The sequence below is a fragment of the bacterium (Candidatus Blackallbacteria) CG13_big_fil_rev_8_21_14_2_50_49_14 genome (assembly GCA_002783405.1).
Taxonomy (GTDB): Bacteria; Cyanobacteriota; Sericytochromatia; order UBA7694; family UBA7694.
Window position 1 is genome coordinate 1 of sequence record PFGG01000005.1, and the last position, 57,671, is coordinate 57,671.

The following is a 57,671-nucleotide window of genomic DNA, read 5'->3' on the forward strand; positions in this document are numbered from 1 at the left end:
TGCGGAAGAAATAAATAAAGTTTACACCAAGGCAGTATTTTGGAGCCGTTCGTACTGTATCTTGACATGTGGCGGTGCGCCATTGTCTGTGCTTAAACAGTATATTGAGCAACAAAAGCTGGAATGAGCGGCGGAATGCCGCTATCGCACTTCACCCCCCGCCAAGCCTGTCGGCTATGGCAGGAGCACTATGCGATGGTTTGGTAGATGCCTATTCAGGCCTGCAACTCACGCAGGGTTGTTTAGCGATAACGATCGACAAACAGAAATTGGCGATCTTCCAAGCTTTTAAAAGATTTCATTACCGTCAGGCGATCCATGGGGAGAATTGAATGGATTTGACCGATGCTGAGTTTTCCATCAATGACTTCGAGCAGGTATTGATCAGCTTCAGACATTCTACTGATTTGAGCCGCTGAAGGCCGCATTACGACTTCGGGGATATCATTTGCTTGATAAAATTCCCAATACTCCATAAACTCATGATGGTATTTCCTTAACTCAGCAATCAAAAGATTGGACTGCGGAATAGCCAAGGTTTCGGCTTGGGGAGGGGTGCGTTGGAAAAACATCCAATTGCCACTTTCCCAGGCTGTGAGAGAACAAATTCCTTGAAAGGGTTCATAGGGTTTGTTTTTAACATCGACATGCATCAAATATCCCCCCGAAAACCAGACAGTTGCCTCTTGATATGAATTCCAGAGAATGAGTTGCCCATTGCTTTGGTGAGAAATCAAATGGACCAATTCCTCTAAAAGGCTGAAATTTTCAAAATGCTGAATTTGAGGTAGGTAGGCCCGCTGAGCAGGCCCATTGGGCTGTGCTTCCGGAAAACCGCGTTCCATTACGACTTTTAAAAACTGTCGAAGTTGGCGGCAACTGAGAAAACGATGCTGACTTTTTTTCTTCAAGCAAGAAAGAATCAATTGGCTGAGATCTTCTCCCAGCGCAGGTTGGATCAAATGGGGGGATGGGGCTTCCTGATTGAGAATCATCAGCATCGCTCCGCCTGGGTTATCTGAAACGAACGGCTGTGAGCCAGTGAAAATCTCGTACATGACCACGCCCAGGGCATAAATATCGATTTGATAATTGGAGACCCGGCTGTTTTGAATCTGTTCCGGCGCCATATAGGACAGGGTTCCCACCAAAGCATCACGCGAGGAAGGGGTCTCAACACCTTCAAGGCGTGCAATCCCAAAGTCGATAAGTTTGAGATTCTGATCTTTTAAAACGATGATATTTTCAGGTTTTAAATCGCAGTGAATAATTCCGTGGGAGTGAACATATTCCAGGGCATCTGCAAGTTGATCCATCAGTTTTAGCATCATACGCGTGCTGGGTTTTTGGCTTTTGACAAATGTTTGAAGCTCTTGACCTTCAAGTAGCTCCAGCACCATGACATGGTTGCTATCTTGAACAATATATTCCTGTAGCGCCATGATATGGGGATGATTCAAAAGGCCCAGTATTTGGGCTTCTGCTTCGAAACGATCAATACGGGTCTGAATTTCTTCATCGCTGAGATGACCGGGAAGATTGAGATGTTTGACGGCAACTTTTTGATTGGTATGAAGATCCAAGGCTTGAAAAATGGTAGCCATACCGCCTTGGCCAACCTGATTCAGTAAAACATAGCGCTCAGCAAAGGTCATGCCCTGCTGTAACTGGCTTGATCTCTCCGGTGAATAAACGTTCATGACCCTACCCTCTTTACACGACTTCTTCAGCAGAGCCCACAAACTTTAGCTTAAGTGTCTGATTTACTATTTCCCTTGATTTTCTTATTATAAGCAATGTTTATGGAAATCATATTTTGTAGAGATTAAAATTTGATGACAATTTTTTTACAAAGTTTAAATTTTCTTCAAATGAACTAGCCTAAAAATGCAAGTGCTGCGACGATTAGACCAAAAATCCCACCCAATGCCCCGTACCAGGTAAGTGCATTAAAGATGGGTTGGGCAAACTCAAACAGTGATTCAATTCTGGCAGGATTCATGGCCAAGACTTCTCTGCGCACTATTCCAGCAAAATCAATCGGTTCAAGTACCTCACGGTTGTGCTGTCTCAGCCCGTCAATCAGACTATCCACCATCAGGTCTTCGACGTCTTCTTTGGTTTCTTTTTCAATGGTTTGATTCAATAAACCAATAAAATGGAGGGTTAAGTTTTTCAAGGATTCCCGGATAGATTTTTGAAAGGGCGCACTGCGTGCCAAGCCCGCTGGCGTTTGTAAAGAGAGGGTTTGAATGGCTTCAGAAACATCCGTTTCGAGTACGCGATAGTCGATCAGTCCCGTGATATCGCCTTCTCCCAGAGGTTCGAGAAAATGGTCCAATAAATTGAGATATATTTTGCGAAAGGCCCGGCCCTGGTAAATCATTTCCACCCAGTCTTGAATGTGTTCTTTGAGAGGAAGCGGATGAATGCCAGCAAAAAATTCACCTGGATAACGCTCTAGGACTTGAATTTGGATCATTTTCCAACCGGCCTCACTCAAGTTTGCGCTCAATTTTGGATGGGAGAGCTGAGGAATGAAGTGATTTTGGGCTGCTTCAAACTCCAGGGCAAAGCGTTGGTAGAGGTCTTCAAGCGAATCTATTTGCACCAATTCCAAGACTTCTTTGAAACTCAAGGTCTGAAGCAGTTCACTGAGCAGTGCGCCTGTAAACTGACTTAATACAGGCAAAGTTTGAGGATGTTCGAGAATTTTTGTTTTGATCATCTGTCTGAGTGATTCGGCATGGAAGACATCATCTTCTAAACCCAAATCTGATAAAGGGATGGCTGCAATATCTTCCCGAATATAGGTTTTTAAGACGGCCTTTAATTCACTGCTTTTTGAGTCCAGAAATCCGCCCAGTTTCTGTTCGATTAAGACATCGACTACCTTTTTGACATCATTGCGCACCCCCCCAAAATTGACAAGCATGACCTCTAAAACGCCTTGGCGCTGAATATCTGAAACCACTGCTTTGACAATTTTACTTTTATGATTGCGCATCATTTCGAGTAAATAACCCGAAAAAATGTCCATAAAAAAGTCAGATTCCTGGTAAACCCATTTCAATAGGCTGCCATCAAAGATTTCGCCAACACTGGAGTGTGAGCGCAATCCTTGTTTCAGCCAATTTTCAAGTCCGATCAGCAGGTTATCTTGCCAAGAACTGGTAGCCAGGGTGTTCAACCCCCAACTTAAGAGTGTTTCTTGAGGCAGGGTATCTGCAGGGGTTAGACTTGCAAGTCGTGTGTTGAGAAAACGATCCCAGTGCTGACCATAGCTTAAAAATTGGCTGCGAAAGTGTGAGACTTGCTTCAGTTCTTGGCCTGTTTTCGTCAGCCAGGTATGGATCTGATTCTGAAGTCCTTGCCGAATTAAAGTTAAGAAATCTCCTGAGAAGTGATTAACCAGGCTGTTTTCAGAGACCAAAAGTCTTTCCAAAGCCCGTTTTAGCCAATTGGACAAAGGATACTGGCTCTCTTGAACCTGGCCTAAAAATTCTGCGCGTAAATGCTGAAAGTCTTCGGGTTCCAATTCAACGGCACGTGCCTCTTCAACCAAATAGGAGGCGATTTCCTGGCTGTTGGCATGTAATTCTCTGAATCCCAACTCCAGAACCAAAGGGCTGAGTGTATCATAATTTTCATGGGTATAGCGGGTCAATGTGCTGTCCCAGGCCTGATAATCATTATGCGAAACCACCTGTTTTATCACATCTTTCCAACGGTGATGGTAGCGCTCAAGAATTTCGACCATATTGTCTTTGGCGAGAAGTTTTTGATCGATAAAGCGAGCCATACTCTCTGCCAGTGCAAGTTTATTTTTGATAAAGACTGCGGGTGTAAAGGGAATTTGCAAAGGGCCTAAAAATTTTGCCTGATAAGGGCGGAACAGCATGCGAATGGCCAGCCAATTGGTGCCAATGCCTGTCAAGGCATAGACCACTGGAAAACTGAGCAGGGCCCAAAATCCGGTCGTATAGGTGTGAAGCAGAGGAAGATTGAGGCCGAGTCCCATGCCTGTACCTACACTGGCGCCAAGAAAGGCTCCCAACCAGGCAATGGGCTGAAGTTCCTGACCCATGAAGCCTTCCATTTCCTGTTCCAGTTCGCGATCAGAAAATCGTGCAAAGCTTTCTTTGATGGTGATTCGGATTCTGCCATGAAAGAGACGATGATCTCGGATCAATTCGATCATAAACTTGACGATCGTTTCACGGGTGCGCGTGGCAAAGGCTTCATAGTTCGTTAGGTCGAGATAGATTTTAGCCAAGTGGGAATACAGCGTATCCACTTTTTCTCGTTGTAAAACCAGCAGGAAATCATCAAGTTTTCTTAAAAAGACGGTTTGTAATTTACTCCAAAGTGTGTCGTGAATGGCTGCAGGAATGACTTCTGAGATGGGTTTTGAAGCCAAGGTTTGAGAGAGTAAATGGCCCAGCCGATCCATGACGAATTTGCGAATGGCATCTGAATGCAACCATTTTTGCAGCCAAGGTGCCAATGCTTCTAAGCGGGGTTTGGGCAGCCAGACAGCCAAAGAGCGTTGTTTATTATTTGAAATCCAGTTCTCACTGGCCTTTTTAAGCCAATTTTCAAGTTGTGGATTTAAAAAAATGCGTTGAATCAATTGTTTGCGAAAATAAGGGTAGAGCTGTTCATTTGCCAGTTCAGCCAAGTGAAGCTGTGAGAGACCAGGCAAGCTCTCCAAGGGGCGATTCAGCCAGGGTTCAAGCAGTTTTGCATCTACACGGGGCAGGTAATAGTTGAGAATACGAATAAGCGACTGGGTCAGGGCTTCATAGTCCAGCCAATGGGTGTCCACTGTCTGGGCCAAATCGCATACGCGCGTGTTTTCGAGAAAACGAGTGGCAAGAGAGGCCATGCCCGCCTTGGATTGATTGGCGATACGGCGAATTTCCTGAATCACGTTTTCTACAATTTTATAGCGCTCAGTCAATTGTTCTGAAAAGACGGTGGCAGTGAGGTGTTTAACCAGACTTTCCTGGCGTAAATGTTCGTCAATGGAGGCTTGAATCAATTGATTCAGTTCTTGATGGTTTTGATTCATCCAACCTTCTATATGGTCAAGTAAAGCGGGCAGATACTGTTCAATCAAGCCCAAAAGCCACTCTTCGAGCCTCGGAGTTAATAAGCTTGCCAAAGGTCGCTCTACTTCTTTTAAGACAGCGACCAAATGCTTGAGAAGTTCAGCAATTAATTGTTGGCCTGTCGCTGAACTGAGAAAACTCTCTATGCGGGTAACCAATTGCTGAAAGCTCTCTCTTTGGGAGTCTTTGCCCAGGAGGTCAGCAAGGCTGCGTTCACGCAGTTGGCTTTCGAGAACTTCCCAGAGCTGGGGAATATTCAGTTCTCGATAGAGGGTATTCATTTGTTTTTCCCACCAGGAAGCCCCCAAATAATTAAAATTTGTGTGAAGTCCTTTCAGCAACTGATCCAATAACTGCTGGGCAAGATCTGAGGAGAGGATTTCTTCAAGTGGTTTTTGTTCAAGTTCTTCCATTAGGCTTTCCAAGAGGGGTTCCCATTGTTTTTCCAGAACTTGAGCAAAACTTTCAAAGAGTTGGCTTAAGAGATGGCGTAATTGCGCCTGACTGAGTAATTCTCCTACCTGCAGATGATCAAAAAGTGAATTCAATGCTGAAGAAAGGATGGTATCGCGATTTTCAACCAAAAATTTGCGTAAATTTGAAAGGGTTTGTCCATAACCGCTGATATCATGGAGGGTGTCAAATTTAGCTATTTTTTCGCGCAGTTTTTCTTCAACAATCAAGCGGATCAGTTTTTCGAAGGAGAGCTTGAATGCTTCGCTGTCAAATTCTTCAAGCAGAGTTTCAGGGGTAATCAGCCGTTCTTCAACCAGATCGCTCATGGCATCTTCAAGGTGTTCACGATCTTTGACAACTTCTCCCCCGCCGATTAAGGGGTATTGCTTGAAGAGCATTTTGATTGCCAAGGTATTGGTGATATAGCCAACCAAGCCGCCTGTCAATAAATTCAGAAGCAGCAGTAGCCCATCCATAAGCGTGTCAGGACTGCCAGGTACGTTCTTGGTTATAGGCGTTTTTGCGCCTGAAAGCTTCTTCCAGGTCTATTTCCAAGCGATTGGCGAGGGCAAGTAGGTAGTTAAAGACATCGACAATCTCTTCAGAGACTTCCGTTTTACAGGTCTCAATTTCGGGCGCTTTTTCTTGAGATTGTAGAAAAAGCTTTTCACACCGGCGGATGGCCTTAAACAATTCCCCCATTTCTTCACCCAAAAGAAAACAGTTGTGAATGAGATCCACGTCTAACCACCCCTGTTGTGTTTCCAACTGGTGGATATAGTTTTGGTAATCTGACATGGAAGCCTGGGGCGGAAGTTCAATCATCTTTACCTCTGTCTGAAGCTTTTCACTGCGTATTGTGCCACAGCTCTTGCTGGCTATGCCAGCTTAGAGATGCGGACAGCAGCGATGCCACAGCTCTTGCTGGCTATGCCAGCCAATCCTACCACTAGGCTGTCATGATCAAACTTTTGCGTGAGCCATAAAAATAGATCAAGGGCAAATGCAGACGTTGTCCCCAAAACCACTCATTGTGCTTTCCGCCTCGGTCTTCGAGATAGGCAAGATCTTCACCTTCCCGGTAACCTCTGCTTTCAAGGATTCGTTTCATCAAGCGCGTATTCTGAATATTGTAATTTCGGGCGACAGCAATTCGGGAGCCCCCTTCACGTGTCCCCATGTCCAACCAGAGTTTTAAGCCTCGCTGAATCTGAGCGGCATCGCGCAGGGCCTGGCGGTGCCCCCACCAGAATGAAGGAGAAACCATGCCAATTTTGCGAAAGACATGGGGAAAGTAAAGCCCAAGATAGAATGAAATCAGGCCTCCCAGTGAAGAGCCCATCACGCCTGTTTCTTCTGGGCCGGAGAGCGTTCGGTAGTGGTGATCCACCAGGGGTTTGGCTTCATTGACAAGAAAATGGGCATAACGCTCTCCATTTCCGCCTTCTGATCCCCAGCGCGTTTGCATGCGTGTCCAGGTATACTCGTTGTCCCGCCCTGGGGTATTGTGAACTCCCACGACAATTAAATCTTCAACCAAACGGTGGCTGATGAGGCGATTGAGCATTTTATCCACCTGCCAGGGCATGCCCCCAAAGGCCAGTTCAGGAAAAAACAAATTGTTACCGTCATGCATATACAAAACAGGAAATCTTTTTCCCGGTTCCCGATCGTAGGCGGGTGGTAAGTATATATCCAAATCACGGCTATTATTCAGATACCAGGATCGGATATGCCGTCTTTCAATCCTTCCTCGCAGATAACGAGACGGGGCAATGCGATTCAATTCCTTGTTTTTTAAACTGAGCTTTTTTACGCGCATCGATTTAAACTGCCATAAAATTTTCAACAGTGGGTTTATCAAAATCGACGGAGGCGATGCCATCACAGGCTGCACAGACCCGACCTTCTGAATCATAGATTTCGCTTCGGGCAAATACGAGGGATTGACCTGCTTTGACAAGCCGCGCCTCGGCCAAGAGAATATCTCCTTTTAAGGGGCGCACAAAATGAATATTGAGTTGAACAGTGCCTGTGCGATGCTTTTGACTGTTCACAATTCCCACCAATCCAATCATGAGGTCAAAAAGCCCCGAAATCACGGCGCCGTTAACGGCTTGTGTTCCCAGTCCTCCCCTGTGTTGAGGTTTCAGCGGATCAATCTTGGCGCGAAGTACATCATCGGCACTTAAGTCGACTTCTACGCCCATGACCTGCAATACGGGGTTGGCATTCCAGAGGCGTGCCATTTCAAGACGTTCTTCAGGGGAGAGGGGGTTTGTCTGCGGCAATGTCTGCATAAGATATCCTGATTCTTAGTTTCTGGGCTGCATTTTAGCACAGCCCTGTTGCCTGTCTGTGGAATTCGAACTGGAACTCGAAGCCGTCTCTGGGGTAAGATAGGTATATTCTGTGCTGCGAGGTCTGGGAATGCGGATTATCTTTTTAAATATTTCGGACTATCGCCATTATCACAATATTTCAAGTGGTCCGATTGGGTTGGCCTATCTCTCTGCTTCGGCCAAGGCGAGGTTTCCTGAAATTGAAATCAGTATTGAAGTCGACCCCGATCGGATCATTGCAGCCAAACCTGATATCGTGGGTATTCGTGCCTTTACAGAAACCTACAGTCAATCGATCGAAGCTGCACATCATATCCGTCGACATTTGGGCAAAGACCTGCCGATTTGGTTGGGCGGTCCCCATATCAATGCCTTACCGACTACTTTGGCCCCCATTTTTGACTTGGGCGTAGTCGGCGAAGGCGAAGAGACCTTCGTGGAACTCTTGGAATTGGCTCACTTGGGCAGATTAACCCCTGACTACCTCAAACAGGTCAAGGGGGTGGTCTATTGGGAAGAGGGGCAAAGAGTCGTGACTCCCCCCCGTGAAACCCTGATGGAACTGGATCAGATTTTGCCACCGGATCGCAGCATCATGAAGACCTGGTGGCCTCCTCAGCAGGGATATATCAATTGGCCTCAACCGATTTATACCTCTCGCGGTTGTCCGTTTAAATGTATATTTTGTATTTTCAGTCTTGAAACACAAAAAGTAAGGTATCACTCGGTGGATCGGGTGGTGACTGAAATTGAAGATATTCTGCGCTACAATCCAGGCCAGGAAAGCGTTTCGATTCATGATGACCTCTTTGCCTTGAGCAAAAAAAGGCTCTATGAATTAACCCAAGGTATTCGATCTGCGAAACTCCATAAAAAGGTTTCGTTTGTCTGTATGGCCAAGGCCAGTGTCTTCAACGATGATATGGCGATGCTGATGCGCGATATGAATGTCTCAATTGTCACCTTTGGTTTGGAATCTGGCGTTCAGCGTCAGCTTGAATACCTGAAAGGCCCGCGCAATAAAGTTTCGGATAATCGACGTGCGATCGATATCTGTGCCCGTCATGGCATTCGGATGGGGGGCTATTTTATAATCGGCACACCAACTGAGACCCATTCAGAATTGCAAGAGGCCTATTGGTTTATTCGCGATAACTATCCCCCCCTTTCAATGGCTGGGGTCTTTCGCTTGACGCCTTTTCCAGGTACCAAGTTCTGGAAAGAGGCTGTCGAAAGAGGGATTGTTCACGATCAAATGGAGGATTGGCGACCCTTTAATTACTTGGATATGGACAAACGGGATTATCTCTTTTTTAACGAAAACTATTCGCTGGAGACATTTAAAGAGGCCTATACACATTTTTGTAGCCTGATGGATCGCAATAATTTAGGCATCAGCATGGAAGATCACGAGAAGCGTCTTGTGGGTTTTCAGGAGCCCGTCTATCTGGAGCATCTGCGTCAATTGAAACAAGGTCAAAGCGTGCTTGAAGTCTCTGGTTTTACGCGTATGTCTGCGAGTACAGTTCTTGAAGACTTGGATTTGGACTTACAGGTCACACGCCTCAAACCTTGGGAACCGTTTGAGGCGGTTCAAAGCCAGTCCTATGATTTAATCATCTGTAATTTTGCACTTGAACAGATGGCGCAAAAGCCTGCGCTTTTGTTAAGCCGTTTGAACAGCTGTTTGGCTCCAGGGGGAAGACTTTTGATCTTTATCTATAATCCGCGCCATGAATCTGTGATTATGCGACTTTTGGCGGGAGCCTGGGACAATGAACTCTGGGGTTTTAAACCCTTTGATATGTATACATTTTTGACTCCAGAACAGTTAGAAAAAAATTTAATGGATATGAATCTGAAAATAGAAAGTATTCAGCCTTTGCGTCAGGATGCTATTTCTCCGCGTGAAAGTGCAGTACAACCTCAGGTTCAGCAGGTCTTATCTCTGCTTCAGACGCAGATCGGGGGGCCCCCATTGTCCGCATACCGTGAATTCGCCTATACTGTTTTGACACAACCGAAAGAGAGCAAACCCTCCGATGGGAGACATTTTCAAGCGACTCGTCAACTTGGCGAAAGCCGAAATTTCACACTTGAGTCAACCGGACCGTGAGCTGACTGAAGAATTCAAAGCCTGGTTTGATCATCAACCCGGCCATGATCGCTACCGTGAAGCCTTTGATCGGGAGTATCAACGTCAATACGGTCAGGGACATCAATACTCTCAGGGTCGTGAGCAACGTCAAAATCAGCAAAGCTCAAGCTATTCTGAAAACCAGGGCTACGATCCGTATAAGGTCTTGGAGATCAATTCTCAGGCCTCTTGGGAAGAAATTGAAAAGGCCTATAAAAAATTGGTAAGAAAATACCATCCCGATCGCTATCAGAGTGCCGAAGACCGTGAGACGGCCACCCGTGTGATGTCGATGATCAATGCTTCCTTTAGCTTTTTGAAAGAAAAACACGGCAAAAAATAGTGTCTTTACAGGATTGGATGCAATTGGCTTTGACCGAAGCTGAGAGCGCTTCTTCACAGGGCCATGTCCCTGTGGGGGCTGTTTTGGTTTTTCAGGAAAAATGTCTCTTCAAAGGCCATAATCTATCTGGCCACAGTGATTTCCCGCTCAAACACGCTGAAATGAAGGTGCTTGAAATGGCGATGGGGCATTTATCCCAGGAAGAATGGCGTATGGCGACCCTCTATGTCACGCTGGAACCCTGTCCGATGTGCATGGGGGCCATTCTGCATACCCATTTGGGTCGCCTGGTCTTTGGGGCAGCAAATTTGAAATGGGGAGCCTGCGGTAGCGTAGCCGATTTAAGCCATCTCTATCCCAGCCAAAACCTTGAAATCATTGGCGGTGTTTTGGAGTCTCAGTCTCAAAGCTTGCTCAGTTCCTTTTTTAAGGCCTGTCGCTAAGGCGCGCTTGACTCTGCGGGGGGCGGATCTGAGAGTGGAGTTTCTGGAGACGGCGAAGCCTCACTTTCTGTGTTATTTTCAAGCGTTTCACTCTCTGGACTGGCTTCTGAAGAGGGGGAGGCCGTCGCTTCTTCGCCAGCGCTTGAATCTGCAGATTCGATGGGGGTAGGAGAGACTGTGCTTTCAGGGGATGGGGTCGCCGTGTTTGGACTGGTTGTTTCTGTGGGGGGATTGCTGGCGATGGTCGCTGCCGGACTCGGGAAGGAGGCGGGTGCTGCCTGCTCAAGTGGTGCTGAAGATTGAAGCGGGGAGGTTCTTTCGGGTTTGTGCGCAGGCGGACGCGTCATTTGCCAGCCCACAATCATTAGCAAGAGGATGGCGCCAATACCTGAATAGATAATCATTTGTTTGGAGTTTTCAGACTCCAGGGCTTTTTTTGCAATTTCCTCAGGGCTGGTCGCGATACGAACGACCTCTTCCTGGGAGGCAGAAGGACTCCCTTTTAATTTCGCATCTGGCGTTTTACCCGCACTTTTCCAACCACAAAACATGCAGGTTAGGGATTGGTCAGATTTTACCACAACCACGCGATTACAAATTGGACATTGCTTTTCAGACATATAAGATTCCTGTAGTTATAATAGTCTTCTGAAATTTTTATACTTTTTGCAAAACCGTTTCTAAAGCTTGTTTTTGTTCAAACTTCTCCAACCCAATGATTTCCGTGCGCCTTATAGCTTTGAGCCCACCCAGACAGAAGATCAGCGGGCAAGGGGCCTTTTTCAAGCGCTTGGCTGAGTTCGCTTAAATTTTTGATCTGGCGGGTGCCAGCGATACACGTGTCCACACCGTCTGCAAAAGCCGTAAAACGCAAGGCCTGATCAGTCGTGATTTGCTCAGGTTTCATGCCCATGGCTTGCCAGCGTAGCCAATAATTTTCGCAATAGTCCCCGTATGGGCGTGTTTGAAATCGCCAGAAGGCGTTGGCCAAAGGACGCTTGGCAATCACGCCCAGGCCTTTGGCTTTTGCAATGGGTAACAGATGCTGAAGACTGTAGCGGTCGCAGATATTGACGGAGCATTGAATACTGTCAAAGACGCCAGCGTGTATCGCCCACTCCAAGGCTTGGTTTTCACCGGAATAAGCCATGAGCCGTACTTTTCCAGCCTGTTTGGCCTTTGCAAGCGCGGCGATCACTTCTCCGTATTCTAAGGTTCCGATAGGACAAGAATGCAGGTGAACGATATCCAGCCAATCGGTCTTTAGGTTTTTGAGCGCCTCATCAATGCCAGCTTCAATACAGGCGGCTGTCCAGTCTGGAATGCCTTCAATGCCATAGCCAATTTTTGTCGATAGAATCAGGTCAGAGCGTTTGTGTTGAAGGAATTTGCCAATCCGTGTTTCAGAGGCTCCATATCCCCGTGCTGTGTCGATCAGGTTAATACCAGAATCCAGCACATGGTTCAATAAGGCTTCAGCTTCACGATCACTGAGTTCATTGCCCCCAATATGGCCTGCGCCAAATCCAAGCGCAGAAACCTGCAGACCTGAGTTTCCAAAGGCACGTTTGATCATGACTTGGTTTCTTTTTCAATTCGCTTGATATGGGTATTCAATTGTTCAAGGGGCAAGGCAAAGCCTGAAGCATTCCGATGTCCTCCTCCGCCAAATTCACGGCAGATGGCGCTGACATCAAATTCGCCAATGGAACGCAGACTGAATTTTCGCAATCCCTTTTGATCTGAAAAAGACATGGCAAAAGGGGCTTCTGGAAAACGCAAACACAAGTTGTTGCCCAATTCAGAAGCAAAGAGTGGCGTATTGACACCGGGAACCTCATGGCCTAAAATTTCAAACCAATCGACTCTTTGCCCCAGATTTTCAATCAATTGGTGCTTATAGCGCAGGGTAATTTTACCTTCTTCGCGTAAGGTGTCTACTTCCAAGCTGTTCCAGACTTCGAACTCCATTGGATAGATACTCAAGGCTGTGGTAATTTCATGGGCATCTGGAAGCGACCAGGTCCACAAATCCTGATCTTGAATATACTTGAGGAGTTCAGGAATGGGTTCCTCAGGAAAAAAATATTGCCAGGTCATCACTGCACCAGAACGATGCATATCGAATTCAGCAAAATCCAGATCTTTTAATTCTGCCAGTGCAGTTTTGTGATGATCAAGAACCTTTAATTTAGAGCGTTGGGATAATTCTAGCAATGTTTCACGATCAAAGGAGAAATCCAGAATATAGACTTCTGAGCCCGAAGGTATTTCTGGAAGTGTTGCACCATGGCGCATGGGGATATAAATAGCCGTCTCTGAAAATTTTTTCCAGGCTGCCCATGCGGCTCCGAAACCGTCAGGGCAATTGGCATGGTAAAGAACATAACGCGACATGTCATTTCCTCCGCAAAGAATGCAGGTATTATAGCTTGTTTCTGCTCAAGATACAGATCGGCCCAAGGGAGTCGGGTTACAATATCTGAGTCTAAAATTCTGGAGGAGAAAAATGTCACAGATCCCGCATTATCTGGAAGTGATTGCAGAGTGGCACCGCGAACACCACCCCCTATCTGTGAAGGCACTTCAAGCACCTTTGACGCTTGAACAAATACAGAAACTCAGCTCGGAACTGCCTTTCAGCTTGCCTGAAGAATTAATCGAACTCTATCAATGGCACAATGGACAATCCAATAACCGGCCCTTTTTTGGGGGCTATACTTTCTATCCTCTGGAAGAAGCGATTGAAGAATATCAATTGGCACTTGAAACCTCAGAAGAAGAAGGGCGTTTATGGAAAGCGAGCTGGTTTCCTGTTTTTGGTTTTCAAGGGGACTATTTTGTTTTGGATTGTGAAAGCGAACTTCAACCTTCTCCCATTTTCATGTCCCTGGACAGTGAAAGCTTGGCCCCATGCTGGTATGAAAATCTTGAGAAAATGCTGCTCACTCTCAAACAGTGTTTTGAAAAAGGGGCGTATTTCTTGGATGAGGATGAGATCCTGCTTGAAGATTATGAAAGTGTTGAGCAAATTCGGCTGAGCATCAATCAGAAGGTAGATCGCTATGCGACTGAAGAGGAACTCTCTGAATTTGAACCCCATCAGGAAATTGAAGATTTGATCGATGGCTCACGTAAAGTCACCTCCTGGCTTTCGGAACATCAGCATACGGTTGAATTCTTTGGCCCCGATGGTCGAAAGCGCTGGCAAGACATATTTTGGGGAGATGAATTGAGACGCAAAGATATTTGGGAGTTTACGGGGCCCAGTGAGGCAGTGATTACCAGCGAAAACTATTCAGGGATGCTTTTTTCAACCCGTGCCTATGCAGATATTTTGCCGGGTGGCGAAGTGATGACACGACGTGTTGAAACGATCATCAACGGTGAAGTTGTTTCTGAAGAGGATTTCAATGAACAAGAAGAAGATTAAAACATGGCTTTATGCGATGAAAATCAAGCTTTATTGGACTATTTAAGACAAAATAAACAGCTCTGGCATATTCTTAAGACTCTGCCTGAATTGCCGTGTAATGCTTGGCTTGCGGCAGGCAGCATTATGGAAACGGTTTGGAATCTTCAAGCGAAGTTTCCTGCAGATCGGGGGATTCGTGATTACGATCTGATTTATTGCGATCCCGGCGATCTCTCATGGGAAGCTGAGGATCGACTGATTCAGCACGGGCGCAGGCTCTGGCCAAATCTTGAAATTGAGATACGCAACCAGTCACGGGTACATTTGTGGTATCCCGAGCGCTTTCATATCGCAATAGAACCCCTCACGTCGATTACCCAGGCCATGTTATTGTGGCCAGCGACTTGCCATGCGATTGCAGTCAAGCTCGTGGGAGAAGAGCTTGAAGTCATTGCTCCCTGGGGATTAGAAGATCTGTGGCAGGGAATTGCCCGACCCAACCCTGCTTGTCCTGATACCCAGGCCTTTCAAAAAAAAGTGCAGCGCTGGACTCTTTTGTGGGATCTTACTGTTTGTTATAATTTAAAAAATTGATATGATGAATATATCTCGTTTCTGTCTCATTATTGCAAAAAAAGTACATAATTATGACGCTGATTTCAGAAAATAATGGTATTTACTTCTTTTCAGTGCCATCACCCGATAGAACGGTTGTGCTGCCGCACGCTGAAAATATCATGGTGATTTGCAATGAAAGTACTCAATATTGTTTACATTCTTCTCAAGTTAAAGAACTTATTTTTGATTCTACTTTGCCCAGACAAGCCATCCCTTCTTCAAATTTGGAGAAATTGTCTGAAATTTTCAGTCAACTGGGTATCTCCTTGGGGTGTTTTGTAGATATCGGTGCTTATGATGGTTTGAACTATTCCAATACCTATCCCTTGATGTGTGCGGGCTGGTCAGGGCTGATGCTTGAATGTGACCCCTGCCGTTTTACAACTTTGGCTGAAATTTGTCGTGATTATCCTGCTGTACAGGTTTCCAGAGCCAAAGTCAGCCCGAAAAATATTCTTGCTCATTTGGCTTCTGCAGAGATCCCGATCGAGTTTGATTTTTTAAGCCTCGATATTGATAGCTATGATTATTTTGTTTTGGAAGCACTTTTAGATAGGTATCACCCAACGGTGATCTGTGCTGAAGTCAATGAAGTGATCCCCCCCCCGATTGAGTTTACGGTGAAATACCGACCTGATTTCAGTTTGGACTTAAGCAGCCGGTTTTTTGGCATGAGTTTAACCAAACTTGCAAAATTGGCAAATCGCCATGGCTATCTTCTGGCGCATATGCACTATATGGATGTTATTTTAATTGATGCCCGATTTGCAATTAAAGACCCTGAAAACCTGAGTGCATTTTACAAACGTTCTTTTTTAGATTTGCCCAGACCCACCTATTATCAAGATTACCCCTTTGATGTAGAAGCTCTGCTCAATGCGCCTCCTGAAGTGGGTCTTCAAATTTTATTGAATAGTTTCTCTCCTTTTCAGGGGCAATTTGAGCTTTCTCTTTCCACTGAAGGTTTTGCTCTGAGTTAAAGCCGACTCAGGGCAGAACAGGCCTGTTTCGCTGGTATAATAAAGACAGATATGAATTGCTGAGATCTGTAAGGAGAAAAACCATGGGCCAAATGACTGTTTCGAATGAACTGACCCTGAGTGGACTTGAAGCTTTATTGGAAGGGCAGGCTCCTGTTGCCCTTCGGGCTCCCCATGGTACCCATCTGAATTGTAAAGGTTGGATTCAGGAAGCCGCCCTGCGCATGCTTTTAAACAATTTGGATTCTGAAGTAGCTGAACACCCAGAAAGTTTAGTTGTTTACGGCGGAAGCGGAAAAGCAGCCCGAAATTGGGAGGCTTTGCGGCAAATTGTTAAAACCCTGCTGACACTTGAAAATGATGAAACCCTCCTGGTTCAATCCGGTAAACCTGTCGGGGTATTTAAATCGCATCCTGATGCGCCGCGCGTTTTAATCGCCAACTCCAATCTGGTGCCCCATTGGGCAACCTGGGAAAAATTTCGTGAATTGGAAGCCCTGGGTCTGATGATGTATGGTCAGATGACGGCGGGAAGCTGGATCTATATCGGTACCCAAGGCATTTTGCAAGGAACCTATGAAACATTTCGAGCTGTTGCTGAAAAACATTTCAAAGGCAGCCTGGAAGGGCGTTTGTGTGTTACAGCAGGTCTGGGAGGCATGGGGGGCGCGCAGCCACTCGCGATTAAAATGAATGGGGGCGTTGCGCTCTGCGTTGAAGTAGATCGCTCGCGGATTGAACGACGGATTGAAACCCGCTATTTGGATCAATGGTATGAAGATGTCAATACCGCCATTGACCATGCCTTAGAAGCCAAGCGCAATGGTTGGGCCCGTTCGATTGGACTGGTTGGCAATGCGGCAGAGGTTTTACCAGAATTGGTGAATCAGGGCATTGTACCGGATATCGTTACCGATCAAACCAGTGCCCATGATCCTCTCAATGGCTATGTGCCTGCTGAATACAGTCTCAGTGATGCAGAACATTTACGCAAAGCAGATCCTGACCGTTATATTCAACTCTCTCTGCATTCGATGGTCCGGCATGTTGAGGCCATGGTGACCCTTCAGAGCAGAGGCTCTGTGGTCTTTGATTATGGCAATAATATTCGCCAACAGGCCTTTAACAGGGGCTTCGAGCGGGCTTTTGCTTTTCCAGGCTTTGTACCGGCCTATATTCGCCAGCTTTTTTGTGATGGCAAAGGGCCTTTTCGCTGGGCTGCCCTGTCTGGGAAAGCTGAAGATATTTACCGCATTGACCAGTTAATTCTTGACGAGTTCAGTGATGATCCTGGCTTAATGAACTGGATCCAAATGGCACAGGAGCAGGTGGCTTTTCAGGGCCTGCCTGCTCGCATCTGTTGGTTGGGTTACGGAGAAAGGGCCCGTTTGGGGCGACGTATCAATGATTTGGTGGCCAGTGGAGAAGTGTCTGCGCCGATCGTGATTGGCCGTGACCATTTGGACTGCGGCTCTGTCGCTTCGCCCAACCGAGAAACCGAATCCATGTTGGATGGCAGTGATGCTGTCTCAGATTGGGTGTTTTTGAATGCCATGATCAATGCTGTGGGCGGCGCTTCTTGGGTTTCAATCCACCATGGAGGAGGCGTTGGCATTGGCTATTCTCAACATGCTGGCATGGTGATCGTAGCCGATGGCAGCAAAGAAGCCGATGTGCGTTTGGAACGTGTTTTGACCTCTGATCCAGGCATGGGCATTATTCGCCATGTGGATGCAGGCTATGAAGAAGCCTGTGACGCTGCCCACCGTCACGGGGTGCGTATCCCCATGTGGGAAAAATGAAACTTCTCAGTTTTCAGGTTAAAAAATCCTTGCCTCGCGCGGGTCTTTTAACCCGCCATGGGGTTGTAGATCTTGCTGCCGCTTCTCAGCAATTCTTGACTCAAGCTTTGCCCGATCAGGTTTTACAGGTTTTGCGTCAAGATCCTGGGCTGGTTCAGACCCAGCACTTGGCAGATTGGATAGAAAGCCAGGATTCTTTTTTAGCGCTTGCACTTGAAAATGTTTCACTTTGTCCGCCCGTACTGTTTCCGGGGGCGATGTTGGATTTCTATACTTTTGAACAGCATGTGGCAACCTGCCGTGCAAAACGAGGTCTAGAGGTTGTGCCTGAATGGTATCAGTATCCTGTCTATTATAATGGCAATCCCCGTGCACTTGTGGGCCATGGGGTGGATGTCTTTTTCCCGAAGGCCGAAACAAAACGCGATTATGAGTTGGAATTGGCGATCATCATCGGCAAAGAAGGCAGGGATATCCCACGGGAATCTGCGCATGAATATATTGCAGGCTATACCATTCTGAATGACTGGAGTGCGCGCGCCATTCAGGCCGAAGTCATGAAAGTGGGTTTGGGACCAGCAAAGGGGAAAGATTTTGCCAGCAGCTTGGGGCCCTGGTTGGTAACACCTGATGAAATCGGAGACCCCCGTGATTTAACCATGGTGGCAAGGGTGAATGGTGAAGAATGGTCTCGCGGAAATTCAGGCAGTTCCTATTATCGCTTTGAAGAGATGATCGCCTTCGCCTCGGAAGGGGTTACGCTTTATCCGGGTGACCTGCTCGGTTCGGGTACGGTGGGTACTGGCTGTGGATTGGAATTGGGCAAGTTTCTCCAGCCCGGTGATTGGGTTGAGCTGGAGATTGAAAAGATTGGAACCCTTGCAAATCGGGTGTTTTAAACCGATTCACTGACCCGACTGGGAAAAAGTTTTGCATGTGAATTATCTTTGAGTGCTTCGCCTGGTAGCCCCCAATTGTGTGAATAACTGAGTGCTCCACTTTTATGCAGCGTTAGCAGAATATTTTCACGAAAACCTTCTGTAGTCTGCGTATCGCCAAATTCAAATTTACACAGATGATCCCCCAAGGCATTAAATTCTTCTGCAATCAGAGCATGGCAGAGCAAACCCTCAGTATTTGAACTCAAGGCCCAAAGGCAGATGGTACCACTGGAATCGTGGGCCAGAAAAGCGTGCTCATGGTGCAGCAGCTGTGCTTCTCGGCTCGCAGTATAATCCAGTTTGATCCCTTTGCAATCGCGCAGCGATTCAAGTTTTAATTCAGCTTGAAAGCCTTCGCCATCATGGGAGATTCCCTGACCGAGATAGCGACCTTCCCAAGATTTCAGTTTTTCGATTAAGCTCATATGAGAATTCCTCGTTTAGATCCAAAAATGATTGATTGAAGACAAGGGGGCTTCATGCCCCTTTTTTCAATATTTCGGTAGTGAATGCTTCATTCTAGCATGTGAACTTCGCTTCAATTGTTTAATTTTTCCCATCGCTGGGCTGGTTGAAGTTCTGGTTTTGAAGTGAATCAATCAGTTTAAAGCTGTTTAATTGGAAGAAAAAGTTGAAACCTGTTCTTTTGGTTTTGCCAATCTTTGAGTAAAAATTCAGCTGTGGGGCTGTTTGTTGCTTTAAAATAATCAGTTAGAACAGATTCTAATTCAACAAACTCTTCAGGGAGCATTTTTCTCGAACCGATATACTCTGAATTGATCATTTCTGTTTGCCCATCCAGGAGATAAATCTTTCCCCCTGTCATGCCACTGCCTGTATTGGGGCCTACGGGGCCCAAAATAATCACAGACCCTTGGGTCATGTATTCACAGGCATGAAAACCTGTTCCCTCAACGACACTGATGGCACCACTGTTTCTGACTGCAAATCGATCTCCGGCTCTCCCTCTGACAAAAAGGATTCCACCCGTGGCACCATAGAGAGCACCATTGCCAATGATGACGTCTTCTTGCGGGTTTAATCGGGTCAAAGGGGTAGGTTTGATTACAATTTTTCCTCCCGACATTGATTTTGCCACTGAATCATTGGCCTCACCGTAGAGGCAAACTTCAATTCCCTGGGTTAAAAATGCGCCAAACCCTTGTCCGGCACTGCCAGTAAACGTAAATTCAAGTTTTTTATCCGTCGCAGGAAAGGGAGGCACTTGATTTGTAATTTGGGCAAGGTGGTTGAGATGTTCTCGGCGTGCAAGCTCACCTGAGAGTGTGGCGAGAATTGCGCGATCCCGGTTATTGATAGGATAACTCAACTGACGTGCTTGAGCTGTTTCCAAGGCTGGCATGCCATCATATAGCAGTTTCAAATTGAGCGGGTTTGCAATTTGATTTTCTGAATGAGCTTCGCTATTTTCACTGTAGAGATAAGGAGGGGAAAGTAAAAAGCTTAAATCCAGTTGAAGCTGATTGACCCATTGTACATAGTTTGGATTAATTTCCAGCAGATCAGTCCGACCGATTGCTGCGCTCAAATTTTTCAAACCAAGCTTTGCAAGTTCAGATTTCGTGTCCTGCGCCAGAAGTTTCAGCAGCTTGACGATGCTTTTCACATTTCCTTTGTATTTCGATTTAAATTTTGGATCATGGGTGGCGATTCCTGTTGGACAGGTATTCTTTTCACAAACTCTTGCCATCACACAGCCTTCGGCGATCAACAATAATTTACCAAAATCAAATTCTTGAGCACCTAAGATAGCCGCTAAGACTATATCTTTGCCTGTTTGCAAACCTCCATCAATCCGCAAGATGATCTGATCTCTGAGTTGGTTATCGATTAAGGCCTTGTGCACTTCCACCAGTCCAAATTCAAAGGGCAGGCCGGCATGCTTCATTGAACTGAGCGAAGCGGCACCGGTTCCGCCATCTAAACCTGAAATATGGATGATATCGGCTCCTGCTTTGGCAACGCCTACTGCAATCGTACCAATATTGGCTCCCGCTACAAGTTTGACACTTATTTTGACGCCGGGTTTCAATTGCTTGAGTTCATAAATCAGTTCTTTTAAATCTTCAATGCTGTAAATATCATGCAAGGGGGGAGGGGAAATCAGATCGACCTGGGTCAGTGAATGCCTGGCTTTGGCGATGGCGGCATCTACTTTGGTCGCCATCAGTTGCCCCCCTTCTCCTGGTTTTGCGCCTTGAGCAACCTTGATTTGAAATTCATCTGCTCCAATCAGATAGCGCGCGCTGACTCCGAAGCGCCCTGAAGCCACCTGTTTGATACTTGCGCTGATTCCTTCTGTTTCATAAAATGGGTTTTCTCCCCCTTCTCCACTGTTGCTGCGGCCCCCAATTTCACGCATGGCAAGAAAAATATCTCTTTGTGATTCTGCACTGATGGCACCAAAAGACATGGCCCCTGAACCAAAGGTTTTGAGTATTTCTGAAAGCGCTTGTGCATCTTCCCAAGCGAGTTGTGTTGGGGAGTGTTTGAAGTTTAAGAGATGGCGCAAATGGTAAGGACTTTCGCTTTCCAAGCTCTCTAAATAGTTGCTCCAAAATACCTGGGTGGATTCATCTGTCTCGGCTTGAAGAGCCTGGTGAATTTGACGGGAACGGTAGGCCGTCATGGCGTGTTTTTCACCTTTTTGGTGTTTGTTGTGTTCTCGATAGAGATAATTATGCAGGGGTTGGCCTGCCTCATAGGCTGATTTGGAAAGTTCGCTCTGCTGAAGCAGCAGTTTGGCAATGCCCTCTAAATCCAGCCCGCCTGCGAGAGAGGGCACGCCCCGGAAATACAGATGGCTCAGTTCTCGATCCAGACCGATGATGGAGAACAATTTGGCACTCTGATAGCTTTGTACAACAGAAATACCCATTTTTGACATCACCTTGAGCAGGCCGCTTTCATAGGCTTTGAGCAAGTTCTTTTCTCTTTGTTCAGGCAGCAGATCTTTGCTCTCCAAGGCTCCAGAACGCGCCATTTCTAGGCTGAGCCAGGGGCATATGGCGGCAGCGCCAAATCCGATCGTACAGGCAATATGGTGGGTTTCATAGATTTGACCAGATTCAATAATCAAAGAGGCTCTCAATCTGAGACCCGCCTTGTCCAGGGCGATGATCACTCTGCGCAGAACCAGCAAAACAGGGATGGGAAGATTTTCCCAATCCGCCTGACGGTCTGAAAGAATAATCAAGGAAATCCCCGAACGCACAGCATCAACCACTTGCTTGGCAATGGTTTCAAGTTGGTGGTTAAAGGCAACGGGGCCGTGAACACGCTGGAATGTCATTTGAAAGCAGGCATGCCGCAGTGAAGTCTTTTCTGAATCCAACGCTTTCAAATAGCTAATTTGACCCAGGCTGAGCAAGGGACTTTTTAACTCCAAGCCTTCAGGAGGAGGAATCAGTTCTTTTTGAGAAATAATATTGGGACGAATGCCCAAGTATACAGAGAGGTTGGTGACCAATTTCTCTCTGAGATAATCGAGCGGCGGATTGGTGACCTGGGCGAAATTCTGATAGAAGAAATCAAAAAATGATCTGACTTGATCCGATAAAATAGCCAGTCGCGCTGTTTCTCCCATCGAACCAATGGGTTCACTGCCCGTTTCTACCATGGGTTTTAGAATTTTATCCAAAGCTTCACGGGTATAGTGAAACAGGGCAGATATCTCCTGGGGGGGGGCTTCAATTTGAGAAGACGAAAGATAGGGCAGAGGTGTGAGATGTGCGTCAAAATGAACGCCCGCATTTCTTTGCGCTTCGCTTGGATCTGTAAAATCAATTGTGCCGCTGGCAAGATCAATTTGTACTCCGCGACCCGCTTTTAAAGCTCCACGGGCTTGAATTTGAGCATCGGTCAAATTAAAGATGCCAGTTTCGGAAGCCAGGTAAAACTTATTTTCTGTTTGAACCCAACGACAGGGCCTGAAACCATTGCGATCCAGACGTGCGCCCACAACCTCTCCATCCGAAAAAGTCACCATCGCAGGGCCGTCCCAAGGCTCCATGCCCCGACTCCAAAACTTATAAAATGAATTGTTTAAATCAGAGGGAGGAATGATCAGGGCGACAGCATCTTCAACAAAGGGCAGGCTGCTGCGATACATCAAGGCTTCGACGATTTCATTTAAACTGCCTGAATCGCTGATTCCTTCATGGGTGAGCAATTCATTGCGGGGAAGTCCCAAGGTTTTTTCGCGGGAATATGCCCACGAACGGTTGCCTTGGATTGTGTTGATTTCGCCATTGTGCCCCAAAAGCCGAAAGGGCTGTGCCTTATCCCAGGAGGTGACCGTATTGGTACTGAACCGCCTGTGAAAAATACCAAAGCGGCTTTTATAAGCTGGATTTTGTAAATCAAGATAAAATCTTCCCAAATATTCAGAACGGGTCAGCGCTTTGTAGACGATCGTATTCACAGAAAGAGAGGCCACAAAGAACGCAGGTTCTGGAAACAGTCTGCGTTGACGCGTAAAGGTTTTGCGCAAGGCACGGTAGAGCATATGATTAAAAGCTGTATCATTGTTGGCATGAATCGGGCGTTGAATAATGGCCTGAAGGAGTTTTGGCAAAGAGGCTCTGGCCTGTTCTCCCAAGACATCCAAATGTATCGGAACCTCTCTGTAGCTGATGATGGGCATGTCCCAAAAGCCAAAGGTATCCTCAAAAATAGCCAGTAATTTGCGTTGAGGTTCAGGTGCTTGCGTGACGAACAGGGAGGCCACTGCAACGGTGCCTCTTTCATACCCCAAGAGCTCAAAGGGAATATCTGTCATGATGCCTGCGCCATCGCCTGTTTTTTGGTCTGCAGCACAGGCTCCGCGATGCTCTACACAGGACAAAGCATAGAGGGTTTCTTCAATGATCTGATGTGAAAACTCTCCCCTTCTGCTGGCGATGAAACCTACCCCACAGGCGCTTTTTTCGGAACGTGGGTAGCCAAAAGCATCATAGTGTCGCATTTAAATTCTCCCCCTAAGTTGAACAAGCGTCATTGTAACCCTTTTTTTGGATGCGGGATCACGTGAACAGAATTTTTCAATTCGAAATTATTTCCTGGGTTCATATTCTTTGGGTTGACAAAGAAATTTCTTATCTTACACTGAAAGAGCTTGACTCTGTAGAATGAGAAACTCATTTTACAGAGAAAAAATGATTAAATTATGTGTAATGAGGTAGTTTGATGATTGGATTTCAGAAAAAAGTGCTGAGTTTTGGATGTCTTGTCTTGTTGGGTTTAACCGCTTACCCTGCTTTCAGTGCCGGGCCGGGTATCACGCTGACTCTAGATGGAAAGCCTGTCACATCTGTTCCTGTTGATCAATTGGGAAAAATACAAATCAAAGTCTCCACAGGGGGCCCCAGTTTTAAGTCTGTTTTCAGTGGGCAATGGTCTGGCATCGATCAAACCCTCAGTCTTGCGGGTCAGATTTATCACCAAGGCAACCCAGAACCTGATATCAAATCTGCACATGGTTGGTCTGGTTATGGCATGGAGAGAACGGGTTATGATGCCAATTGGGCTGGAAAAAACACCTCTACTGCATCCATGGCGGATGCTGCCAAGGTGGATGGTTTATCCCTTTTTAAAGCCACAGACAGCGATAATGTGGCATTTACGTTTCGCTTTCGCCGCAAGGTCTATACCGGTAAACAGATTTGGGAAAATGGTGGCTGGGTGAAAGAAACCCGTTGGGAAGCAGCAGGCCCTACCATGGGCAAAGCCAGTCTCAAGCTCCAGCCCCCCACCTTTGCCTCAAGCTTGGATCCCAATCAGCTTTTCGCACCTGCGCTTGAAAAATTCAACGCTCCTGCCAAGAGCGAATACGATGACAATCGCGCAGAACTCATTTCTCGTACTTTGCTCTATCCGCAATCCTATGGCGGCCGCAAAGTAGATTTCAAAGGCACTAAAATTACAGGCTTTGAAGTTGTTCCCGGTAAAAAACCTGCTTTTAACTGGAATTATCTCGACAAGGGTGGAGAGTTGGTTCACGCTGAGATGACGGTCAATATGAAAATTCATGCCGTGATGCATACTCAGTTTGAAAGCCTCCCTGTGCCCATGAATACGGAAGCAGATTTTGACTGTCCGATCGCCATCTCAGCTGATCGCATGCTGAACTCTGGAAATTGGGTCACCAGTGATTTGGAGTTCAATGATGAAATTCGTAAGGTCTGTAAAACACCTGACGGCAAAACTCCTGACGATATCGTTAAAACCGTCAATCCCATGGGAGGAGCGAAATCTCCTCAGGATATCTTAAAAGGCTTTGGCTTTTAAGAGCTAAAGACGGGCCCCTCAATACTTTTGAGGGGCCTTTTTATGAAACTCAGTTTGCGTCCTGATGAAAATAGGCAATCACGACGGTGATATTATCCCGGCCTCCACGGCTGTTGGCCAACTCAATCAAAGCATCACAGGCTGCTTGTGTCGAATTCTGTTGTAGAATTTCAACAAATTCCTCATCTTTGACATGCCGTGTTAAGCCATCGGTGCAGAGTAAAAGACGATCTCCGATTTCCAAGTCAAAAGTTGTTACTTCTGGTTTTACTTTTTTACTTGCACCCAATGCCTGGCTAAGAGCATTGCGATATTTGCTCTTCGCGGCTTCTTCTTCAGTCATTTTGCCCGCTTTGACAAGAAGGTGGGCCATGGTATGATCTTCAGTCAGTTGAGCAATCATATCTCCTCGAACGAGGTAGGCCCGGCTATCGCCCACATGGCCAATCGTTAAATTTGTACCATGAACGAGTGCTGCTGTGAGGGTGGTTCCCATTTTTTCACGTTGGCTGTCGTTCTCTGCTTGCTCTTCAGAATAACTTGATAGATTTTGATGAACTTCGGGAATCAAAATCTTGAGAAGGTCTTCTGAAGATTTAATTCCGTAGGCCGATAAAAACTCTGCAAGTTGACCGCAAAATAACTCTTCAAAAATATCCCGAACCATGCCACTGGCAACTTCTCCGCGCTCATGGCCTCCCATGCCGTCTGCTGCCAGCATAACAGCGTCCAAAGGAAGATCAGGGACCTGTTTGGGGGTTAAGATTAAAAAAGAGTCTTCATTATTGGTTCTTTTTTGACCCACATGCGTGGAGCCAGCCATTTCAATCTTTATCACGAAGACCTCACAATTAGATGGGTATGACCGAGACATCTTCGATTTCTGCGATTGCTGAGGCATCTTCCAGCACTTCGCTTCGAGAGCTCTGAGTTACCAGTGTCAATGAAACATCCAGGTCGAGTTTATCCTGTAAAATATCATCGGCTGAAGGATTCATCTTTATGACTGTACCATGTTTTTCTAAAATCATCACTAAAAGAGAAATCCGTACTGATTTCATGCGGCAACGGGGATGGATACGAATATGCATTTCAAGCAGGGTAAAACCCTGTTCTTTTGCTTCCTGCATGATATGTTGATCAATTGGAGTATAAATCATGCGCATTTGACTGGGCTGGGTGGTCATTTGACTGGGTCGCTTCAGGCGGGTATTTCTGAGTTCCTGTAAGCGTTGCTTATGCGATTCCATCAGATTATGTAATTGTTCAGTTCCTTGAAACTCAGTATTGTTTTTGAGTTCAGTCACTGTTTTGCGGGCTTCTGCCATTTTACGAACTTTTTCATAAACTTCTGGAATGGCGTGAATGACTGTTTCAAAAGCCAGTTTATTGAGCTTGTACAATTGACATGCGGTTTGCGTTTTGACGGTGGCATTGCGGGGTTCACTGAGAACCAGAGCCATTTCACCAAAAATTTCACCCTCATGCAATTGAGCGACAACCTGAAAGTCTTTAATGACTTCAACGGTGCCTCGGCGGATAATATACATGGCATCACCGCGCTGGCCTTCACGTACCAGAATTTTTCCGGCAGGATGATCTTCAAAACGCATGCACAATTTGATTTTTTCAAAAAATTCTTCGGGGGCTTCTTTGAAAACGGAGACCCGACGCAGGGTTTCGGGCAAATTAAAGGCCGAACGCACCAATGTCGGAGCGCTGGTTTTTGTGGGCGGGGTTTCTTGTGTTGCTTCAGACAATTTCAAGAGGTGTTTCAAACGCAGATCTGTCAAAAGCGAAAACCATTGCAGTTGCTTGTGCAGGAGCATGACCTCAAAAATTCGGTCTTCATTCTGAATGACCAGATTTTGATTTTCCCTGCGGATCATCTGCAGTGGTTCATCAATGCGGAAACGGGGGTCCATTTCAGCTTTGAAATAGACACATTCCTCAAGTATTGTAGATTGCTGATCCAACTCCAAGATACGGTGTTGGCCTGCATCTAAAATTTGGGTGCGGCCATTCAGCAGGCGTTGGGCGCAAACAGGAGAAATCAAACCTTCCTGAGGATCAGCCTTCCAGATAATTTTCTGGCTTAAGGGGTTGATCTCAATCACACGGTGGTTGCCGGTGTCTGCAATTAGGTAGGTGCCTTGGGGGGTGCGTTGAATATCAGAGGGGGAATTCAAAAAACCTTCCCCAGACCCAACTTGCCCAGTAATCCCATAGCTCCATACAATTTCGTGTTTCTCATTGATACGCAAGACGCGGTGATGGCCTTGATCCACTACCAAGTATGAATTTTCTCCATCAAGGGGGCAGTAATAAGCTTTGCTCGGGAAAGACAAGACATGGTGTTCTGAACGGTTGGTTTCAAAAGTCCAGTGTTTATTTCCAAAGCGATCACAGAGAAAAATTCCATGCCCTTTACGATCTACAACCAAGATCAGTTTATTCGGTAAAAATTGTGCTGAAACAGGTTCCTGGCATTGAGTCAAATCAAAATTTATCTGCCAGACCACCTCGTGATTAGTCGGGGTGGATAAGAACAAAAGACGTCGGCGTTTGGGGTCTGGGATCAACAAATAACCCAAAGGGAGATCTCCGCGTGGATCCAGGGATGCCGTTTGTTTCAGTCTTTGATATTCAGGGCTGTCGAGAATCAGTCCGCAAGTTGTGCATTGCCATTTGTCCAAAAGTAAATTATTGCAGGAAGGACAGCGCTGGGGGGGCTGCGTATAGTTGGGGGCCGGGGCATTGATTTTTAGCCAGGCCTGGACAGTGCTCCGTTGTAAGCTGGATTTAAAATGATGGCCCTGAAAATTTTCCAACTTGACAGGGGCGACTTCCTGGCCATCTAATATTCTGTGAAGATTTGCAGCTTCAACTTGCAGACGTTTTAAATCTTCTGGATGGTGATGTAGATCTTGACCTGTTTGTTGCTGCAATAAGCCGATCAGAATCTCCAGGATTTCTGTCCGGATAGATTCTGCTGTAATAGTAGCACTCATGATGCCTGTCCCGTGATGTTCCCTACGTTCTGAAATTCAATCAAAGTCAAGTCCATCATACCATTATGAACTTCAAAATATGAAATATACGGGAGAATGCTTGAGTGAAATGTGAATCAAGTTTTTAACTTCACGAGCAATTGTGCAAGCTCAACCTGATCTCCCTCTTTCACCAGAAGTTTACTTACCAAAGCTGCACGGGGGGCTTTGATTTCAATTCTCATTTTCATGGCTTCAAGATAGAGCAGGGTTTCATTGGCAGAGATTTGTCTGTCTTCAGAAATAAAAATTTCTGTCACTTTTCCTGCCATGGGTGCCAAAATTTCTGAACCTGAATGGGGAGAAACAGCCTTTAAAAGTGAAGTTTCCAATTCGCGCTCTAAAATCTGTCCCTGCCAGAGAAATTGTTGGCGCTGTTGACAATACAGGACACTCTCTGCTTGATTTTTCCAAAGAAATTCGAGGCGAAGCCAGGTATCTGAAACTTTGATTTGGTTAAAAAGTTTAAAATCCGATGTCTTCATTGCTGAAACGCTGGTCTCCAGAACCCTGTTTGATTTCTGAATGGTTTTTGTTGCGGCCTGATTTCCGATGGCTGTAACTTTTCTGTTTGTAAAAGCAATTCCTGCCAGAACTCAGGCTTTGAAAACCTGGGTTGAAAACTTGAGTAGTATTCCGTCGAAATTCGATTGTGAATATAGGCTTCAGTCTCAAGCATTTTGAGTAAAACAGGGGTGTTCAAATAGACAGTACCAGCAAGTTCGAGTTGTTTTAAGGCCCTCACCAGCTGTTTACGTGCCAGTTCACGATTGTCTGCATGGGAAATCAATTTGCATACCAGGGGATCAAACTGAACCGAAAGCTGAGAACCTTCACCAATACCGCTTTCAATTCTCAGACCCTTGGCCAGGGGCCATTGGATATATTCGATTTGGCCCGTTGATGGCAGACCCGTATCTGGGTTTTCTGCATAAATCCGGGCTTCAATGCTGTGCCCTGAGTGAGGCGGTCTGCTAAAATTTTCAAGACTTTCTCCCTGAGCGATTCTTATTTGCCAGGCGACCAGGTCTTCAGCGCAGATTTCTTCACTGACAGCGTGTTCAACCTGTAAGCGGGGGTTGATTTCCAGAAAGTAAAAATTTCCTTCGTGCCAGAGAAATTCAATCGTTGAAACCTGGTCAATCCCAATTATTTGGGCAATTTCAAGTGCCAAATTCCAGACCTTTTCTCTGTCTGATTCTGAAAGAAAAACAGCAGGTGCTTCTTCAATTACTTTTTGTCGCCGTCTCTGCAGTGAACATTCTCTTTCATAGAGATGCGTGAGATTTCCATGCCGATCTGCGAGTATTTGAACTTCGACATGGCGGGAACCCTTCAAATATTTTTCTATCAGAAGTGTGGGATCTTGGAAATGATGTTGAGCATAGGCTGTGGCTTGTTCGATACTGGCCATCAGGGTTTCTTGCGATTCAATCTTGAGCATGCCCAAGCCCCCTCCGCCACGAGCCGGTTTGAGCATCAGTGGATAACCCAATTCTTGGCAGGCAGTGATGAGCTTTTCGCCTTGAACTTCAGGATAGGCCAAGGAGGGAATGAGGGGAAGACCCTGCTTGGCTAAGAAAGCCTGGCAAGCCACCTTGTCGCCAGCCAATTCCAGTACTGAAAAGGAAGGGCCAATCAGTTCTATGCCTTCAGAATCGCAGAGCTTGCGAAAGTCAGCCCGTTCAGAGAGAAAACCATAACCAGGGTGAATCGCTGCGTTTAGTTCTTTGGCGGCTTTTAGCAAGGCTTTTGCGTTCATATAGCCCGAACAATCAGGCAAATCTGGAATTTCAATCGCCTGGTCGGCTTGGGCCAACCAGGCATTTTGCAAATCTGTGCAAGTAAAGACGCTGGTGGTTTTAAGGCCCATTTCTCGGCAGGTTCTCACGATCCGGCGACCAATCACTGAGCGATTGGCCACCAGAACATGATCAAACTTCATTGGAAAGCCATTCAAGCTTTCAATGCTGCGAAAGATTCATCTAAAATGCGCAGAATTTCGTCGCAATCAGAGCGGGTAATCGTATAGGGAGGGGCCATGCGAATCACATTGCCAAACAATCCACCCTTGCCAATCAAAAGCCCACGCTTGCGCGTTTCTTCCATCATTTGCGCAGTTTCTGCTGTGGCATGTTCTTTGCTTTGACGATCTTTTACAAGTTCCAGCCCCAACATCAGACCCCGACCGCGTACATCGCCAATCAGGCTGTATTTCTCTTTTAAGTTCATCAGGCCGTCTTTTAAATAGGCTCCCTGCTGACGAATATTTTCGATCAGATTTTCTTCTTGCATGATTTCAATCGTCAGGGCGGCTTGCAGGGCTTGGTAGGGATCTCCACCAAAGGTATTAAAATGGGTTTTACCGATCAAAGCCTGAGAACATTCTTCGCTCATGACCACAGCCCCAACCGGAGCGCCATTGCCCAGACTCTTGGCCAAGGTGATCATGTCTGGGGTGATACCACTTTGGGAGATTGCAAAGAAACTCTCGCCAGTACGCCCAATCCCCGTTTGAACTTCATCAGAAATATACATGCCTCCGTATTTTTTGCAGATCCGATAGACTTCTGCATGGTATTCGACGGGCGGTTCAACAAAGCCACCGACCCCTTGAATCGGCTCGACGATCACGCCTGCAATTTTACCGTGCGTGACTGTTTGGATCGTATTTTCAACGTCTTTTGCGCATTCCAAACCACAGGAACCTTTGGTTTGACCAAAGGGACAGCGGTAACAATCGGGTTGGGTGGCGTGGGCCACGCCAGCAAAGGGCTGGCCTCTGAACTTCCAGGTAGAATGCCCACACAAATTCAAGGTCAATTGGGTTCCCCCATGGTAGCCCAATTTGAGCGCGATGATCATTTCTTCTCCTGTGGCTGCCCGGGCTGCCATCGAAGCGTATTCATTTGCTTCTGAGCCAGAATTGGTGACCATGACCCGATCCAGACCCTCAGGGGCTGCATTGGCAAGGTTCTCGCAAAGGCGAACATGGGGTTCACTCAGATAGAGCACACTGGGGTGTTGAATAAAATCCTGATCGAACATTTCTTTCAAGGCAGCCTTCACCTTGGGGTGGTTATGCCCTACAGAAATCGAGACGATGCCGCCAATGGCATCCAAATATTCACGGCCTTCTGCATCCCAAATGCGGGTGTCTTTGGCTTTGACAGCATGTAGGGGTTCTTGATAATAATTCAGATTGGAATGGGCCGCAACTTTTTTGCGGCGCGCGAGCAATTCACTCATGGACTCAACCTCTTGCAAAAAATAGATTTAGGCTCCCATTTGGGAGCCAAGATGAACCATTTAGACAAAAATCAGGGGGCAACCAAGGGGCCATAACTGTCGGGACGACGGTCACGGTAGAATTGCCAAAGATCACGGACTTCTTTGATCATATCCAAATCAAGATCGGCAACCACCAACTCATCTTTGTCACGGCTGGCTTCAGCAATAAATTGACCTCTGGGGTTGACGAAATAGCTCTGGCCATAAAATTCACCGATATTCCAGGGGGCTTCAGTACCGACACGGTTAATCGCGCCGACGAAATAACCATTGGCTACTGCGTGGGCAGGTTGTTCAATCTTCCAGAGATATTCACTTAAACCTGCAACCGTTGCAGAGGGATTAAAGACTATTTCAGCACCATTGAGTCCCAAGGCACGCGCACCTTCAGGGAAATGGCGATCGTAACAGATATAGACCCCTACTTTGGCGTAGGCTGTTTCAAAGACGGGATAACCTGTATTGCCAGGTTTAAAGAAGAATTTTTCCCAAAAGCCTTTGACTTGGGGAATATGGTTTTTACGGTATTTGCCGAGGTAGGTGCCGTCGGCGTCAATCACAGCCGCAGTATTATAATAGACGCCTGTCATTTCTTCTTCATAAATTGGAACCACAATCACCATTTTGTGCTTTTTTGCAAGTTCTTGCATCATGCGGGTGGTGGGACCATCGGGAATCGCTTCAGCCAGGCCATACCATTTAGAGTCTTGCGAAGGGCAAAAATAGGGACCTGTAAAAACCTCTTGAAAACAAAGGATTTGTACGCCCTTGGCAGCAGCTTCTTCGATATAGGGCAAATGTGCTTCGATCATTCCCTTACGATGTTCTTCGCAGGAAAGTTCAGTATCCACCTTATTTCCAACCTGAACCAGACCACAACGGACCACTCGAGCCATGACAATACCTCGTTCTGTGAAATTAAACACAATTTTAGCACTTCCTGAGTTGAAAACAAGCCCCGGATCCCCTTGATGCCTTTCAGAAAGTGCTCAATAGTAAATGCTTTCAATATTTCTGGTTTGTCAATAAAATTCGAGTTTAAAATCCTTGATTAATATCAAACTCTATTTTGACATCTGTCAAAGCGAATTTTGTCCCTTAAAAGCTAAAATAAAATTAATCCAATCAGGAGCGGGTTCAAAAAAAAGAATCCACTCCACATGAATGGTTCACTGATATTCCTGTGATTCACGGATCATTGCAGGGGGGAAGAGTTACGACTCTTCCCTTTTTCTTTTTTACAGATCCAAGCTCCAGCCTTGCTCACTGGCATAATCTTGGTTTCAACCTTACAATACAGTGTATCCCTATCAGAAACGAGAACCATTTATGAGTGTCCTTACTCTTGCATCCAGCCCCTACGGACTCAGCCAAACAGCACTGCCTACAGCCGGTACAACAGTTCCTGTTACCAATGATGCTCAAGCTTTAAAAGCACAGATTGCAGAGTATGGATTGATTCTTGACCCCCTGGGGGTCAAAATTCTGGCTGCCTGTACTGCACTTTTATTTTTTAAAATGTTTTCGATTGGCATTGTTCAGGGCTTGACACGGAGGAAGCATAAATCCTATACCGTTCCTGAGGATGCAGCATTTATTGGGAAGGTGACACCTGTAGAAAGTGAACATCCCGATATGTTGCGGGCCAATAATGCTTATCGCAATGACCTTGAAAATATTCCGATTTTTTTAGGTTTGGCTTGGGCCTTTCTTGCACTTCATTGTTGGGATCAGGCAGCCCCCATTTTATTTGGTCTGTTTACCCTCGGACGGTTCGGTCATACCTTCTTTTATTTAAAAGGCATGCAGCCCTGGCGTTCACTGGCTTTTGGAGTGGGTCTGTTAACCAATGCAACCCTGGCTTTTCAAATTCTCTGGGCAGTCCTGCGCTAACCCACGGGAGCAGCCTTGAAACCTTTTGAAAATGCTTCACAAAGAGGGCTCCAGGCCCAAGCTTTAATCCGCGAAATTCGTCAAAAAGGGGCGGTCTTAAGTTTAAAAGAGCAGTCTCAATTGCACCTCAGTGCACCCAAGGGGCTCTTAGGTTCTGAAACCCTCAAGGCTTTGCAGGAATTGAAGTCTGAGCTGAGTGGGCTGCTCTTGCATGAAAGGCGAGCTGAAATATTGGCTCAGCCAGAACTGCAGGAAGGACCGCTGAGCAGTATTCAGAGCCGATTGTGGTTTGTTCAGGCCCTGAATCCTTCGGGATCGGATTTGAATTTGATCGGGGCCTGTCGCATTTTTCATGATTTGGACAGACCCCGTATCCATCAGGCGATTGAAGCTGTTTCAAAACGCCAACCGGCATTGAGAACCAGCTTTTATGCGCGCGATGGAAAACTATTTCAACACTGTCACCCACAGCTTGCCCTGCCTTTTGAAGCATATTCACTTCTGGGAAGCGCTGATCCCCTGCCTGCGATCCAGTCTTGGGCTCTGCAGCCCTTTAATCTGGAAGCCGGGCCTCTCTGTCGGTGGGGCTGGTTTGCCACAGAAACTGGAGGCATTTTGGCTTGGAGTCTGCATCATTTAATTGCAGATGGCTGGTCAACAGGCCTCTTGCTGGGGGAAATACTGGCTGCCTACCAAGGAATTCCGCTGCCTGAACTCAAATACAGCCTCTTGGATCATGCCCGCTGGGAGCAAGCTGACCAAAATCCGCTGCGAATTCAAGCAGGTCTTGAATTTTGGCTAAAACAGCTCGAAGGGATTCCACTTGAGTTTCAGTTACCCGGTGAAACGGAGCCTGAGATACACGGGCCAGCAGAAGTTTCAGTGGCTCTTCCTGCTGAAATCGGAGCGGCTCTTGAAGCTTTGGCGAAAAATGCTGGGGTCACGCCCTTTGTTCTGAGCCTGGCATTGTGGCAGATCTTGCTTTCAATCTACGGCCAGTGCACGCAATTTGTGATGGGTATTCCCGTTTCAAGCCGAAACCAGCCTGAGTGGGAAGGGCTGATTGGCTGTTTTATCAATACCCTGCTTTTGCCCGTAGATTTAGAACCGGACAGCTCTTTTCAAAATTATTTAACGCGTTTACAAGCAAGTTTTCATGGGCAAATGCTCTGGCAGGATCTGCCCTTTGAAAAATTGGTTCACGCCTTAAATCGCAGCACTCACCCCTTGCCTGAACTTTATTTTGTCTATCAGAACAACCCGCTTCCGCTCGAACAATTGCCTTGGAAAGTAGAATGGCTGGATTTGCCGCAGCAGGCCCCTCCCTTTCCCCTGACTCTTACCGTAGAGCCAGGCAATGGCAGGCTCAAACTTTCAAGTTCACAAAGTTCGATCAGCCCAGCACTTTTACGGCAAATGCTCAGGCATTATCTGTATTTGGCAGAGCAGATCATCGACAATCCCCAACACAAGCTCTCTGAGCTTAGGAGCTTGAGCCAGACTGAGATTTCTGAAGTTTTTCAGAAAACAGTTCCCCAGAAAATGTTTGAGCCTTTGAGCTGGATTCACCAGCATGTGGAAAAACACGCTGAAACGCAGGCCGAAAAGACGGCGCTCAGGTGGCAGGGCCAGGAGATCAGCTATCGCGAATTAAATCAAAAAGCCAATGCCCTGGCTCAGATTTTTGCTGAAAAAGGCATGCGTGCAGGAGATCGGATCGCCATTTGGGTTCCGGTTGCTCCGGTTGCTATCGCTGCCTTGATCGCGATCTTAAAACTGGGCGCTGCCTATCTGCCCCTGGATCAGGACGCTCCCAAGGAGCGGATTGAAAAAATTCTAAGGCATGCAAGACCTTCAATTCTGCTTTCTGAACCCAAGCTGCTGAATCCAGAAGATGGGGCAGAAGAGCTGTTTAATCAATTCACCTGTCTGAATTTGCCAGCCTGGGAGACGCTTTCAGAGCTGAACGTGAATCCTGAAACCCCTGTATCTGGGGATGATCTGGCGTATATGATTTTCACCTCAGGCTCAACGGGGGAACCCAATGGGGTGGAAATTACCCATGCCCAGGTCGCACGGCTATTCCCTGCCACTGCCCAGGAGGTGGACTTAGACCCTTCGGATCGCTGGGTTTTGTTTCATTCTTTGGCCTTTGATTACTCGGTTTGGGAAATTTGGGGTGCATTTTATGCGGGTGCAAGCCTTCTGCTGATACCCCGCAGTTTGACACGCGATTTGGCGCAGTTTTGGCAGCTGCTTGCAGATGAGCAGGTGACGGCTTTAAGTTTGACACCTTCTGCTTTGCGGGCGCTTTTGCCTTTTCTGAAGAAAGCAACTCAAAACCCTCCCTTGCGATGGCTGATCTTAAGTGGTGAAAAATTAGAAACGCAATTGCTCAAGCCCTGGTTTGCACATTTTCAGGATCAGGTCAAGGTTTATAATAGCTACGGCATTACCGAAACGACGGTCTTTGTCAGTTTTGCTGAAGTTTTGCCAAGCGATCTCCAAGCGAGGGGAGGCAGTCCGATCGGGCATGCTTTGGCTGATCTTGGTCTCTGTTTGATGGGAAACAATCAGCAGCCTGTTCCAGCAGGTGTTGCCGGAGAAATTTGGGTGAGAGGTGCTGGCCTGGCCCAAGCCTATTTTGAAAATCCAGAACTGACGGCACAAAGATTCATCGATTCTGGCTCTGTACGCTGGTACCGCAGCGGGGATTTTGCAAGAGCAGACTTATCTGGCCAACTGCATTATTTGAAGCGTCGCGATACCCAGTTTAAGATCAGGGGCTATCGCATGGAAGCAGCAGAAATTGAAAAGGCTCTTCTCAGCCTTCAAGAGATTCAGGTCGTGAAAGTCTTGCTGCGTGAATGGGCAGGTCAAACCCGCCTGATGGCCTATTGGAATGGCGAGCCTCTTGAAGACAAGGTCTTGCGCGAAAGGCTGAAAAAACGCCTGCCTTTGCCTTTAATTCCGGAATTCTTTTTCAGGCTTGAGCAGTGGCCGCTAAACCAAAATGGCAAACTGGACCTTCAGGCCTTGCCCTTGCCAACTGCTTCTTTTAGTGAGTTTCAGTACGCCCTCTCCACGGAAGTAAAACTGCAGTCCTTGCTTTCAGAATTGAGTGGAAAAGCCCTGGATCCCGAACACAATTTTATGGATCAGGGGCTTCACTCCCTCATCTTGGTTGAGGCGCAACACAAAATTCAATCTGAATTTGGAATCGAGCTTGCGCTCACCGATTTGTTCCAATTCCCCAATTTGCACAGCCTGGCACAGGAGATTGAGCGACGCATTCGGCCTGTGATCCAGAAACAGAGGTTGCCAGAGGCGCGCACTGAACATCTGTCTCCTGAAGAGCCGATTGCAATCATTGCCATGACAGGTCGCTTTCCGGGGGCTGATTCAGTAGCAGCCCTTTGGGAAATGCTAAAAGCAGGAAAGACAGGACTCACTGAAATCAATCGTGAAGCATTGCGCGCTCAAGGGCTGCCAAACGAAGAACTCGAAGACCCAAACTATGTCTCTGTAACAGGTCTGCTTCAGGATTTCAAAAGCTTTGACCCGGCTTGTTTCGGTCTGAGTGCAAGTGAAGCCAGAATCATGGATCCCCAGCAAAGACTGCTCTTGGAACAAGCTTTTGTGACACTCGAAGCGGCGGGGTATGGTCATTTAGAAGAAAAACAGTCCTGTGGGGTTTTTGTAAGCGGGGGCATCAGCCGATACTTGCTCTTTCATTTATTGCAAGCGCAGGCTTCACACGATCCGATTCAGCCCATGCAGGTTTTGCTGGGCAATGACAAGGATTATCTCGCCACCCGAATCGCTTATCATCTGAATTTAGACGGGCCGGCCCTCTCTATTCAAACAGCCTGCTCCAGTTCCTTGGTGGCCCTGCATACGGCCTGCCAAAGTTTGCGCAGCCAGGAATGTGAAATGGCCTTGGTGGGGGGGGTTAGTTTGGATCCTGATCCAGCCGGTTATCTTTACCAGGCGGGCGGCATTTATTCCAAGGATGGCAACTGTCATCCCTTTGCCGAGGATGCGAGTGGGATTGTCGGCGGAAGTGGCGTGGCGCTTGTGCTTCTCAAACCGCTCTCTTCTGCCCTGCGCGATCGGGATACGGTCTTGGCTGAAATCAGGGGCACGGCGCTCAACAATGATGCCAAAGACAAAGCAGGTTTTACGGCACCCGGTTTAAGTGGGCAGGTTCAGGTTTTGCAGGCCTGCCTGCAGGCTGCCCATTTAAAACCCGAAGCAATTCGCTATTTAGAAGCACATGGAACGGGCACCGCCTTGGGAGATGCAATCGAAGTAGCCGCCTTGAAACAGGCTTGGGTTTCTGAAACGAATCGAAAACCTTGGTGTGCCATGGGTTCTGTCAAGGCAAATCTAGGCCATTTGGATGCTGCCGCTGGGATTGCAGGATTGATCAAAGCCGTTTTGGTATTAAAACACCGTCAAATTCCGGCGCAACCCAATTTTTCTTCTCCCAGCTCCCGAATTGATTGGAAAAATCTTCCGGTTTACCCCGCTTCGCAGTTTCAGGATTTGCCTGCAAACGAAACGCTCTTTGCCGCTGTCAGCAGTTTTGGCATAGGGGGAACCAATGTCCACGCGATTTTAGCTTCAGCTGAACCCCGTGCTTTTCAAGCCCCTCGCCGCGCCCCCGAACTTTTGCTCTTTTCTGCGCGTTCGGAAAAACAGTTGCACAGGCTGCAAAAAGATTTACATGACTGGACTGAAAACCAGGCAGAAGTCAATCTCCAGGATTTGGCCTATACCCTGCGCCAGGGAAGAAAACACAATACTTGGCGAAGTTTTTGCGTGGCCTCTGATGCTGTTGAAGCCGCAGAGAAGCTGATGGCACCGCTTCGAACCCAGGCTGCCAGTGACTCTCCATTGATTGGGCTTTGCCCTGGTTTAGGGTCTCAGGGCGGTGCCTTGGCTGCTGAACTATGCCAAAGCCTTCCCGTGTTTCGCGAGAAGATCGACTCTGCCCTTGCAGAGCTGGTCTCGCTTGATGAACCGCTTGCGGAGCGCATCCAATGCGCTCTGTTAGAAGGCCTGCCTGATTCTGAACTGGCCCGCCCCACGCTGATGCAGCCTTTGATTTTTCTCTTGACCTGGGCCATGGGCGAAACCTGGAAAACCGTGGGCGTGAAACCGGCTGTCTATTTCGGGCATAGTTTTGGCGAATATGCTGCACTTTGTTTGGGCGGGTGGGTTTCGTTTGAAGCACTTTTGCCGATGGTGCTCAGAAGAGCCCAATATTTTGAAAATTTCAAGGGCTTCACATGGGCCGTGCTCACTTCTGCAGAGAAACTGCAACCGCTTCTGACAGGGGATCTGAAAATTGCGGCCTATAATGGTGCCGAACATCTAACGGTCTCGGGTTCAGACGAATGGCAGGAAGCTTTTCGAAGTACCCTTCAGGCGAAGGGAATTCGCGCGATAGCACTGAAAATCCCCCACCTCGTTCATCACCCCCTATTGGCTGAGGCACTCGAACCGTTTTTTGAACAAATGGCGAATTTGCCTTACCAGCAGGGGCATACCCCTGTGCTTTCAAGTTTTTCCGCTCAGCCCCTGTCTCTTGAAGACTTGTCTTCGAAAGCCTATTGGCGCAATCAAACGCTGGAACCTGTTCAATTTTATCGGGCATGGAAAGCCCTGCTTGCATCTGGAAGAGTCAGAACCCTTGAAATCGGGCCCGGAAAGAGTTTAAGTGCCCTGATCCGCTCTGAAGCAGAAGCTGCCTGGCAGAGTTTCAATGAAAGGGGGGCGTATTCGGCTTGGTTGAAGAGTTTGGGCTTGCTCTGGCAGGCCGGGTTTCGCTTGAATTTCAATCCGATTGAAGCCAGTCAGTCAGGCAGAAGAATTCCTGTGCCAGGTACCCCCTTTGAGAAACAGGTCTATTGGGTTGATTCCACCCCAATTCAGCAGCCTTTGCAACGACGTCCCCTTTCCGATTGGTTTTCTGGGGTGAGTTGGAGACGGGTGGCTTTGCCCGAAGCAAAGCCTGCTTCAAATTTTCACGGTCTCTGGCTTTATGCGGGGCCAATGCTACCGAAGGATGCTTTGGGAGAAACCCAGGCTTTGCCGCAGGAGCTTGGTGCATGGGACTGCTTAAGCGAAAAATTGGGCAGTGCTCCGCAGTGTTTGCTCGATCTACGTGCCCTTACGTTTGAGATTGAGTCTCAGGTTTGGCAAGTGATTGCGGGTCTGCAGCGCTTGTTGAAACTGCCAAGCTTGGCTTTAATTGTGCTTTTGCCACCTGTACACAGTGTGACAGGGACTGAATTGCAGCTTTTTCCTGAATGGGCTCTTTTGTTAGGCTTTCTGAGGGTTTTGCCCAAAGAATATCCGGGTTGGAAAACCACTTGGATTGAGGTTGAAGCTGAGCGGATTTTTTCACAGGCAAACCTCTTGGGGCTGATACAGCTCAGGCCTGAATTTTATGCCATTCGGGGTGTTTGGGCTTGGGAACCTGTTCTCTCGCCGCTTGAAACCCAGCCCGAACAAACGCTGCCAGCGGGGGCCTGGCTGGTCAGTGGGGCACGCGGAGAAATCGGCAGGGCCTTGTTGGCGGGTGTGCCCTCGCAAGCGAGCCTGGTCTTCATCGCGCGGAGTTTGTCTGGACTCTCCTCAGACGACTATCAGCGCTTTTCTTCGGTGGAATGGGTTCAAGGGGAGATTCAAACCCCTGAAACCTGGGCGTTGGCCCTTGAAAAAATCCAAAGTTTTGCTCTTCCTTTTTCGGGTGTGATTCTGGCAGCGGGAGAACACCAGCAGGTTGCCCTGGCTGAAATTTCCCAGGAGAAGCTGGCTCCTGTTTTGGCTAAGTACAGGGGCACCCAGTACCTTTTGCAGGCCTTAAAAAAGCGCAGACTCAAACCCGAAAGAATTTTGCTCGCCTCGGCGCTCAGCAGTTTAGAAGGGCAATTGGGCGAAGGCGGCTATACCTTGGTACATACGGCTTTGTCAGCCCTTTCTGAAGCTGCCTGGAACCAGGGCATCGCCCTTCAGGCGGTTCACTGGGGCAGTTGGAAAGAAGGGGGAATGGCCTTCAGGGCCTTGGCTCACTTGCCCTCGCGTTTGCGGGTTCTGCAAGAAAAAATCGTGAATTTGGGCATACGAAGGGCAGAGGGGCCAGAACTCTTGCGCCGTCTTTGGAGTGTGAATGCCCCCCAAGTGGTGGTGAGCCCCTTGGCGCCAGAAAGTTTAAGGGCCTGGGGGGCAAGGGTTCATGAAAATATGGGGGGCTCTGAAAGGGAGTCCCGGCCTGAATTGGCACCTGCGCAACTCCCCCAATCTGAATTGGAACAGCGCCTGGCTGAGATTTGGTCTCAGGTTTTGGGCGTTGCGCCGATTGGCCGCGATGAAACCTGGCAGAGTTTGGGGGGAGATTCACTGCTCGCACTGCAAATTCGGGATCTGCTTTCCTCCCAGTGGGAGCGCTCATTTCCTCCCTCGCTCTTGTTTTCCGGCACAACGATCTCCAGTCTTGCCGAATGGATTGAAACTGAGCCTGGCTCCTCGGTTTTGGTGAAATTGAATGGCCAGAACCAGGGGCTTCCCTTCTTTTGCGTGCATGCGATTTCGGGGACGGTTTTTCCTTTCCAGGGTTTGGCAAGAGAATTTTCTTCACCCTTTTATGCGCTACAGGCCCAAGGGCTGTGTGGAAAATCTCCCCATACCCGCATTGAGGCCATGGCTGCCAGCTATTTGGAGCAGGTTTTGCAGACCCAGCCCTCAGGCAGTTTGTGGCTGGGGGGCTGGTCTTTTGGCGCCTTGGTGGCTTTTGAAATGGCACGTCAGGCACTTGCTTTGGGACGCAGTGTGCATGAATTGGTGCTGGTGGATATGCCCTTGCCTCCGCCAGGCAGGGTTTTGGCTGAAACAGAGGTGCGGGCACGCTTTGAAATGGAAATGCAGAAACTGAAACTTGAAAGTGCATCGGCTGGCAGCAGCTTCGATCTGCTCTATCAGGTATTTGAGGCCAATTTGTCTGCTGCCTCACATTTTCAACCCGTACGCCTGGAAATTCCTGCCTGCTTATTGGTGGCAGAAACAGGTCTGGCGATTCAGGATCCTCGGGTGGGAGCTGGATGGCAGACTTACCTGCCTCAGATTCAAACCCTCACCCTGACAGGAGATCATTATTCGATTTTGGAAAGCCCAGGAAAAGAACAACTGATCTCTGCTTTGCAAGCGAGGAAGGCATGAGAAAGGAAAAGAAATGACGCAATTGATAGAAACAGAAGCATGGGTCTTGCACCCTGGCATGAGTGCTCAAGCGGAACCCGCACATTTGGTTAAAGAAAACTTTGTGTTGCCCTCTCGCCGTGAGCGAGATATTTTGGTTGAACCCTTGTTTGGCTGTTGGGAAGCCAATATGGGGCATGCCTTGGAGCGTCTTCCGATTGATGTCTGCAAGCAGCGCAAAGAAGCAAAAGTCGTGGTTGGCAATGCAGGTGTGGTCAGAATCTTGGATACCTATTCTCAAAACGCGCGCTTGAAACCCGGTCAGATATGCATGTTGCTTTCAGCGGCCTGGCCCAGTGGCCACAGGGCTGCCTGGCCAGATAACTTTGCCCGAGCGGCCCATGGCTATGATGCGCCGGGTACGGTCGGGCTTTTGGCAAAACAGACCTGGATTCCCGAACCGCAATTGCTTCCCATTTCTGAAAACAGTCGTTTAAGTTTGCCTGAATGGGCTGCTTTTTCCCTGCGCTATGTGACAGCCTGGGCCAATTGGAAATTGGCACACGGCACCTACCGTTTGATGCAGGATGAGCGCGAAGACCCCCAGCCCAGGCTATTGGCCTGGGGGGGAGGGGTCTCTTTGGGCATTGCTGAATTGGCGCGGGATGCTGGTTACCGTTGTGCCATGTTGGCTTCTGGTCAAGAGCGCTTGGCGCTGTTAAAGAAACAGGGTTTAAAGGCCCTGGATCGGCAGCCTTTTAAGGATTTGGATTTTAACCCCAAGCGTTATCAGCAGGATACAGAGTATAAAATGCGCTATCTGACAGCAGAAAAAGCCTTTTGTGAACTGATTCAGGAGTGGTCAGAAGGAAAAGGGGCTGCGATTGCCATTGATCTGATTGGCGAGCCCGTCTTTAGAGCCACGCTCAAAGTCTTGGGCTGGCCCGGGGTGATTTCAACGGCAGGCTGGAAAGAAGGCATGAATATTTCCTTGAACCGTGCCTTGGAGTGTATGGCGTACCACCAGCATTTACACACCCACTATGCCCGTCCCAGAGAGGCGATGGAGGCCATGCAATATGCTGAAACCAAGCATTGGAAACCCAGTCTCGATCAGAAAATCTATGCCTGGGATCAACTGCCTGAATTGGTAGAAGACTATCGCAAGGGGCAGACAGGCTATTTTCCGATCTTCAGCGTCAATCCTGTTTAAACGTTCAGCGTTTCACAGAGCGTCGCTCCTTATTTTTGAGCGGAATAGGATGCTCAGGGGGAGGCTGAACCACGCTTAAGCAGTTCGCGTGCTGTGACCATTTTCCAACCCTCTGTTTTGAGCGCTTTCAGCAGTTTGGGCAAAGCCTCAAAAGACTTTGAATAATTGCCCATGGGGTGAAGCAGCAAAACCGAACCGGGGTGAATGTTTTGAAGCGTCTCTTGGATCAGCCGTTCAGGATCTGTGCGCTTTGCAGGCCAATATTCAGGTTCCAAATCCCACATCAGCGTAGTGCGTTGGGTTTTGGCCAAATAAAAGGGCAGGCCAAAAAGTTTTTTTCCGTAGGGCGGGCGAAACAGAATTTTGCCCTGAAAGCCCAGCTTATGGATGAGCGCATCTGTTTTCTCGACTTCCTCAGCATAAAATTCACGGGACTTAAACACCATACGCTGATGCGTGTAAGAATGGTTGCCGATTTCATGGCCCGCAGCGAGAATGGCCTGGGCCCAATCTGGATGCTTTTCTATTTGGGAACCCACCAGAAAAAAAGTGGCTTTCACATCTTCAGCGGCTAAGATCTTCAGAATTTCGGGGGTGCGGGCACTGGGGCCATCATCAAAGGTCAAGGCCATCACTTTTTCCTGGGTCTGAACATGAGCGATCAACTTACCTGCAACCTGATAAGAGTGGGCATTGATTAAAAAATACAATTCAATCAGGCAGCCCACGATCAAAAAGAGCAAAAGGAGCATCAGTCGGGGAAAATATTTGCGTAAGGATTGATTGCGCATAGAGCTTGAGCCTTTTCTTGATTTCGCAGTTATTCTAACATGTCTGAAAGGCATGATTTGGATGCTAGGCGCATAGATTTGTTTCTGATAACGTGTAAGCATCTCTCTGAATTCATTGAGGATTTCTATGGTCGAAGTTTCAATTCGAGAATTTCATGTTCAAGATGATCTCGTGGAATTAACCCATTTAATACATGCTGCTTATGCTCAGCATGCCGCATCTGGCAGAAAATATTGGGCCACCCACCAAAGTGTTGAAGACACGGCTTCACGTTTTGCTTCTGGTTTGGGTTATCTCGTTGAAATTGAGGAAAAAGTTTGTGGCACTGTTATTCTGCGCCCCCCGCAACCCGATTCTGAAGTTGAATTTTATCGTCAACAGGGCGTCTGGACGCTCTCTCAATTTTGTATCGATCCCAAATTTCAAGGCCAGGGCTTGGGAAAAAAACTGCATCAATTTGTACTTGAAGAGGCAAAGCAGAGGGGAGCTACACATTTGGCCTTAGATACAGCAGAATCTGCAAGTGGTTTAATTCAAACCTATCAAGACTGGGGGTATCGAATTGTAGGGAACTGGGACTGGCGCCCCAAAACCAATTATTTGAGTGTGATTATGGCCCGGCCGATCTGAATATTTCAAATTTCATAGCCTCACAGGCGAAATTCTTTTGGCTCATAAAGAATATTTTCTGGTCTTTTGGAGGAAATTCGGATCTGCAACCGGGCATTGAGTGCGGGCGAAGTCAAGCAAATGGCTCTTCAAGATTAATCTTTTCTGATTAAGCTTTTGACTTATCCACTTCATTATACCTATCCTGATTCAAAACTTTGAAACCGCTTGATTTCAGGTTAAAATACTGCGAATACTTAAATTTCTCTTTGAAAGGGACTTTTTCATGAAACCCATCTTTATCAATGGCAGGGCGCAGACTGCTCATTCTGAATTGGCTTTGAAGATTCTCAACCCAGCCACGCTCGAATCCTTGGGGCAGGTTGCCAATTGCCGCGAAGCAGATGTCAACGCTGCGGTTTCGGCTGCCCGTGCAGCCCAGCATGCCTGGTGGAAAATGCCCGAAAGTGAAAAATCCCATTATTTACATCGGGTGGCTGAACGCATTGCAGAGCGGGCGGCTGAAATGGCAGAACTCTTGGCGTGCGAAACGGGCAAACCCTTGATTGAAGCAAAAGATTGTCTCGAATGGGTCTCAGCCTGCTTCCGTTATTATGGAGAAGTCATACGCGTTAGCAAGGGCGTGGTTTTTCCCCCGGTGGCCCCCCATCAGATCAATTTTACGGTCAGAGAACCCTTTGGCGTTGTGGCCTGTATTGCCCCCTTTAATTTCCCTTTGCTCTTAAGTGCTTGGAAAGTTGCTCCTGCTTTGGCCTGTGGCAATACCGTGGTGGTCAAGCCGCCGCATCAAAATCCGCTTTCGAGTCTGCTCTTTGCAGAGTGTTTTTCTGATTTGCCTGCCGGGGTCTTTAATTTGGTCACAGGAGATGGCGAGACAGGCAATTTGCTGGTTCGCCATCCGCAGGTGGATATGATTGCCTTTACAGGCTCTACGGCTGTGGGGCGAAAAATTGCAGCCGCAGCCGGAGAACAATTGAAAAAGGTCAATCTGGAATTGGGGGGCATTGATCCCTTTATCGTCTTTGCCGATGCAGATTTAAGCATTGCCGCCAAAGGAGCCGTCTGGGCGCGTTTATTGAATGCAGGCCAGGTTTGCACCTCTTCAAAACGCATTATTGTAGAAGCCTCAGTCGCTGAGGAGTTTACCCGTTTGCTGCTCGAAGAGGTGGCAAACGTTCAGGTCGGCGATCCCCTCTTGCCTGCTACCGATATGGGGCCCGTGATTTCAGAAGAGGCACTTGAAAAACTCGAAACGCAAATAGAACGCTTAAAAGCTGAGGGGGCAGAATTATTGGTGGGCGGTTGCCGTTTTCAGCCCCAGGGCCTGCCTGGTTATTTTCTCCAGCCCACTGTTTTTAGCCAGGTCAAACACGGGGGCATGGCCACCACAGAGGAATTTTTCGGCCCGGTGATCAATCTGTTTACGGCGCAAAATGCCGATCATGCCATTGAAATGGCCAATGACTCTGAGTATGGCTTAGGCGCTACGATTTATACCAATAACCTGCAAATTGCCATGAAAGCCATGGAAAATATCAAAGCGGGGAGCTTTTGGATCAACGATCCCCTGACAGACAATGAAGCAGCCCCCTTTGGCGGCATGCGTGCCAGCGGGATTGGTCGGGAATTGGGAGCTGAGGGGCTTGAGTGTTTCAGAGAGCCCAAGCATGTCCATTTGGATTACGTGATTGAGAAAAAGGATTATTGGTTTCCCTACGCTCAGCGTTGAGCCTAAGAAGGTCTGAAACAGTTCGTGGACGCGAATTGAGCCCGCAGTATTCAGGACTGTTTCAGCCTTGCAGGAAGCAAGCCCAGTCCACAGCGCTTGAAATCTCTTTGAGGTATGTTAAAATTAGCCCATGTCTGAAGAAAAACAATCCTCCGAAATTTCTGAGTCTCAGCCTGAAGTACAGGCCGAGACTGAAACCAAATCAAAACCCGAAAAACAAAAGCCTACTAAAAAAGGCGGCAAACTGAAGTGGATTCTGGCCTCTCTCTTGGTTTTGCTTTTAGGCGTTGCAGGGGGCTTGGCCAGCTTTCAGGTCATGCAGTTTAAAGCCAAAGCCGAAGGTCTGGCATTGGGGTATGCCGAGGCTGCTGTGACGGCTTACCAAATGGACCGCTATGCTCGGCCCCTGCCTGATAGAATCTTTGAAAATGGCCCCTATCGAGTAGAAACCAAGACCCACGGCACCCCACCCCAATTGCATATCAGCGTGCGCGATCGCTATCTGAATATGACGCATTATGAGCTGGATCGTCAGTTTGATGTCTCAGGGCGGCCGACCCCTCCCCCCAATGAAGGTCAGGAAAGATAATTCCTGATTGTTTCTCGTGCGCTGTTTGCGTAAAATGAGTCTGACGGATCATTCAATGTAGCAAACAATGAGGTGCAGCTATGCCAAAGTCAAAAACCCCTGTATTTACTGTTTTGGGTGGCGCAGGCGCCATGGGCTCAATCACTGTTCGTGACCTGATCGAAACGGCTCCTGCGGAGGCCCAGATCTGGATTGCAGATGCCAATATTGAAAAAGCCCAGGCTTTGGTCAAAGCCCATAAACGCAAAGGACTCAAAGCTGTTCAAGTCAATATGCAGGAGCCTGCAGCCCTGGTAAAGGCCTTAAAAGGCACCCAGGTTTTGCTCAATTCTCTGCCCTATGAATTCAATCTGCAGGTGATGGAGTTTGCGCTTGAATTGGGGGCCCATTATACCGATTTGGGCGGGCTTTTTCATATGACACGCAAACAGGTAGCTCTGCATGAAGCCTTTGAAAAAGCTGGCCTGACGGCGCTGATGGGTATTGGCGCTGCTCCGGGTATTACCAATTTGCTTGCCAAACTGGCTGCTGACCCCATGGAAAGTGTGCATTCGATTGATATTCTTTTGGGTGCGATAGATAAAACCAAATACAATTTTAAGCAGATATTGCCAGTTTCCTATTCCTTTAAAACGATCCTCGAAGAATTCTCTCTGCAGCCTGCGGTATTTAAAAAGGGCAAATACCGTTTTCTAAAACCGATGTCAGGTCTGAAAGCCTATCGTTTCCCGGCCCCTGTGGGTCAGCAATATCCCATGTATACCTTGCATTCTGAAATCTACAATCTGGCTGAAACCTATAAAGCGAAAGGCATTGAAGAAGTTAGCTTTAAAATTGCCTTCGATAAAGACTTTGTTGAAAAAGTTCGCTTTTTAAGAGATTTGGGTTTGGCTTCCCCAGAGGCCATCTCCTTTGCTGAAGGCCAGGTCGCTCCGATCGATTTGCTCAATTCAGTGGTCATGAACCAGCCCGTTCCTGAGGCCATCACTGAACCCAAGCAGTATGAAATACTCAGAGTGATCGTCAAAGGCAAAGAACAGGGGAAACGAATTACCTGGATCAACGATCTGCATACGGCCGGTCTGCCCGCTTGGGGAATCGGCACGGATATCGACACCGGTTCTCCCCCTTCGATTGCCGCGCAAATGTTGCTGGCTGGAGAAATTACTGAAAGAGGGGTTTGCCCGCCTGAAAAGGCGATCAAAGCAGAGCCCTTTTTCCAGGCACTTGAAAAGCGGGGGATGCATATTCATTCCTCGCGCAAACCCGGTTGGGCTACTCCGGTAGGATAATCTCCAATTGGTTTAAAGAGGGGTCGCACACCCCCCTGAGTGCCCCCTTATCATCGCGGCGACGCAAAACATGGCTGAGTACAAGTGGGGCTCCTTGCTTGGGCGTTACTGTAATTTTGACTTCTGTCGAGAGGGGGGCTTTTCCCCAAACAAACCAGCCTTTTTGATTGGTTTCGATTTTGGTTGCAAGGCCCGAACCTGGATTTTCAAGCTGCACTTCAATACCTGCGAGTGCTTGTCCCAATTTGTTTTTGACAAATCCACTCAAGGGCCGGCTGTCTACCAAGGAGCCCCCTTCAGGCAAATCTGAGATAACTTCTAAATCCTGGGATTCAAAAGTATAGTGATTTTCACTGGCGGTTACTTCAAACTCGCCATCCAAAATGGGGCCGCCACATCCCATTGCTTGTGAGTGCAGATTGAGCGCATAGCGGTATTTTCTGCCTGCTTGCAAAGGCAGGTTAAATTGAAGCGTATCCTCAAGATCTCCAAGTTTCAACTGTTTTTTGAAAATTGGCAAAGGGGTTTTGTCTGCCTGAACTGGGCTGGTATCCAAGACTTGAAACTCAAATTGGTCATTCGGATAAAAACCCTGATAGGCCTCTTTATAGGCTGCAAAAGGTAAACTCAACTGAATACCGTTCTGAAGGCTGGTTTGGGGATTGTTTTGAGCTGGAACGGGTAAATTGGGCAGCGGGGTCTGACAGGAAAAACAGATTAAACTCATCAAAATCAGAACACGTTGCATACGGTGTTTCCTCTTATTGTGTCAGTTTGCTTGATTTTCATCCTATTCTATCAGAAGCAGAGCTTCAACTTGGCCTTGCATTCTTGAATTATCCTGAAAACTCAGTCACAATAGATCCATCCAATGAAGCAGAGGGGTGGACTTTGAGTTGTATGAGAAAATGGCCTTTTCAAGCATTTGTCAAAAGGGTTTTCAATGGAGGGTTTGCCATCTGCTTTTCGGGGGGGCTGATCTTTTCAACTCCAGTTTGGGCGTTTGAGCATTATCTTTGCAGTGAGAAAAGAAGTCTGCAAGAGTATAACAGCATGCGCTGGTTTAAATACGAACTGCCGATTACGGTCTATGTTCCCCCTGTCCCCTTTCAGGTTGAGCAGCCAGATATGTATTATCCCCTGGTGCAAAAGGCCTTTTTTGCTTGGTCTGAAAGGGCCCCGTTTATTCAATTTCAGTTTGTAGATCATCCTAAAAAAGCCATGATTAAAATCCAATGGAAAGATGATTTCAAAAATGAGGGAGCATGGGGAAAGGCCTTTCTTCCCATTCTCTATCGCAGTGTAAAAGGCAAGCTACGCCACAAAAGTGTTGTATTTTTGGCTGTACGCGCGCAATTGGGTTCAGGTATGACAGGTCTTGTGAACAAACCCGTTTTGTTTTCAGCTGACGAATTACTTTCGATCGCGAAACATGAGGTGGGCCATGCTTTGGGACTTCCTCACAGCCCGAATGAAAGTGATGTCATGTGTGGGGGCTGTTGGGGTTTTTATGGAAATACTTTGCGGGATATTAGTGAGGGGGATATTGCTACCCTTTACGCCTTGTACAACTTGCCTTTGCCTCTAAAGAAAAATCCCTGTCCTTGAATATACCTTGAAATCCGAGAACTGAATTTTTTTTCTGGCCCCCCAAGTTTTGCACATAAAATCTGTGCAAGTGGCTGGATTTATTTTCGCGCTTTGTGTTAGTATCAAGCTAACATGGTACAGGAACGGACTTTCTCCATGCTGAAATGGACCTTGCGCGAACGTATGAAAGAACGCAGGATCAGCAATAAATTGCTGGCCGAACGCATGGGCGTTCATCGCAATACCATTCGGCAACTCAAGGAAGATCAACCTACCATGATTCGCTTAAGGCATTTGGAATGTTTATGCCAGGTGCTTGAATGCCAACCTTCTGATCTCTTCGAATTTTCCCCAGAAACCGCCGCAGTGACCGGTGCTACTTAACCAGCTAGAACAATGTGGCATAGTATTTCAATCAGGCTAAAGGAGAAAAAAAGCCATGGGAAACGGCTCTGAACTATTATCAATTGTGAAGTCTCTCCAAAATACAGAAGAGTTTAAAGAACTCTGGTGGGAGGGCAGTTACGAGGAATATCTCGATATTGTCTCACAAAATCCCAAGGTGGCCCGTTCTGCTTTTCAGCGTGTTTATGATATGGTCGTCTCGTTTGGATTTGAAGAATATACCGAATACAAAAAGAAGATCACCCGATGGAAATTTTTTAATGATCCCCAGGGCCAAGGGGCTGATGCGATTTTTGGTCTGGATATTCATCTGATGAAACTGGTTCAGGTTTTAAAAGCCGCTGCACGCCGTTACGGGACTGAAAAACGTGTCATTTTGCTGCATGGCCCAGTGGGTTCTTCAAAATCTACGGTCGCACGGCTTTTGAAAAAGAGCCTTGAAATTTATTCCCGAACACCTGAAGGTGCAATGTATACCTATTCCTGGATTCTTGAAGATGGGACAGAAGTTCCCAGCCCCATGCATGAGGAACCCCTCAAACTCTTGCCTGAAGAGGTTCGCTCAGAAGTTTTGGCGAAAATCAATGAAAAACTACCCGATGATGAGCAAATTCGTATCTTGGGTGATTTAAACCCCCTTTGCCGTTATTATTTTGCTCATTTTATGAGCAAATACAATGGCGATTGGGCCCAGTTGATCAAGCATATTAAAGTCCGCCGGATGATTGTTTCTGAACGGGATCGTACTGGCATCGGTACTTTTCAGCCTAAGGATGAAAAAAATCAAGATTCAACAGAGTTGAGTGGGGATATCAATTACCGCAAAATTGCGGAATACGGTTCAGATTCCGACCCGCGTGCTTTTAATTTTGATGGTGAGTTCAATGTGGCCAACCGTGGCATTATTGAGTTTATCGAAGTTTTGAAATTGGACGTGGCCTTTCTCTACGACCTGCTGACAGCCTCGCAGGAGCATAAAATCAAACCCAAGAAATTTGCCCAGACGGATATTGATGAGGTGATTCTGGGGCATACCAATGAACCTGAGTACCGTAAATTGCAAAACAATGAATTTATGGAAGCCTTGCGTGACCGTACGATTAAAATTGATGTTCCCTATATCACCCGTTTGAGTGAAGAAATCAAAGTCTATGAAAAGGACTTTAATTCTCGCAAAATCAAAGACATGCATATTGCCCCCCATACCATTGAAATTGCTGCAATGTGGGCTGTATTGTCTCGGCTTGAAGAGCCCAAAAAACACCAACTGAATCTTTTGCAGAAGCTCAAACTCTACAATGGCCAGATGGTGCCAGGCTTTACTGAAGACAATGTCAAAGAATTGCGCAAAGAAGCCATTCGCGAAGGCATGAATGGCATTTCACCCCGCTATATCCAAGACAAAATTTCAAATGCTCTTGTCAAATATGCCGATGAAAAATACATCAATCCTTTCATGGTGATGAATGAATTGGATGCCGGCTTGAAGCACCATTCTTTGATTGTCAATGAAGACGATAAAAAGAAATACAAAGAACTGCTTGCGATTGTCAAAGAAGAGTATGAAAACATTGTCAAAAGCGAAGTTCAGCGTGCGATTTCTGCCGATGAAGATGCCATTCGCAACCTTTGCGGCAATTATATTGAAAATGTGAAGGCCTATACCCAAAAAGAAAAGGTCAAAAACAAATATACAGGCAATTACGAACAGCCCGATGAAAATCTGATGCGTGCGATCGAAGAGAAGATTGATATCCCCGAAAGCCGCAAGGATGATTTCCGCCGTGAAATTATGAACTATATCGGGGCTTTGGCGATTGAAGGCCGCACCTTTGAATACAATACCAATGCCCGTCTGCAGAAAGCGCTTGAACTCAAGCTCTTTGAAGACCGCAAAGATTCGATCAAGCTGACCAGTCTGCTCAGCAACGTCATGGACGAAAAAGCGCAGCAGCAAATCGACATTGTCAAAGAACGGCTGATCAAGAATTATGGCTACAATGAAGCATCAGCAACCGATGTCTTGAATTTTGTGGCAAGTATTTTCGCCCGAGGCGATGTAAAGGATCGCTAAGTCAATGTCTACAAAAATAGATAAGGATGTCGGCCGATTTAAGCGCATTATCCGTGGGAAAGTGCGTGAAAACCTGAAAAAGTATATTTCTCAGGGCGAAATGATGGGGAAACAAGGCAAAGATATTGTCTCGATTCCCATTCCTCAAATCGATATCCCCCATTTTAAGCTCGATGGCAGCAAAGGCGGGGGCGTGGGTTCTGGCGATGGGGAACCCGGCGATCCCGTCGGGGGTGAACAGGGCCAAGGCCAAGGCTCGGGTCAGGCAGGAGATCAGGCCGGGGAACATGCCCTTGAAATTGAGCTGACCTTCGATGAATTGGTGGAGCTCATGGCTGAAGAGCTTGAACTGCCCAGGATTGAACCGCGAGGCAGTGAAGAAATCACCAGCATGAAGGGCCGCTACCGTGGGATTACCCATGTGGGGCCCAATTCCCTGCGCCACTTCAAACGCTCCTATAAAGAAGCTTTGAAACGTCAGATTTCGGCAGGAGAATACAATGCTGAAGATCCGATTATCGTCCCCATTCGGCAGGATTTACGTTTTCGCTACCGGGAGATGGTTCCCGAACCTCTCACCAATGCCGTGATTATCTTGATGATGGATGTTTCAGGCTCCATGGAAGAAGAACAGAAAGAGATTGTGCGGATTACTTCTTTCTGGATTGATACCTGGCTGCGCACCCATTATAAAGGCCTCAAAACCCGTTATATTGTGCATGATACGGTTGCCCAGGAAGTGGATAAAGATACCTTCTTCCGCATGCGGGAAAGCGGGGGCACTGTCATTTCTTCGGCCTATAAACTCTGTGCCAAAATGATTGAGGAAGAATATCCAGCCGATCAATGGAATATTTATCCTTTCCACTTTTCAGACGGGGATAACTGGTCTGAGCGTGACAATGAAGAAAGCGTCAAAATTATTCGCGAACAATTGCTGCCTGCCAGCAATCTCTTCTGCTATGGACAGGTTGAAAGCCGGTATGGCAGTGGGAAATTCATCAAGGAACTGACCAAGCATTTTGCTGATGAAGAGAAAGTTTCACTGGTGAAAATCGAAAACAAAGACGCGATTATCAAAGGAATTAAAACATTTCTCGGCACAGGTAGATAGCCTGAAAGATGGGCTTCGTATGCACTTAGCAATTGTTTTGTTGAGCTGTTTTCAAGTCCTTTAGAATTAGAAATTTGGAAGGTTTCGTTCGATGATGCTTACGCCAGAGCTTGAAGCTACACGCAAACAGATTGAATCAATTGCCCGCGATTACGGCCTGGATTTCTTTGAAGTCATCTATGAAATGATTGATTTTGAAACCATGAACCAGATTGCCGCCTATGATGGCTTTCCTGTGCGCTATCCGCATTGGCGTTTTGGCATGGAATACAATAAACTCAGCAAATCCTATGCCTATGGGCTTTCTAAGATTTATGAACTGGTGATCAATACGGATCCCTGCTATGCCTATTTGATGAACTGTAACCGGGATGTGGATCAAAAGACCATCATGGCGCATGTCTATGCCCACTGTGATTTTTTTAAAAACAACGCAAGTTTTGCCCATACCAACCGCAAAATGATGGATGTCATGGCCAATCACGGCACCCAGGTGCGCCAATATATCGAACGCTATGGCGAGGATACTGTCGAAGCCTTTTTGGATACAGCGCTTTCACTTGAAAACCTGATCGACTTTCACTCAGATCATATTCAACGCTTAGAGAAAAAGCCCTATGGCTATGATGAAGATGCCATTGATCAAACGCCCAATTTTCGCTTGCGGTCTAAGCCTCATATGGAAAAATACATCAATCCCAAGGAATATATTGAAGAGCAGGAACGTCAGTACAAAGAAGAACAACTGCGCAAGAAAGAGCGTTTTCCCAGTGAACCCTATCGGGATGTTTTGTTGTTTTTGATGGAAAATGCCCCTTTGGAAAACTGGCAAGTTGAAATCCTTTCAATTGTACGGGATGAAGCTTTGTATTTTGCGCCCCAACGGGCCACCAAAATTATGAATGAAGGCTGGGCCAGCTATTGGCATTCGGTGATCATGACCCAACGTGCTGCCACGGCCAGTGAAATTGTTGATTTTGCAGATTTGCACTCGGGCACGATGGCCATGAGTGCCCGACAACTCAATCCCTATAAAATTGGGCTAGAAATCTACCGAGATATTGAAGAACGCTGGAATACGGGGCGTTTCGGTCGTGAGTATGAGGAATGTAGTTCTTACGAAGAAAAGCGCAAATGGGACAAACAATTGGGTTTGGGGCGTCAAAAAATCTTTGAAGTCAGAAAAGTCTATAACGATGTGATGTTCCTCGATGAGTTTTTAACCATGGAATTGTGTGAAAGGTTAAAATTGTTTACCTTTGAATACAATGGCTCCAGTGAGCAGTACGAAATCGCATCTCGGCAGTATCAAGATATCAAGCAAAAATTGCTCACCAGTCTGACCAATTTTGGAGAACCCTATATTGAAATCGTGGACGCCAACCATGACAACCGTGGCGAGCTCTATTTGGTGCATACCCATACAGGTGTTGATCTCAAATTGGATTATGCCCAAGATACCTTGGCGAATCTCTATAAGGTGTGGAAACGGCCCACCAACCTTGAAACGATTGTCGATGAACGTGTGAAGTTGTTGAGCTACGATGGGAAGGAGCATACTTCTCGCCTCTTGTGATAAATTTTAAACAGTTAAAATCGGTTTTGGATCAAGGCAAGGATCCCCCTGCCAAAAATCAGCAAAAATATTCGCCACTTGAAAAGCTCTATATGGAGTCTGAGCAGGCGATTATGCTTCAGAACCAAAATATTTATCAGGAAACAAAGCCGATTCCCTCCTGTGAAGCCAGAGATATTCAAAATTTTCATGTTCGACACTATGGTCTACTGAGTTTTTATCAGGAAATGCAAGCCAATTTTGAAAAAATTGAAAAAGAAATCAATGTCTTTGAGCTGAGAAGATTGCTAACCTATCTCGAAGAATATTTGACCTATATGCGTGCAGTGATTCATTGTTCAAATGAACTGGTGACCTTCAGAACCTCGGTTGAAACCCAAACAGAGGCGGTCGTTGCGTTAAACCGAAAACTTCAACAAACCCATACCCCAGAAGCCTTGAAATTGATTGAAGTTGAAATGGAAGAGATCTTGGATCAGGCTGAAGCGTTTAAAGACAAACTTGAAGATTTTCCGATACGCAATATCAGCGCCCAAACGGTGATGCCCTATTATGAATGCTATCAACAGAAATTACATTTACTACAAGAGGATTTACTCGAAGCTTCTGCCTGGATTCATTGAGCCATTTTCCAAAGGCCCAGATAAGAGCCTCTTGCTGACTCAGGGATCAATTTGAGGGGCGGATCCAGCTTAAAAGGGGCAAGGCACATATTCAAAGGGCGCCACAGCCCAGATTGAATATCTGTGTTCTCAGTCAGCTCAGGATAGGTCGTGATCAGCAGATATTCAAATGCATGTCTGTGAATATTTTTTAAGCAGCGTTGAATTTGTAAAAAAGACAAATGGGTAAAACAATTGCGCACCAATAATAAATCTGCTTTTGGCAGTTCTTCATGGGTTAAATCCAAGACTTGAAAGTGAATATTTTCCTGCTGATAGCGAGCTTGATTCTGGGCGATTAATTCTGGAACGATATCCGCCCCGATATAGTCAATTCCTTTTAAATCGACGTATTGCATCCAGTTAAAGTCACCGCAAGGCAAATCCAAAAGCGAATGAATCTCGAGTATCTCCATTAATTGGGGGAGTATTTTGACCAACCCACCCGCCTCAGAGAGTCGAGATCCTGAACCAGAGAGGGTTTCATCCTCCCCCCAGAGTTTTTCCTTGTAAATATGGGTAAAAATTTCCTGAAGCCCCAACATGAAGCAAACACTGTCATTTCTATTTATTTTTACTATTGTAGCAGCCTCTGTGCTGGGTAACGTCAGAATCCAATGACTTTTATTTCAGCCCGAAAATCATCGGCACTACGCCCAGACAGATCAGCAGGATCAACACTTGCAAGGGCAGCCCTACTTTCAGATAGTCTTTGAATGTGTAGCCGCCTGGAACCAGCACCATGGTATTGACGGGTGATGCGACAGGGGTTGCAAAGGCTGAGGATGCAGCCAAGGCGACGACCATTAAAAGCGTTTTCGGTGAATAGTGAAGGGTGAGTGCCAATTGAAGTGCGACGGGGGCAATCAGGACCGTAGTTGCCGTGTTTGAAATAAACAGACTGCAAAAAGAAGTGATCAGAAAGAGACTGCCCATAACCCAATAGGGGCCCAATCCGCCCAATACCTGAGATAGCCAGTGGCTCAGTGCTTCTGTACTGCCGCTGTTGTTCAGAGCGGTGGACATCGGCAACATCGCAGCGATCAAGAGCACGGATTCCCAAGAAATGGACTGATAGGCTTCTTCCATGCTCAAGCAGCGAGTAAGCACCATGCCAGATGCAGTTATGAGAATTGCGGTAACCAAGGGGAAGATGCCTGTTAACATCAGAACGAGCAGGGTGACCAACCAAAACAGAGTAAGCCCTATTTTAAATGGATTCGCAGCATGGGCTTCTTCGGGCAGGTTTAAAACCGCAAAGTCTCTTTTTTCGAGCCCTAATCTGTGAATACCCGACCAGTCTCCCTGAACCAATAAAAAATCTCCAAAGCGGAGCCGAAGCTGAGCAAGAGGGGCTTTGATTAGCTGGTTGCCTCTTTGAATGGCCAATACATGCAGGCGATAGCGTTCCCGAAACTGAAATTCAGCAAGCGTTTTTCCAACCAAGCGAGAGCGCGGCATCAAGAGCATTTCTGCCAATCCGAGAGAGTGCCCCCCCATTTTCAGCATGGGTTTTTCAGACCTTAGCCAGGTGATACCCAATGCTTTTTCAAGCTTTTTCAACGCTTCTGCGTCACCGCTGATCAGAACTTCCTGGTTGGGCTCCAGTAAGGTTTTGCCAGAACAGAGAGCAATCTCCTCTGAATTAAAACCTGAGTCCCGTCGGGCTGAGAGAATCTGAATGCCGTATTCACTTCCGAGTTGAAGCTCAGCTAAGCTTTTACCAAAGAGCGAAGAACCTGGTGGTAAAGCTGCCCATCTGAGTTGATTTGACATTTCATACTGCCTGAGTAGAGATTCAATATTCTCAGGTTTGGGCTCCTGTTGAGAATCTTTGCTTGACTTTGTTGCTTGAGGCAAGAGTTTACGTCCGAGCACCCCAAAGTATAAAATGCTGGCGATTAATGCGCAGAGACCTGGAAGCGTGAAATCAAAAAAACCAAAGCCTGAAAGACCAGCTTCTTTGAGGGTATTTGAGACCACCAAATTCGGCGGGGTTCCTATTAAAGTGAGCATTCCTCCTAAAAGAGAGGCGAAGGCCATTGGCATAAGCAAGCGTGAAGGTGAGAGCTTTGCCTGCTGAGCCAGAGAGAGGGCAATGGGCAAAAATACGGCTGTCGTTCCTGTTGAAGACATAAAACCTGAAAGCAGAGCAACAGCGAGCATTAGAACAATTAAAAGGCGTATTTCACTGTTCCCTGTCAGCTTTGAGACGCCTGATCCCAGCCATTGGGCGGTTCCTGTCTGTAAAATAGCGCCCCCCACGACAAAAAGTGAGGCGATCATGACCACTACTGGATCTGAAAATCCCGCCAGGGCTTGTTCTGGGCTCACTACGCCAGTCATCATCAAAGCTGAGAGCATTAAAACAGCGACAAGATCCAATCTGAGCAGATCTGAAACAAACAGAACGATCGTGGTCAAAAGGATCAAAAGCGTGATCAGAAGTGGGCTCATGGTTTCCTATTCTCGAGGGTATTTCTTGCTAAGTTTTCTGTTCATCAAAACACAGTCTGGGTAAATTTTCAATTCTGCCTATTTCCCATGGGGAATGGTATCCTGACTGTGAAACCATCGAAAAGGATATAAATTTTCATGCAGATTGTTGTGGGTGCCCAATGGGGAGATGAAGGCAAGGGTAAAATCGTAGATTTTCTTTCTGAAAG

Annotated in this window: 44 protein-coding genes (1 of these 44 running past the window's edge); 24 read left to right on the plus strand and 20 right to left on the minus strand. The window is 47.0% G+C overall.

What is annotated here, in order from left to right; translation table 11 throughout:
* On the plus strand, window positions 1-127 hold a 127-nt coding region (locus tag COW20_00420), incomplete at its 5' end, for an IS200/IS605 family transposase (protein ID PIW50971.1).
* A 115-nt stretch (window positions 128-242) separates the two neighbouring features.
* Here the strand turns inward: COW20_00420 and COW20_00425 are convergent.
* The 5 genes from COW20_00425 to COW20_00445 form a co-directional block, all read right to left on the minus strand.
* Window positions 243-1,700, minus strand: coding sequence for a hypothetical protein (locus COW20_00425; protein PIW50972.1), 1,458 nt, complete (start codon window positions 1,698-1,700; stop codon window positions 243-245).
* A 176-nt stretch (window positions 1,701-1,876) separates the two neighbouring features.
* Window positions 1,877-6,046 carry a hypothetical protein gene (locus COW20_00430; GenBank protein ID PIW50973.1) on the minus strand — a complete coding sequence of 1,390 codons (4,170 nt, stop codon included), beginning with the start codon at window positions 6,044-6,046 and terminating at the stop codon, window positions 1,877-1,879.
* Window positions 6,047-6,053: 7 nt separating this feature from the next.
* Window positions 6,054-6,395 carry a hypothetical protein gene (locus COW20_00435; GenBank protein ID PIW50974.1) on the minus strand — a complete coding sequence of 114 codons (342 nt, stop codon included), beginning with the start codon at window positions 6,393-6,395 and terminating at the stop codon, window positions 6,054-6,056.
* A 124-nt stretch (window positions 6,396-6,519) separates the two neighbouring features.
* Window positions 6,520-7,488 carry an esterase gene (locus COW20_00440; GenBank protein PIW50975.1) on the minus strand — a complete coding sequence of 323 codons (969 nt, stop codon included), beginning with the start codon at window positions 7,486-7,488 and terminating at the stop codon, window positions 6,520-6,522.
* Complete coding sequence (locus tag COW20_00445; GenBank protein ID PIW50976.1) at window positions 7,397-7,870, minus strand: hypothetical protein; 474 nt, start codon at window positions 7,868-7,870, stop codon at window positions 7,397-7,399. The genes COW20_00440 and COW20_00445 overlap by 92 nt, the downstream gene beginning before the upstream one ends.
* 112 nt (window positions 7,871-7,982) lie before the next feature.
* On the opposite strand from COW20_00445, the gene COW20_00450 reads away from it, so the two are divergent.
* The 3 genes from COW20_00450 to COW20_00460 are packed head-to-tail and all read left to right on the plus strand — an operon-like array spanning window position 7,983 to window position 10,835.
* Window positions 7,983-10,028, plus strand: a complete 2,046-nt coding sequence (locus COW20_00450; GenBank protein ID PIW50977.1) for a hypothetical protein — start codon at window positions 7,983-7,985, stop codon at window positions 10,026-10,028.
* A complete protein-coding gene (locus COW20_00455; protein PIW50978.1) occupies window positions 9,955-10,392 on the plus strand; it encodes a hypothetical protein in 438 nt (145 codons plus the stop codon). The genes COW20_00450 and COW20_00455 overlap by 74 nt, the downstream gene beginning before the upstream one ends.
* Window positions 10,392-10,835, plus strand: a complete 444-nt coding sequence (locus COW20_00460) for a tRNA-specific adenosine deaminase (protein ID PIW50979.1) — start codon at window positions 10,392-10,394, stop codon at window positions 10,833-10,835. The genes COW20_00455 and COW20_00460 overlap by 1 nt, the downstream gene beginning before the upstream one ends.
* Here COW20_00460 and COW20_00465 read toward each other — a convergent pair.
* The 3 genes from COW20_00465 to COW20_00475 all read right to left on the minus strand — a co-directional run bounded on the left by COW20_00465 (window position 10,832) and on the right by COW20_00475 (window position 13,232).
* A complete protein-coding gene (locus tag COW20_00465) occupies window positions 10,832-11,455 on the minus strand; it encodes a hypothetical protein (GenBank protein PIW50980.1) in 624 nt (207 codons plus the stop codon). The two genes, COW20_00460 and COW20_00465, sit on opposite strands and share 4 nt — an antisense overlap.
* Window positions 11,456-11,532: 77 nt before the next feature.
* Window positions 11,533-12,411: an aldo/keto reductase gene (locus tag COW20_00470; GenBank protein PIW50981.1), complete on the minus strand. Its 879-nt coding sequence runs from the start codon at window positions 12,409-12,411 to the stop codon at window positions 11,533-11,535.
* Entirely contained in the window at window positions 12,408-13,232 is an 825-nt protein-coding gene (locus tag COW20_00475; GenBank protein PIW50982.1) for a phosphoesterase, read from the minus strand. The genes COW20_00470 and COW20_00475 overlap by 4 nt, the downstream gene beginning before the upstream one ends.
* Window positions 13,233-13,344: 112 nt before the next feature.
* On the opposite strand from COW20_00475, the gene COW20_00480 reads away from it, so the two are divergent.
* The 5 genes from COW20_00480 to COW20_00500 all read left to right on the plus strand — a co-directional run bounded on the left by COW20_00480 (window position 13,345) and on the right by COW20_00500 (window position 18,549).
* Window positions 13,345-14,268, plus strand: coding sequence for a hypothetical protein (locus COW20_00480; protein ID PIW50983.1), 924 nt, complete (start codon window positions 13,345-13,347; stop codon window positions 14,266-14,268).
* 3 nt (window positions 14,269-14,271) lie between these two features.
* Window positions 14,272-14,844, plus strand: a complete 573-nt coding sequence (locus COW20_00485) for a hypothetical protein (protein PIW50984.1) — start codon at window positions 14,272-14,274, stop codon at window positions 14,842-14,844.
* Between the two features lie 53 nt (window positions 14,845-14,897).
* Window positions 14,898-15,848, plus strand: coding sequence for a hypothetical protein (locus COW20_00490; GenBank protein ID PIW50985.1), 951 nt, complete (start codon window positions 14,898-14,900; stop codon window positions 15,846-15,848).
* A gap of 92 nt (window positions 15,849-15,940) precedes the next feature.
* Window positions 15,941-17,650, plus strand: coding sequence for a urocanate hydratase (gene hutU / locus COW20_00495; GenBank protein ID PIW51051.1), 1,710 nt, complete (start codon window positions 15,941-15,943; stop codon window positions 17,648-17,650).
* Window positions 17,647-18,549, plus strand: a complete 903-nt coding sequence (locus tag COW20_00500; protein PIW50986.1) for a fumarylacetoacetase — start codon at window positions 17,647-17,649, stop codon at window positions 18,547-18,549. The genes hutU and COW20_00500 overlap by 4 nt, the downstream gene beginning before the upstream one ends.
* Here the strand turns inward: COW20_00500 and COW20_00505 are convergent.
* A complete protein-coding gene (locus tag COW20_00505; protein PIW50987.1) occupies window positions 18,546-19,016 on the minus strand; it encodes a hypothetical protein in 471 nt (156 codons plus the stop codon). The two genes, COW20_00500 and COW20_00505, sit on opposite strands and share 4 nt — an antisense overlap.
* A gap of 179 nt (window positions 19,017-19,195) precedes the next feature.
* Window positions 19,196-23,578 (minus strand): glutamate synthase large subunit, encoded by a 4,383-nt coding sequence (locus COW20_00510; GenBank protein ID PIW50988.1) that lies wholly within the window; start codon window positions 23,576-23,578, stop codon window positions 19,196-19,198.
* Window positions 23,579-23,799: 221 nt separating this feature from the next.
* Between COW20_00510 and COW20_00515 the strand changes: the two genes are divergently transcribed.
* A complete protein-coding gene (locus tag COW20_00515) occupies window positions 23,800-24,900 on the plus strand; it encodes a hypothetical protein (protein ID PIW50989.1) in 1,101 nt (366 codons plus the stop codon).
* A 49-nt stretch (window positions 24,901-24,949) separates the two neighbouring features.
* Here COW20_00515 and COW20_00520 read toward each other — a convergent pair whose 3' ends face one another.
* From COW20_00520 to COW20_00545, 6 genes are all read right to left on the minus strand, one after another.
* Window positions 24,950-25,801 (minus strand): hypothetical protein, encoded by an 852-nt coding sequence (locus COW20_00520; GenBank protein ID PIW50990.1) that lies wholly within the window; start codon window positions 25,799-25,801, stop codon window positions 24,950-24,952.
* Window positions 25,752-27,911, minus strand: coding sequence for a hypothetical protein (locus tag COW20_00525; GenBank protein ID PIW50991.1), 2,160 nt, complete (start codon window positions 27,909-27,911; stop codon window positions 25,752-25,754). Before COW20_00525 ends, COW20_00520 begins: the two co-directional genes overlap by 50 nt.
* A 116-nt stretch (window positions 27,912-28,027) precedes the next feature.
* On the minus strand, window positions 28,028-28,435 hold the full coding sequence (locus COW20_00530) for a hypothetical protein (protein PIW50992.1): 408 nt from the start codon (window positions 28,433-28,435) through the stop codon (window positions 28,028-28,030).
* On the minus strand, window positions 28,432-29,910 hold the full coding sequence (locus COW20_00535) for a biotin carboxylase (GenBank protein ID PIW50993.1): 1,479 nt from the start codon (window positions 29,908-29,910) through the stop codon (window positions 28,432-28,434). The genes COW20_00530 and COW20_00535 overlap by 4 nt, the downstream gene beginning before the upstream one ends.
* The gene (locus COW20_00540; protein PIW50994.1) at window positions 29,907-31,199 is read right to left on the minus strand and encodes an aspartate aminotransferase family protein; all 1,293 of its coding nucleotides are present in this window, start codon (window positions 31,197-31,199) and stop codon (window positions 29,907-29,909) included. The genes COW20_00535 and COW20_00540 overlap by 4 nt, the downstream gene beginning before the upstream one ends.
* Window positions 31,200-31,270: 71 nt before the next feature.
* Window positions 31,271-32,137 (minus strand): acyltransferase, encoded by an 867-nt coding sequence (locus COW20_00545; GenBank protein PIW51052.1) that lies wholly within the window; start codon window positions 32,135-32,137, stop codon window positions 31,271-31,273.
* A gap of 433 nt (window positions 32,138-32,570) precedes the next feature.
* Here COW20_00545 and COW20_00550 point away from each other — a divergent pair, with 433 nt between their 5' ends.
* The 3 genes from COW20_00550 to COW20_00560 are packed head-to-tail and all read left to right on the plus strand — an operon-like array spanning window position 32,571 to window position 42,552.
* On the plus strand, window positions 32,571-33,134 hold the full coding sequence (locus COW20_00550; GenBank protein ID PIW50995.1) for an MAPEG family protein: 564 nt from the start codon (window positions 32,571-32,573) through the stop codon (window positions 33,132-33,134).
* A 15-nt stretch (window positions 33,135-33,149) separates the two neighbouring features.
* Entirely contained in the window at window positions 33,150-41,360 is an 8,211-nt protein-coding gene (locus COW20_00555) for a hypothetical protein (protein ID PIW50996.1), read from the plus strand.
* 13 nt (window positions 41,361-41,373) lie between these two features.
* Window positions 41,374-42,552, plus strand: coding sequence for a zinc-binding dehydrogenase (locus tag COW20_00560; GenBank protein ID PIW50997.1), 1,179 nt, complete (start codon window positions 41,374-41,376; stop codon window positions 42,550-42,552).
* Window positions 42,553-42,605: 53 nt separating this feature from the next.
* Here COW20_00560 and COW20_00565 read toward each other — a convergent pair whose 3' ends face one another.
* Window positions 42,606-43,445, minus strand: coding sequence for a polysaccharide deacetylase (locus tag COW20_00565; GenBank protein ID PIW50998.1), 840 nt, complete (start codon window positions 43,443-43,445; stop codon window positions 42,606-42,608).
* A gap of 25 nt (window positions 43,446-43,470) precedes the next feature.
* Between COW20_00565 and COW20_00570 the strand changes: the two genes are divergently transcribed.
* The 4 genes from COW20_00570 (at window position 43,471) to COW20_00585 (ending at window position 47,584) form a co-directional block, all read left to right on the plus strand.
* On the plus strand, window positions 43,471-43,974 hold the full coding sequence (locus tag COW20_00570; protein PIW50999.1) for a GNAT family N-acetyltransferase: 504 nt from the start codon (window positions 43,471-43,473) through the stop codon (window positions 43,972-43,974).
* A gap of 265 nt (window positions 43,975-44,239) precedes the next feature.
* A complete protein-coding gene (locus COW20_00575; protein ID PIW51000.1) occupies window positions 44,240-45,703 on the plus strand; it encodes an aldehyde dehydrogenase in 1,464 nt (487 codons plus the stop codon).
* 130 nt (window positions 45,704-45,833) lie between these two features.
* On the plus strand, window positions 45,834-46,292 hold the full coding sequence (locus tag COW20_00580; GenBank protein PIW51001.1) for a hypothetical protein: 459 nt from the start codon (window positions 45,834-45,836) through the stop codon (window positions 46,290-46,292).
* Window positions 46,293-46,372: 80 nt separating this feature from the next.
* On the plus strand, window positions 46,373-47,584 hold the full coding sequence (locus COW20_00585; protein ID PIW51002.1) for a hypothetical protein: 1,212 nt from the start codon (window positions 46,373-46,375) through the stop codon (window positions 47,582-47,584).
* Here the strand turns inward: COW20_00585 and COW20_00590 are convergent.
* Window positions 47,568-48,332, minus strand: coding sequence for a hypothetical protein (locus COW20_00590; GenBank protein ID PIW51003.1), 765 nt, complete (start codon window positions 48,330-48,332; stop codon window positions 47,568-47,570). The genes COW20_00585 and COW20_00590 overlap by 17 nt on opposite strands.
* A 152-nt stretch (window positions 48,333-48,484) precedes the next feature.
* Between COW20_00590 and COW20_00595 the strand changes: the two genes are divergently transcribed.
* From COW20_00595 to COW20_00620, 6 genes are all read left to right on the plus strand, one after another.
* Window positions 48,485-49,192 (plus strand): hypothetical protein, encoded by a 708-nt coding sequence (locus tag COW20_00595; protein ID PIW51004.1) that lies wholly within the window; start codon window positions 48,485-48,487, stop codon window positions 49,190-49,192.
* Window positions 49,193-49,306: 114 nt separating this feature from the next.
* Window positions 49,307-49,558, plus strand: a complete 252-nt coding sequence (locus COW20_00600) for an XRE family transcriptional regulator (GenBank protein ID PIW51005.1) — start codon at window positions 49,307-49,309, stop codon at window positions 49,556-49,558.
* 55 nt (window positions 49,559-49,613) lie between these two features.
* Window positions 49,614-51,653, plus strand: coding sequence for a serine protein kinase (locus COW20_00605; protein ID PIW51006.1), 2,040 nt, complete (start codon window positions 49,614-49,616; stop codon window positions 51,651-51,653).
* 4 nt (window positions 51,654-51,657) lie between these two features.
* Window positions 51,658-52,767: a hypothetical protein gene (locus COW20_00610; protein PIW51007.1), complete on the plus strand. Its 1,110-nt coding sequence runs from the start codon at window positions 51,658-51,660 to the stop codon at window positions 52,765-52,767.
* A gap of 91 nt (window positions 52,768-52,858) precedes the next feature.
* Window positions 52,859-54,343, plus strand: a complete 1,485-nt coding sequence (locus COW20_00615) for a SpoVR family protein (protein PIW51008.1) — start codon at window positions 52,859-52,861, stop codon at window positions 54,341-54,343.
* Entirely contained in the window at window positions 54,340-54,966 is a 627-nt protein-coding gene (locus tag COW20_00620; protein PIW51009.1) for a hypothetical protein, read from the plus strand. The genes COW20_00615 and COW20_00620 overlap by 4 nt, the downstream gene beginning before the upstream one ends.
* Here the strand turns inward: COW20_00620 and COW20_00625 are convergent.
* Complete coding sequence (locus COW20_00625; GenBank protein ID PIW51010.1) at window positions 54,960-55,550, minus strand: hypothetical protein; 591 nt, start codon at window positions 55,548-55,550, stop codon at window positions 54,960-54,962. The two genes, COW20_00620 and COW20_00625, sit on opposite strands and share 7 nt — an antisense overlap.
* A 79-nt stretch (window positions 55,551-55,629) precedes the next feature.
* Window positions 55,630-57,462, minus strand: a complete 1,833-nt coding sequence (locus tag COW20_00630) for an SLC13 family permease (protein PIW51011.1) — start codon at window positions 57,460-57,462, stop codon at window positions 55,630-55,632.
* A 132-nt stretch (window positions 57,463-57,594) separates the two neighbouring features.
* Here COW20_00630 and COW20_00635 point away from each other — a divergent pair, with 132 nt between their 5' ends.
* A protein-coding gene (locus COW20_00635; protein ID PIW51012.1) for an adenylosuccinate synthase crosses the window boundary here: on the plus strand, window positions 57,595-57,671 show its 5' portion. The gene runs 1,108 nt beyond the window's last position; only the first 77 of its 1,185 coding nucleotides appear in the window; its start codon is at window positions 57,595-57,597; its stop codon lies off the right edge, out of view.

Excerpts from the sequence above, each read along its gene's own strand:
- COW20_00425 (PIW50972.1), bottom strand. The coding sequence starts at position 1,700 with ATGAACGTTTATTCACCGGAGAGATCAAGCCAGTTACAGCAGGGCATG.
- COW20_00430 (PIW50973.1), bottom strand. The coding sequence starts at position 6,046 with ATGGATGGGCTACTGCTGCTTCTGAATTTATTGACAGGCGGCTTGGTT.
- COW20_00435 (PIW50974.1), bottom strand. The coding sequence starts at position 6,395 with ATGATTGAACTTCCGCCCCAGGCTTCCATGTCAGATTACCAAAACTAT.
- COW20_00440 (PIW50975.1), bottom strand. The coding sequence starts at position 7,488 with ATGATTCAGAAGGTCGGGTCTGTGCAGCCTGTGATGGCATCGCCTCCG.
- COW20_00445 (PIW50976.1), bottom strand. The coding sequence starts at position 7,870 with ATGCAGACATTGCCGCAGACAAACCCCCTCTCCCCTGAAGAACGTCTT.
- COW20_00455 (PIW50978.1), top strand. The coding sequence starts at position 9,955 with ATGGGAGACATTTTCAAGCGACTCGTCAACTTGGCGAAAGCCGAAATT.
- COW20_00465 (PIW50980.1), bottom strand. The coding sequence starts at position 11,455 with ATGTCTGAAAAGCAATGTCCAATTTGTAATCGCGTGGTTGTGGTAAAA.
- COW20_00470 (PIW50981.1), bottom strand. The coding sequence starts at position 12,411 with ATGATCAAACGTGCCTTTGGAAACTCAGGTCTGCAGGTTTCTGCGCTT.
- COW20_00475 (PIW50982.1), bottom strand. The coding sequence starts at position 13,232 with ATGTCGCGTTATGTTCTTTACCATGCCAATTGCCCTGACGGTTTCGGA.
- COW20_00480 (PIW50983.1), top strand. The coding sequence starts at position 13,345 with ATGTCACAGATCCCGCATTATCTGGAAGTGATTGCAGAGTGGCACCGC.
- COW20_00485 (PIW50984.1), top strand. The coding sequence starts at position 14,272 with ATGGCTTTATGCGATGAAAATCAAGCTTTATTGGACTATTTAAGACAA.
- COW20_00490 (PIW50985.1), top strand. The coding sequence starts at position 14,898 with ATGACGCTGATTTCAGAAAATAATGGTATTTACTTCTTTTCAGTGCCA.
- hutU (PIW51051.1), top strand. The coding sequence starts at position 15,941 with ATGACTGTTTCGAATGAACTGACCCTGAGTGGACTTGAAGCTTTATTG.
- COW20_00500 (PIW50986.1), top strand. The coding sequence starts at position 17,647 with ATGAAACTTCTCAGTTTTCAGGTTAAAAAATCCTTGCCTCGCGCGGGT.
- COW20_00505 (PIW50987.1), bottom strand. The coding sequence starts at position 19,016 with ATGAGCTTAATCGAAAAACTGAAATCTTGGGAAGGTCGCTATCTCGGT.
- COW20_00510 (PIW50988.1), bottom strand. The coding sequence starts at position 23,578 with ATGCGACACTATGATGCTTTTGGCTACCCACGTTCCGAAAAAAGCGCC.
- COW20_00515 (PIW50989.1), top strand. The coding sequence starts at position 23,800 with ATGATTGGATTTCAGAAAAAAGTGCTGAGTTTTGGATGTCTTGTCTTG.
- COW20_00520 (PIW50990.1), bottom strand. The coding sequence starts at position 25,801 with ATGCCTCAGCAATCGCAGAAATCGAAGATGTCTCGGTCATACCCATCT.
- COW20_00525 (PIW50991.1), bottom strand. The coding sequence starts at position 27,911 with ATGAGTGCTACTATTACAGCAGAATCTATCCGGACAGAAATCCTGGAG.
- COW20_00530 (PIW50992.1), bottom strand. The coding sequence starts at position 28,435 with ATGAAGACATCGGATTTTAAACTTTTTAACCAAATCAAAGTTTCAGAT.
- COW20_00540 (PIW50994.1), bottom strand. The coding sequence starts at position 31,199 with ATGAGTGAATTGCTCGCGCGCCGCAAAAAAGTTGCGGCCCATTCCAAT.
- COW20_00545 (PIW51052.1), bottom strand. The coding sequence starts at position 32,137 with ATGGCTCGAGTGGTCCGTTGTGGTCTGGTTCAGGTTGGAAATAAGGTG.
- COW20_00550 (PIW50995.1), top strand. The coding sequence starts at position 32,571 with ATGAGTGTCCTTACTCTTGCATCCAGCCCCTACGGACTCAGCCAAACA.
- COW20_00560 (PIW50997.1), top strand. The coding sequence starts at position 41,374 with ATGACGCAATTGATAGAAACAGAAGCATGGGTCTTGCACCCTGGCATG.
- COW20_00565 (PIW50998.1), bottom strand. The coding sequence starts at position 43,445 with ATGCTTACACGTTATCAGAAACAAATCTATGCGCCTAGCATCCAAATC.
- COW20_00570 (PIW50999.1), top strand. The coding sequence starts at position 43,471 with ATGGTCGAAGTTTCAATTCGAGAATTTCATGTTCAAGATGATCTCGTG.
- COW20_00575 (PIW51000.1), top strand. The coding sequence starts at position 44,240 with ATGAAACCCATCTTTATCAATGGCAGGGCGCAGACTGCTCATTCTGAA.
- COW20_00580 (PIW51001.1), top strand. The coding sequence starts at position 45,834 with ATGTCTGAAGAAAAACAATCCTCCGAAATTTCTGAGTCTCAGCCTGAA.
- COW20_00585 (PIW51002.1), top strand. The coding sequence starts at position 46,373 with ATGCCAAAGTCAAAAACCCCTGTATTTACTGTTTTGGGTGGCGCAGGC.
- COW20_00590 (PIW51003.1), bottom strand. The coding sequence starts at position 48,332 with ATGCAACGTGTTCTGATTTTGATGAGTTTAATCTGTTTTTCCTGTCAG.
- COW20_00595 (PIW51004.1), top strand. The coding sequence starts at position 48,485 with ATGAGAAAATGGCCTTTTCAAGCATTTGTCAAAAGGGTTTTCAATGGA.
- COW20_00600 (PIW51005.1), top strand. The coding sequence starts at position 49,307 with ATGGTACAGGAACGGACTTTCTCCATGCTGAAATGGACCTTGCGCGAA.
- COW20_00605 (PIW51006.1), top strand. The coding sequence starts at position 49,614 with ATGGGAAACGGCTCTGAACTATTATCAATTGTGAAGTCTCTCCAAAAT.
- COW20_00610 (PIW51007.1), top strand. The coding sequence starts at position 51,658 with ATGTCTACAAAAATAGATAAGGATGTCGGCCGATTTAAGCGCATTATC.
- COW20_00615 (PIW51008.1), top strand. The coding sequence starts at position 52,859 with ATGATGCTTACGCCAGAGCTTGAAGCTACACGCAAACAGATTGAATCA.
- COW20_00625 (PIW51010.1), bottom strand. The coding sequence starts at position 55,550 with ATGTTGGGGCTTCAGGAAATTTTTACCCATATTTACAAGGAAAAACTC.
- COW20_00630 (PIW51011.1), bottom strand. The coding sequence starts at position 57,462 with ATGAGCCCACTTCTGATCACGCTTTTGATCCTTTTGACCACGATCGTT.